Source organism: Pseudomonas huaxiensis (assembly GCF_003231275.1).
In the GTDB taxonomy this organism is placed as follows: Bacteria; Pseudomonadota; Gammaproteobacteria; order Pseudomonadales; family Pseudomonadaceae; genus Aquipseudomonas; species Aquipseudomonas huaxiensis.
The window spans coordinates 57,672-114,775 of record NZ_QKVL01000018.1 but is presented as its reverse complement, the minus strand read 5'-3'; the positions used below and the strand labels follow the sequence as shown (position 1 = coordinate 114,775).

Annotated in this window: 50 protein-coding genes, 1 tRNA gene and 3 pseudogenes (2 of these 54 cut by a window edge); 28 read left to right on the top strand and 26 right to left on the bottom strand. The window is 61.9% G+C overall.

Features of this window, described 5'->3' with window-relative positions:
* Positions 1–97, top strand: the end of a protein-coding gene (locus DM374_RS19180) for a response regulator (RefSeq protein WP_110971305.1). Its footprint begins 557 nt before the window's first position; only the last 97 of its 654 coding nucleotides appear in the window; its start codon lies off the left edge, out of view; the stop codon is at positions 95–97.
* Here the strand turns inward: DM374_RS19180 and yegS are convergent.
* Positions 81–980 (bottom strand): lipid kinase YegS, encoded by a 900-nt coding sequence (gene yegS, locus DM374_RS19175; RefSeq protein ID WP_110971304.1) that lies wholly within the window; start codon positions 978–980, stop codon positions 81–83. The genes DM374_RS19180 and yegS overlap by 17 nt on opposite strands.
* Before the next feature lie 304 nt (positions 981–1,284).
* Between yegS and DM374_RS19170 the strand changes: the two genes are divergently transcribed.
* Positions 1,285–2,523: a glycosyltransferase family 4 protein gene (locus tag DM374_RS19170; protein WP_110971303.1), complete on the top strand. Its 1,239-nt coding sequence runs from the start codon at positions 1,285–1,287 to the stop codon at positions 2,521–2,523.
* Positions 2,524–2,576: 53 nt separating this feature from the next.
* Here the strand turns inward: DM374_RS19170 and DM374_RS19165 are convergent, their stop codons facing one another.
* Entirely contained in the window at positions 2,577–3,794 is a 1,218-nt protein-coding gene (locus DM374_RS19165; protein WP_225422541.1) for a molybdopterin molybdotransferase MoeA, read from the bottom strand.
* Positions 3,787–4,326: a molybdenum cofactor biosynthesis protein B gene (gene moaB, locus DM374_RS19160; RefSeq protein WP_095157968.1), complete on the bottom strand. Its 540-nt coding sequence runs from the start codon at positions 4,324–4,326 to the stop codon at positions 3,787–3,789. Before moaB ends, DM374_RS19165 begins: the two co-directional genes overlap by 8 nt.
* 194 nt (positions 4,327–4,520) lie before the next feature.
* Between moaB and DM374_RS19155 the strand changes: the two genes are divergently transcribed.
* The 3 genes from DM374_RS19155 (at position 4,521) to DM374_RS19145 (ending at position 5,536) form a co-directional block, all read left to right on the top strand.
* The gene (locus DM374_RS19155) at positions 4,521–4,742 is read left to right on the top strand and encodes a YgdI/YgdR family lipoprotein (protein WP_110971301.1); all 222 of its coding nucleotides are present in this window, start codon (positions 4,521–4,523) and stop codon (positions 4,740–4,742) included.
* 212 nt (positions 4,743–4,954) lie between these two features.
* Positions 4,955–5,031, top strand: a tRNA-Pro gene (locus tag DM374_RS19150).
* 136 nt (positions 5,032–5,167) lie between these two features.
* The gene (locus DM374_RS19145; protein ID WP_110971300.1) at positions 5,168–5,536 is read left to right on the top strand and encodes a glycine zipper domain-containing protein; all 369 of its coding nucleotides are present in this window, start codon (positions 5,168–5,170) and stop codon (positions 5,534–5,536) included.
* Positions 5,537–5,658: 122 nt separating this feature from the next.
* Here the strand turns inward: DM374_RS19145 and DM374_RS19140 are convergent, their stop codons facing one another.
* The 4 genes and pseudogenes from DM374_RS19140 to DM374_RS19130 all read right to left on the bottom strand — a co-directional run bounded on the left by DM374_RS19140 (position 5,659) and on the right by DM374_RS19130 (position 11,239).
* Entirely contained in the window at positions 5,659–7,254 is a 1,596-nt protein-coding gene (locus DM374_RS19140) for a malate:quinone oxidoreductase (protein WP_110971299.1), read from the bottom strand.
* 383 nt (positions 7,255–7,637) lie between these two features.
* Positions 7,638–8,342, bottom strand: a complete 705-nt coding sequence (locus DM374_RS34385) for a methyl-accepting chemotaxis protein (RefSeq protein ID WP_404821345.1) — start codon at positions 8,340–8,342, stop codon at positions 7,638–7,640.
* Positions 8,343–8,570: 228 nt separating this feature from the next.
* Positions 8,571–8,681 (bottom strand): annotated as a pseudogene (locus DM374_RS34380) (hypothetical protein); the annotation flags it as partial.
* Positions 8,682–9,478: 797 nt separating this feature from the next.
* A complete protein-coding gene (locus tag DM374_RS19130) occupies positions 9,479–11,239 on the bottom strand; it encodes an ABC transporter transmembrane domain-containing protein (RefSeq protein ID WP_110971297.1) in 1,761 nt (586 codons plus the stop codon).
* A gap of 246 nt (positions 11,240–11,485) precedes the next feature.
* Between DM374_RS19130 and DM374_RS33505 the strand changes: the two genes are divergently transcribed.
* Positions 11,486–11,659, top strand: a complete 174-nt coding sequence (locus tag DM374_RS33505) for a PA1571 family protein (RefSeq protein ID WP_177431578.1) — start codon at positions 11,486–11,488, stop codon at positions 11,657–11,659.
* A gap of 628 nt (positions 11,660–12,287) precedes the next feature.
* Here DM374_RS33505 and pdxB read toward each other — a convergent pair.
* The gene (pdxB, locus tag DM374_RS19125) at positions 12,288–13,433 is read right to left on the bottom strand and encodes a 4-phosphoerythronate dehydrogenase PdxB (RefSeq protein WP_110971296.1); all 1,146 of its coding nucleotides are present in this window, start codon (positions 13,431–13,433) and stop codon (positions 12,288–12,290) included.
* Between the two features lie 158 nt (positions 13,434–13,591).
* Here pdxB and DM374_RS19120 point away from each other — a divergent pair, with 158 nt between their 5' ends.
* Positions 13,592–14,983, top strand: a complete 1,392-nt coding sequence (locus DM374_RS19120) for an MATE family efflux transporter (protein ID WP_225422539.1) — start codon at positions 13,592–13,594, stop codon at positions 14,981–14,983.
* A gap of 4 nt (positions 14,984–14,987) precedes the next feature.
* Here DM374_RS19120 and tusA read toward each other — a convergent pair whose 3' ends face one another.
* Positions 14,988–15,230 (bottom strand): sulfurtransferase TusA, encoded by a 243-nt coding sequence (gene tusA / locus DM374_RS19115; RefSeq protein ID WP_095157984.1) that lies wholly within the window; start codon positions 15,228–15,230, stop codon positions 14,988–14,990.
* 27 nt (positions 15,231–15,257) lie between these two features.
* Entirely contained in the window at positions 15,258–16,322 is a 1,065-nt protein-coding gene (rlmM, locus tag DM374_RS19110) for a 23S rRNA (cytidine(2498)-2'-O)-methyltransferase RlmM (protein WP_110971294.1), read from the bottom strand.
* A 248-nt stretch (positions 16,323–16,570) separates the two neighbouring features.
* Here rlmM and acnA point away from each other — a divergent pair, with 248 nt between their 5' ends.
* Both acnA and DM374_RS19100 read left to right on the top strand, forming a co-directional pair.
* Positions 16,571–19,270, top strand: a complete 2,700-nt coding sequence (acnA, locus tag DM374_RS19105) for an aconitate hydratase AcnA (RefSeq protein ID WP_110971293.1) — start codon at positions 16,571–16,573, stop codon at positions 19,268–19,270.
* A 321-nt stretch (positions 19,271–19,591) separates the two neighbouring features.
* The gene (locus DM374_RS19100; protein ID WP_095157990.1) at positions 19,592–21,157 is read left to right on the top strand and encodes a methyl-accepting chemotaxis protein; all 1,566 of its coding nucleotides are present in this window, start codon (positions 19,592–19,594) and stop codon (positions 21,155–21,157) included.
* 71 nt (positions 21,158–21,228) lie between these two features.
* On the opposite strand, the gene DM374_RS19095 is transcribed toward DM374_RS19100, so the two are convergent.
* The 4 genes from DM374_RS19095 to DM374_RS19080 form a co-directional block, all read right to left on the bottom strand.
* The gene (locus tag DM374_RS19095; RefSeq protein ID WP_110971292.1) at positions 21,229–22,113 is read right to left on the bottom strand and encodes a pseudouridine synthase; all 885 of its coding nucleotides are present in this window, start codon (positions 22,111–22,113) and stop codon (positions 21,229–21,231) included.
* A 50-nt stretch (positions 22,114–22,163) separates the two neighbouring features.
* The gene (locus DM374_RS19090; protein WP_110971291.1) at positions 22,164–22,475 is read right to left on the bottom strand and encodes a transcriptional regulator; all 312 of its coding nucleotides are present in this window, start codon (positions 22,473–22,475) and stop codon (positions 22,164–22,166) included.
* A gap of 94 nt (positions 22,476–22,569) precedes the next feature.
* Entirely contained in the window at positions 22,570–23,001 is a 432-nt protein-coding gene (locus DM374_RS19085) for a D-Ala-D-Ala carboxypeptidase family metallohydrolase (protein ID WP_110971290.1), read from the bottom strand.
* A 117-nt stretch (positions 23,002–23,118) separates the two neighbouring features.
* Positions 23,119–23,355: a glutaredoxin family protein gene (locus DM374_RS19080; RefSeq protein ID WP_110971289.1), complete on the bottom strand. Its 237-nt coding sequence runs from the start codon at positions 23,353–23,355 to the stop codon at positions 23,119–23,121.
* A gap of 166 nt (positions 23,356–23,521) precedes the next feature.
* Here DM374_RS19080 and DM374_RS19075 point away from each other — a divergent pair, with 166 nt between their 5' ends.
* On the top strand, positions 23,522–25,480 hold the full coding sequence (locus tag DM374_RS19075; RefSeq protein WP_110971288.1) for a monovalent cation:proton antiporter-2 (CPA2) family protein: 1,959 nt from the start codon (positions 23,522–23,524) through the stop codon (positions 25,478–25,480).
* A gap of 6 nt (positions 25,481–25,486) precedes the next feature.
* Here DM374_RS19075 and DM374_RS19070 read toward each other — a convergent pair whose 3' ends face one another.
* Entirely contained in the window at positions 25,487–26,695 is a 1,209-nt protein-coding gene (locus DM374_RS19070) for an ammonium transporter (RefSeq protein ID WP_110971287.1), read from the bottom strand.
* A gap of 20 nt (positions 26,696–26,715) precedes the next feature.
* Here DM374_RS19070 and DM374_RS33215 point away from each other — a divergent pair, with 20 nt between their 5' ends.
* The 9 genes and pseudogenes from DM374_RS33215 to DM374_RS34375 all read left to right on the top strand — a co-directional run.
* Positions 26,716–26,946 (top strand): hypothetical protein, encoded by a 231-nt coding sequence (locus DM374_RS33215; protein ID WP_157969726.1) that lies wholly within the window; start codon positions 26,716–26,718, stop codon positions 26,944–26,946.
* 58 nt (positions 26,947–27,004) lie between these two features.
* A complete protein-coding gene (locus tag DM374_RS19065) occupies positions 27,005–27,319 on the top strand; it encodes a DUF883 family protein (RefSeq protein ID WP_095158005.1) in 315 nt (104 codons plus the stop codon).
* Between the two features lie 10 nt (positions 27,320–27,329).
* Positions 27,330–27,698, top strand: coding sequence for a phage holin family protein (locus tag DM374_RS19060; RefSeq protein ID WP_110971286.1), 369 nt, complete (start codon positions 27,330–27,332; stop codon positions 27,696–27,698).
* The gene (locus tag DM374_RS19055) at positions 27,695–28,039 is read left to right on the top strand and encodes a hypothetical protein (RefSeq protein ID WP_110971285.1); all 345 of its coding nucleotides are present in this window, start codon (positions 27,695–27,697) and stop codon (positions 28,037–28,039) included. The genes DM374_RS19060 and DM374_RS19055 overlap by 4 nt, the downstream gene beginning before the upstream one ends.
* A 101-nt stretch (positions 28,040–28,140) precedes the next feature.
* Positions 28,141–29,304 (top strand): EAL domain-containing protein, encoded by a 1,164-nt coding sequence (locus DM374_RS19050; protein ID WP_110971284.1) that lies wholly within the window; start codon positions 28,141–28,143, stop codon positions 29,302–29,304.
* A 62-nt stretch (positions 29,305–29,366) separates the two neighbouring features.
* The gene (locus tag DM374_RS19045; protein ID WP_110971283.1) at positions 29,367–30,698 is read left to right on the top strand and encodes a deoxyguanosinetriphosphate triphosphohydrolase; all 1,332 of its coding nucleotides are present in this window, start codon (positions 29,367–29,369) and stop codon (positions 30,696–30,698) included.
* A 233-nt stretch (positions 30,699–30,931) separates the two neighbouring features.
* On the top strand, positions 30,932–31,558 hold the full coding sequence (locus DM374_RS19040) for a response regulator transcription factor (RefSeq protein WP_110971317.1): 627 nt from the start codon (positions 30,932–30,934) through the stop codon (positions 31,556–31,558).
* A 7-nt stretch (positions 31,559–31,565) separates the two neighbouring features.
* Positions 31,566–33,629, top strand: a pseudogene (locus tag DM374_RS19035) (transporter substrate-binding domain-containing protein); the annotation flags it as partial.
* A gap of 24 nt (positions 33,630–33,653) precedes the next feature.
* Positions 33,654–33,752: pseudogene (locus DM374_RS34375) on the top strand (histidine kinase dimerization/phospho-acceptor domain-containing protein); the annotation flags it as partial.
* A 166-nt stretch (positions 33,753–33,918) separates the two neighbouring features.
* Here the strand turns inward: DM374_RS34375 and DM374_RS19030 are convergent.
* The gene (locus tag DM374_RS19030; protein WP_110971282.1) at positions 33,919–34,530 is read right to left on the bottom strand and encodes a helix-turn-helix domain-containing protein; all 612 of its coding nucleotides are present in this window, start codon (positions 34,528–34,530) and stop codon (positions 33,919–33,921) included.
* A gap of 745 nt (positions 34,531–35,275) precedes the next feature.
* Between DM374_RS19030 and DM374_RS33210 the strand changes: the two genes are divergently transcribed.
* Positions 35,276–36,349 (top strand): hypothetical protein, encoded by a 1,074-nt coding sequence (locus tag DM374_RS33210; protein WP_177431577.1) that lies wholly within the window; start codon positions 35,276–35,278, stop codon positions 36,347–36,349.
* The gene (locus tag DM374_RS19025) at positions 36,309–37,859 is read left to right on the top strand and encodes an ATP-binding protein (RefSeq protein WP_404821341.1); all 1,551 of its coding nucleotides are present in this window, start codon (positions 36,309–36,311) and stop codon (positions 37,857–37,859) included. The genes DM374_RS33210 and DM374_RS19025 overlap by 41 nt, the downstream gene beginning before the upstream one ends.
* Positions 37,860–37,898: 39 nt before the next feature.
* Here the strand turns inward: DM374_RS19025 and DM374_RS19020 are convergent, their stop codons facing one another.
* Positions 37,899–38,243: a YggL 50S ribosome-binding family protein gene (locus tag DM374_RS19020; protein ID WP_110971280.1), complete on the bottom strand. Its 345-nt coding sequence runs from the start codon at positions 38,241–38,243 to the stop codon at positions 37,899–37,901.
* Positions 38,244–38,457: 214 nt separating this feature from the next.
* Here DM374_RS19020 and dacB point away from each other — a divergent pair, with 214 nt between their 5' ends.
* On the top strand, positions 38,458–39,906 hold the full coding sequence (gene dacB, locus DM374_RS19015; RefSeq protein ID WP_110971279.1) for a D-alanyl-D-alanine carboxypeptidase/D-alanyl-D-alanine endopeptidase: 1,449 nt from the start codon (positions 38,458–38,460) through the stop codon (positions 39,904–39,906).
* Between the two features lie 10 nt (positions 39,907–39,916).
* On the opposite strand, the gene DM374_RS19010 is transcribed toward dacB, so the two are convergent.
* The gene (locus DM374_RS19010; protein WP_110971316.1) at positions 39,917–42,307 is read right to left on the bottom strand and encodes a sensor domain-containing diguanylate cyclase; all 2,391 of its coding nucleotides are present in this window, start codon (positions 42,305–42,307) and stop codon (positions 39,917–39,919) included.
* Positions 42,308–42,405: 98 nt separating this feature from the next.
* A complete protein-coding gene (gene rlmKL, locus DM374_RS19005) occupies positions 42,406–44,598 on the bottom strand; it encodes a bifunctional 23S rRNA (guanine(2069)-N(7))-methyltransferase RlmK/23S rRNA (guanine(2445)-N(2))-methyltransferase RlmL (protein WP_110971278.1) in 2,193 nt (730 codons plus the stop codon).
* A gap of 536 nt (positions 44,599–45,134) precedes the next feature.
* On the opposite strand from rlmKL, the gene rmf reads away from it, so the two are divergent.
* Positions 45,135–45,350 carry a ribosome modulation factor gene (rmf, locus tag DM374_RS19000; RefSeq protein WP_010223328.1) on the top strand — a complete coding sequence of 72 codons (216 nt, stop codon included), beginning with the start codon at positions 45,135–45,137 and terminating at the stop codon, positions 45,348–45,350.
* A gap of 93 nt (positions 45,351–45,443) precedes the next feature.
* Here rmf and DM374_RS18995 read toward each other — a convergent pair whose 3' ends face one another.
* Entirely contained in the window at positions 45,444–46,469 is a 1,026-nt protein-coding gene (locus DM374_RS18995; RefSeq protein ID WP_110971277.1) for a quinone-dependent dihydroorotate dehydrogenase, read from the bottom strand.
* Positions 46,470–46,625: 156 nt separating this feature from the next.
* On the opposite strand from DM374_RS18995, the gene DM374_RS18990 reads away from it, so the two are divergent.
* From DM374_RS18990 to cobA, 5 genes are all read left to right on the top strand, one after another.
* On the top strand, positions 46,626–47,837 hold the full coding sequence (locus DM374_RS18990) for a CmpA/NrtA family ABC transporter substrate-binding protein (RefSeq protein ID WP_110971276.1): 1,212 nt from the start codon (positions 46,626–46,628) through the stop codon (positions 47,835–47,837).
* 13 nt (positions 47,838–47,850) lie between these two features.
* Positions 47,851–48,426, top strand: coding sequence for an ANTAR domain-containing response regulator (locus DM374_RS18985; RefSeq protein ID WP_110971275.1), 576 nt, complete (start codon positions 47,851–47,853; stop codon positions 48,424–48,426).
* Between the two features lie 679 nt (positions 48,427–49,105).
* Positions 49,106–50,317, top strand: coding sequence for a nitrate/nitrite transporter (locus DM374_RS18980; RefSeq protein ID WP_110971274.1), 1,212 nt, complete (start codon positions 49,106–49,108; stop codon positions 50,315–50,317).
* 9 nt (positions 50,318–50,326) lie between these two features.
* Positions 50,327–51,997 carry a bifunctional protein-serine/threonine kinase/phosphatase gene (locus DM374_RS18975; protein ID WP_110971273.1) on the top strand — a complete coding sequence of 557 codons (1,671 nt, stop codon included), beginning with the start codon at positions 50,327–50,329 and terminating at the stop codon, positions 51,995–51,997.
* A 28-nt stretch (positions 51,998–52,025) separates the two neighbouring features.
* Positions 52,026–52,769, top strand: a complete 744-nt coding sequence (cobA, locus tag DM374_RS18970) for a uroporphyrinogen-III C-methyltransferase (protein WP_110971272.1) — start codon at positions 52,026–52,028, stop codon at positions 52,767–52,769.
* A 65-nt stretch (positions 52,770–52,834) separates the two neighbouring features.
* On the opposite strand, the gene DM374_RS18965 is transcribed toward cobA, so the two are convergent.
* The 6 genes from DM374_RS18965 to rraA form a co-directional block, all read right to left on the bottom strand.
* Positions 52,835–53,872 carry an OmpA family protein gene (locus tag DM374_RS18965; protein ID WP_110971271.1) on the bottom strand — a complete coding sequence of 346 codons (1,038 nt, stop codon included), beginning with the start codon at positions 53,870–53,872 and terminating at the stop codon, positions 52,835–52,837.
* A 108-nt stretch (positions 53,873–53,980) separates the two neighbouring features.
* Positions 53,981–54,547 (bottom strand): RNA polymerase sigma factor SigX, encoded by a 567-nt coding sequence (gene sigX / locus DM374_RS18960; protein WP_095155702.1) that lies wholly within the window; start codon positions 54,545–54,547, stop codon positions 53,981–53,983.
* 112 nt (positions 54,548–54,659) lie between these two features.
* On the bottom strand, positions 54,660–55,484 hold the full coding sequence (locus DM374_RS18955) for a mechanosensitive ion channel family protein (protein ID WP_110971270.1): 825 nt from the start codon (positions 55,482–55,484) through the stop codon (positions 54,660–54,662).
* Between the two features lie 2 nt (positions 55,485–55,486).
* Positions 55,487–55,735: a CrfX protein gene (locus DM374_RS18950; RefSeq protein ID WP_110971269.1), complete on the bottom strand. Its 249-nt coding sequence runs from the start codon at positions 55,733–55,735 to the stop codon at positions 55,487–55,489.
* Between the two features lie 101 nt (positions 55,736–55,836).
* Positions 55,837–56,832 carry a zinc transporter ZntB gene (locus tag DM374_RS18945; RefSeq protein WP_110971268.1) on the bottom strand — a complete coding sequence of 332 codons (996 nt, stop codon included), beginning with the start codon at positions 56,830–56,832 and terminating at the stop codon, positions 55,837–55,839.
* Positions 56,833–56,860: 28 nt separating this feature from the next.
* On the bottom strand, positions 56,861–57,104 hold the end of the coding sequence (gene rraA, locus DM374_RS18940; RefSeq protein WP_110971267.1) for a ribonuclease E activity regulator RraA. The gene runs 245 nt beyond the window's last position; the window shows 244 of its 489 coding nt (coding positions 246–489); its start codon lies beyond the right edge, outside the window; the stop codon is at positions 56,861–56,863.

The window sequence follows — 57,104 nt, the reverse complement described above, 5'->3', positions numbered from 1 at the left end:
CCACCGTTCGCAGATCATGAAACGCCTGCAGATCTACGACGTGGCCGGGCTTGTGCTGTTCGCCGTGCGCGAGCAGATCATCAGCCTCGACGACTGAGCAGCGGCGAATCCGCCGGCATGTGCACCCGCAACGCGCTGGGCAGCACCCGGAAACGCAGGCTTTCGCCCTGCAGCGGCTCGCCATCGAGGTTGATGTCCAGCCCTTGCGAGCCCTTGACCTCGACCCATGGCAGCCGGGCACGGATAAACATACTTTCCAGCCCCAGGCCACCGCTGAGCAGGTCACGCAGGGTTCCGACCACTTCCTGCGGCGCCGGCAGGATGCTGATATCCAGCAGCCCGTCATCCACCAGCGCCTCCGGGCACAGCACATGACCACCGCCCGCCTGGCGGCCGTTACCGATACCCAACGCCAGCAACTCGCCCTGCCAGTGGAAATCCGGCCCCTGCAGGCTCACGGAGGCGGCACTCAATTCGCTGAAGCGCGATAGCCCGGTGAACAGATAGGCCGCGGCGCCGAGCACCTTCTTCAAATCTTCCGAGGTGTTGGCGGTCACCTGGCTGCCAAAGCCACCGGTGCCCATATTGAGAAACACCTCACCGCCGACTTCACCCAGATCGATCGATGTCGCCTCGCCCTCCAACAACGCCAGCGCCGCCTGCGGCTCCAGCGGAATGCCGGCAGCGCGGGCGAAGTCGTTGGCAGTGCCCAGCGGCAACAGCACCAGGCTGGCATCGCTGTCGACATCAGCCATGGCGTGTGCCACATCGCGCAGCGTGCCATCGCCACCACCAGCGATCAGGTGCGGATAACCGGCCGCCAGCGCTTCATCTACCAGCCGCTGGGCATCTCCGCCTTCCCAGGTCAGGCGCACATCCAGTTGCCAACCACGCTCGCGCATGCCCTGCACTGCGGCACGGACGTCTTCGTTCATCGCCTGCTTGCCATGTAAAATCAGCAGCGCTTTGCGTTCGCTCATCGACAACCCCCTTCTCGGCCGGACATTCAACTCCCTATCTCGACCACAGCCGACAGGCAGTTGCTGCACATCGCACACATAAAGTTCTGCAATCTTACGAATGACATTTGAAAGATCCCGCAAGCACGACCATGCTTCGACAAATAATTGGCAAAACTCAACCGACCAACCAGACAAGTCACTTAATTGACGAAAGATGATCCGTGATGCCCGCGGCGTCGTCACGTCGGAGCCAGCACCACGCTGGCGCCGCGGGCGTTTTCGTTCCACCCGCCCAAGCCCCTCCGGCAAGCGAGGAAGTGTCATGCGCGTACTCTGGACACTGCCCTACCTCCCCTGGCCCACCACCAGTGGCAGCAAAACCCGCCAGTTCAACCTGTTGCGCGGCCTGGCGCAGCGAGGTCATCGCATTACCCTGCTGACCCAATCCAGGGTTCCCCTGACCGAGCCGGCGCGACAGGCGCTGATGCCGCTGGTGGAACGCCTTATCGTGCTGCCACGCCGCCCGTTGCACAGCCCGCTCAATCTGCTGGCGGCACTCAATGTCAGCTACCCGATGCGCACCAGCATCAATGGCCTGGCACCACACCTGCGCCACCGCTTCGAAGCGCTGCTGCAGGAACACTGGGACGTGATCCAGATCGAGCACAGCTACAGCTTCCAGCCATTCGAGCGGGCACTGCAGGCCAGCGGCCTGCCGTTCATCGTCAGCGAGCATCAGGTCGAATGGCGCAAGGGCGCCGCCTGCCACGACCGCCTGCCGCTGTGGCTGCGCCCGTTCAACAGCTTCGACGGCTGGCGCTACCGACACTGGGAAACCCGGGTACTGAAACAAGCCACTGAAGTGGTAGCGGTGAGCCCCTACGATGCCAGGCAGATCAGCGAGATGACCGGCCGGACGACACAGGTGGTGGTGAACGGCGTCGATTGCGACCACTACCAGGACATCCGCGTCTGCCCGCGTAGTCAGCGCCTGTTGTTCGTCGGCAACTTCGAGCATTGCGCCAACCAGGAAGCCATCGAATGGGCGCTGGACGAGATCCTGCCGCAGGTCTGGCAGAGCAACCCGGCGGTACGCCTGGCCATCGCCGGCCATGCGCTGCCGGAACACTGGAAACTGCGCTGGGACGACCCGCGCATCGAGTGGGTCGGCTACGTGCCGGACCTGCGTGAACTGCAACAACACTCGGCGATCTTCTTCGCTCCGCTGCGCCAGAGCGGCGGCTGCAAGATCAAGCTGCTCGAAGCCATGGCCGCAGGATTACCGGTGGTGACCACCCGCGAGGGTGTTTCGGGGCTGCAGGTGCGCAGTGGCGAACATTACCTGGGCGGCGATGCAGGAGACGACCTGGCCCTGACCATCACGCAACTGCTCAACCAGCCGCAGCGGATGCAGCAGTTGTCCGAGGCGGGACGAGCGTTCGTTCGCGAGCGGCATGACTGGAGCGTGGCGGCGGCGCAACTGGAAGGGGTTCATGCTCGGCTGGCCAGTCGGCCAGTGGCGGTTGGGGATGTGATGGGCGGGATCATGCCATTGACCTGAATTGTTGCGGCTGCATCGCGACGGTTCGGCGCGATGCAGCCACCACCTCAACCTCAGCCAAGCAACTCACTCAGCGGAATGAACTGCACGATATCCCCCTGCATCGGCGTCGTGCCTTCCAGCACTTCCACCAGCCCCTCGGCCCAGGCTGCGCTGCGCAGCACGCCGGAGCTCTGGTTGCGGTAGATCAGCGCCTTGCCGTGCTCCAGGCGGGCGCGCAGGTACTCCCGGCGATTGCCGGACTTCGGCCAGTCGAAGCCGGCCGGCACGGCGAACTGCAATGGTTTGACCTCCTGCACGCCCTGGCGGCGCAGCAGATAAGGCCGGGTCAGCAGGCCAAAGGTGACTAGCGTCGAAGCCGGGTTGCCGGGCAGGCCGATCACCGGCACGCCGTTGTACTGGCCAACCGTCAGTGGCTTGCCGGGCTTAATCGCCAGCTTCCACAACGCTAGTTCACCGGCCTCGCGCAGGGCGACACCCAGGTAGTCGGCCTCCCCCACGGAAACACCGCCAGTGGACAGGATCAGGTCAACGTCACCGAGCCCTGCCAGGCATTGCCGGGTCTTCACCAGATCGTCCGGGAGGATGCCAGCATCCACTACTTCGCAGCCCAGACGCTGCAACCAACTGCACAGCAGGCGACGGTTGCTGTTGTAGATCTGCCCCGGACCCAAAGGTTGACCCGGCTCGACCAGTTCGTCCCCGGTGGACAGCACCGCAACCCGCACCCGCCGCACCACTGCGACACGGGCATAGCCGAGGGTGGCCGCGAGGCCCAATTCGATCGGACCGAGGCGGGTTCCAGCCACCAGCACCAACTCACCGGCGCGGGTTTCCTGGCCTTGCGGACGAATGTTCTGGCCCGCGCTCAAGGCTTCGGTGAAGCGCACGCGCTGGTCATCCAGGACTTCGGCGTTTTCCTGCATCTCGACGCAGTCGGCGCCCGCAGGCACCGGCGCTCCGGTGAAGATCCGCGCACACGTGCCGGGCTGCAGCGGCTCCGGCGATTGCCCGGCGAAGATCCGCTGACTGACCGGCAGAGGCTCGCCCGGCCAGTCGCTCACGCGCAGGGCGTAGCCATCCATGGCGCTGTTCGGCCAGGGCGGCAGGTCGAGGGTGGCGTGCAGGTCATTGGCCAACACCCGCCCCTCGGCATCCGCCAGAGCGACGTCTTCGACCTCAGTGATCGGCGCCGCCTCGGCCAGCGCCAGCAGGCGTTCGAGCGCCGCCTCGACCGGCAGCAGCGGCTTGGCCGCCGGCGCCTCAGCCACGGCTTTCACAGGGCGCGGCCTGCTTCAGGTGCGGAACGAAGTTGCATGGGCGATGACGGTTGTCCAGTTGCTCGGCGAGGATGCCGTCCCAACCGGTGCGCACCGCATTGGTCGAACCCGGCAGGCAGCACACCAGAGTGCCATTGGCCAGCCCGGCCAAGGCGCGGGACTGCACGGTGGAGGTGCCGATATCGGCCAACGAAATCTGCCGGAACAACTCGCCAAAACCATCGACCTGCTTGTCCAGCAAGCAGGTGACCGCCTCAGGGGTGCTGTCGCGACCGGTGAAACCGGTGCCGCCGGTGATCAGCACGACCTGTACCACCTCTTCGGCGATCCAGGTGGCGACCTGGGCGCGGATCTTGTACAGGTCGTCCTTGAGCAGTACCCGCTCAGCGAGGTTGTGACCGGCCTCGGTGAGGCGATCGACGAAGACCTGGCCGGAGGTGTCGGTTTCCAGCGTGCGGGTGTCACTGACGGTCAACACGGCGATGTTGAGCGGCACGAAGGGGGCGTCTGCCTTGGCTTTCATGGCATTGGGTCCGTTGAAGAATGGGAATGGGCGGTGTTATATCACAGGGAAAGAGGCCCCGCGTGGCTTGGCCGACCAGGTATTGCGCCCGGTCAATGACGCGATTAGCCGCTACGCTAAAGATCGCAAGGAACTTGCTGTAACCACATGCGTCTGAAGAACAATACCCGGCCTTCACCTATTGGAGATTCACCATGATTCAACGGACCCTTCCTGCTTTCCTGCTTGCCCTCGGTCTTGGCGCCCTCGCCGGTTGCGCTTCGCCGACCGTGATTACCCTCAACGATGGCCGTGAAATCCAGGCCGTGGACACCCCGAGCTACGACGAAGATTCCGGCTTCTACGAATTCGAACAACTCGACGGCAAGCGCACCCGCGTCAACAAGGACCAGATCCGTACCGTCAAAGAACTCTGAAAGCAGCCACAAGTTTCAAGCTTCAAGCTGCAAGAGGAGATTGCGGCGCATTTCGCCCCTTCTTGTGGCTTGAAGCTTCCAGCTCGAAGCTGCTCTCCGAGCTTCAAGCTGCAAGAGGAGGTTGCGGCGCATCCCGCTCTTTCTTGCGGCTTGAAGCTTCCAGCTCGAAGCTGCTTTGTTCATGGAAATATTTTGAGTAGAATTTTCCTCATCGGAGTGTAGCGCAGCCAGGTAGCGCGTCTCGTTCGGGACGAGAAGGCCGCAGGTTCGAATCCTGTCTCTCCGACCAGATCGCTTATCGTCCAAGCCCGCTTCTCGCGGGCTTTTTCGTGTACGCCCCCCGTTTTCCTGGAGTGGTCCGGCAAGCCCGGAGTGCTCCATTTCGCGTGCCTGATCGCACGCTTTTTTCCTTGAGGTTGTTTTTCATGCGCAAGACTTTTGTCGCCGTCACTCTGGGCCTGCTGTTCGCACAAGGCGCCGTCGCGGGCGATGGCACTGCTGCACTGGGCGGTGGCCTGGGCGGTGCACTGGGTAACGTGGTCGGCCAGCAGCTCGGTGGCAGCACCGGCGCGGCCATTGGTGCCGGTGTCGGCGGCGCGGCGGGTGGTGCCGTAGCGGCGAAGAAAGGCAACAAGGCCAAGGCAGCGGTCGGTGGCGGCCTGGGTTCGGCAGGTGGTTCGTTGCTGGGCAACAAGCTCGGTGGCAGCACCGGTGCGACGATTGGCGCCGGCCTGGGCGGGGCGGCAGGTGGTGCGCTGGGCAATCACCTTGGGGACAAGAAGAAAAAGCATTGATTGTGGGGTGAGCCAGTCAGGTTTGGGTTGACGGGTTCATCGATGATCGCGAGCAAGCTCGCTCCTACAAGGAATATGCAAAACCCTGTAGGAGCGAGCTTGCTCGCGATGCACTACTTACCTTACTGAACCGCCACCGGCTCAGCCGCCACTTCTTCCGGCAGCACCGGCATGAAGGTCAGGCCCAGACGCGAGCTGGTCCACTCGCGGGTCTTGTTGGTCAGCTCAAGGTTGTTGTTGAGCTTCTGGCCATAGGTCGGAACGATCTTCTTCAGACCTTCCTGCCATTCAGGGGTCTTGATGCGGTCCTTGAAGGTCTTTTCCAGCACGCTGAGCATGATCGGCGCAGCGGTGGAAGCACCTGGCGACGCACCCAGCAGCGCGGCGATGCTGCCGTCTTCAGACGCAACGATCTCGGTACCGAACTGCAGAATGCCGCCGTGCACCGGATCTTTCTTGATCACCTGTACGCGCTGGCCGGCCTGCAGCAATTTCCAGTCTTCGTTCTTCGCCTGCGGGAAATACTCGCGCAGCGCCGCCATGCGGTCGTCGAAGCTCAGCATCAACTGGCCCATCAGATAGGTGCTCAGGTCGATGTTGTCGATACCGGCATGGGTCATCGGCATGATGTTGTGGCTGGTCAGGGCCGCGAACATGTCCAGCAGCGAACCGTTTTTCAGGAACTTGGTGGAGAAGGTCGCGAACGGGCCGAACAGCAGGACTTCCTTGCCATCGATGACACGGGTGTCCAGGTGCGGAACCGACATCGGCGGCGCGCCGACCGAAGCCTTGCCGTACAGCTTGGCCTTGTGGCGAGCAACGATGTCCTGGTTGTCGGTCATCAGGAACTGGCCGCCCACCGGGAAGCCTGCATAGCCTTCGGCCTCAGGAATACCGGACTTCTGCAGCAGCTTCAGCGCGCCACCACCGGCACCGATGAAGACGAACTTGGCCTTGACGCTGGACTCTACGCCCTTGTTGCCGAGATCGGCGACGACCACGGTCCAGGTGTTGTCGGCATTGCGCTTGATGTCGCGGACTTCGTGGCGCACGTGCAGCTTGACGTTCTCGCTCTTGGTCAGCGAGCCCACCAACTGGCGGGTGATTTCGCCGAAGTTCACGTCAGTACCGATCGGCATGCGGGTCGCGGCGATCTTCTGGTCGGCGGCGCGGCCTTCCATCACGATCGGCACCCACTTGGCGATCTGGGCGTGGTCCTCGGAGAACTCCATGCCGCGGAACAGCGAGCTGTGCTGCAGGGCTTCATGGCGCTTCTTGAGGAACTCGACGTTCTTGTCACCCCAGACGAAGCTCATGTGCGGCACGCTGTTGATGAACGACGTCGGGTTGCGCAGCACGTCCTGCTCGACCTGATAGGCCCAGAACTGCTTGGAGATTTCGAACTGTTCGTTGATCGCCACGGCCTTGCTGATGTCGATTTTGCCGTCGGCGCCTTCGCTGGTGTAGTTCAGCTCGCAGAAGGCGGAGTGGCCGGTACCGGCGTTGTTCCAGGCGTTGGAGCTCTCTTCGGCGACCTGGTCCATGCGCTCATAGATGTTGATCGACCACTGGGGTTCGAGTTCGTGGAGGTAGGTCCCGAGGCTGGCGCTCATGATGCCGCCGCCGATCAGCAGCACATCGACAGTCTTTTCCGGTTCACTGGGCTTGGAACAACCAATGACGCTCAGGCACAGGAGCGCCAAAAGGATTTTTTTCATATTTCAATCCAATTGAAGTGAAGTGATTGGCCTGACCGCCGCACCCGGGTGCACGCCCTGGTTTTATGGTTTTGCTCACACGATGCCTAACATGCACAAGGCCCGGTCGGTTGCGCCGGACCCAGCACTGGCGAATGGCTGGGGTATCGGAGAAGCGGGGAGCGGTCTTTGCCGTGGCTGCCGCGGCAGCCTCTGGTCTCAACACGGGACATGGCCCGCGCTGTCCGGCCTAAAGCATGAAACGGGCCAACTTCAGCTCGACCAACGGCTAATAGGCGAGGCGTGTGGTCGCACCCCATATTCACCGGTTTTCATGGCGGGATCCCGCCAGGCTTGCCGCCTGTTTAGCCAGCAAGTGGCGGATTTCCCCCAGGCTTAAACGTTCAAGCGGACAAGCGTGCGGTCACCGCACCCAGTTGCCCGGAGAGCTCGTGCAGGCGATGGCCGGCGCGTTCGGTACGTTGCACGGCACCTTGGTTGTCGGTAGCAATGCGGGTGATTTCCACCAGATTGCGGGAGATATCCTCGGCAACGCTGGTCTGCTCCTCGGCGGCGGTGGCGATCTGCCGGTTCATGTCGCGGATCTCCTCCACCGCCAGGGTGATGCGTTTCAACATGTCTCCCGCGCGCTGAACCTGCTCGGCCCCCTCCTCGCTTTGCGCCTGGCCCGCCTCGATCGCCTTGACCGCCTCCACCGCGCCGGACTGCACCGCGCTGATGATCTGATTGATCTCGGCAATGGACGACGCCGTACGCTGCGCCAGGTTACGCACTTCATCGGCAACCACGGCGAAACCACGCCCGGCCTCACCGGCCCGCGCCGCTTCGATAGCCGCGTTGAGCGCCAGCAGGTTGGTCTGCTCGGCGATGCCGCGGATCACTTCCAGCACCTTGCCGATGCGTCCGCTGTCCTGCTCCAGATGACGGATTACCCCGGCAGTCCCGGCGATTTCCCGGTTGACCCGGGAAATGGTGTCGATGGTCGCCTGCATTACCTGCTCGCCGGCCTGGGCGCTGTGATCAGCATCGTCCGCCGCCCTTGCCGCTTCTGCGGCATGACGGGCGACTTCCTGGGCAGTCGCCGACATCTCGTGCATCGCCGTGGCCACCTGATCGGTGCGCTGGAACTGGTCGTCGGTCCCGCGGGCCATGCCGCCCGCCAGCGTGCGCAGATCGCCACTGGCGCTTTCCAGCTCGCTGGCGTTGTCCTGCAGACGGCCGACGGTGTCGGCAAGGAAGTCACGCAGGGTGTTGGCCGCCACCGCCAGCCGACCCAGTTCGTCCTGACGATCGCTGGCAACGCGGGCATCGAAACGGCCCTGGCTGAGATGAGCGACGTATTCGATCAGGCGCCGGATTGGCTCGATCAAGCTGCGGTTGACCAGCCACAGGCTGAACACACCGATCGCCAGCGCCGACAGCAACATGATCGACAGGCCCAGCCAGACGGTGCGCTGCGCCTGCTCGCTGAGTTCCCCGGCCTGCGCCGTGGAGGCGGCACGCAACTGGCTGACCAGCGCACTCATCTGCTCGCTGGCAGCACGGTCCACGCCCTTGACCGCCAGGTCCCCCGCAGCCGGATCAGCCCCCGCCGCGAGAAACGCCTCGCGTCCACGGGCATAGGCCTCGCCCAACTGCCGGTGACTGTCTTTCAACTGCATAAGGCTGTTGTGCAACGGCGCATCGTCAGCGTTCTCCCGCACCAGTTGGCCGAGGATGTCCTGCACCTGGCGCTCCTGCGCCTGGAACTGCTGCCAGTACTTGTCCAGGTCCGCCGGCTGCTTGCCGCGCAGCAACACGTTCTTCCACTCCTGGACCTGGATCTTGAATTGCAGGTTGGCTTCATCGATCTGCTGCGACGCCCGCAACGGACCACTGACCAGTTGGCTGTAGCCATCGACACTGGCGGACAGCAAACGGAAACAGACCAGGGCGATCAGCAGCATCGCCAACAGGCTGCCCGCAAGCAGGGCGAGGATTTGCATTCTCAGGGAGGTACGCAGAGGCATCGGCGGGATCTCGGAACAAAGGATGGAAACGGCGGCAATCGCCGACCAAAGACATCCATGTCCTCGAATCACGGGCAAAAAAAAGCTGCCATCAGGTGACGGCAGCGAAACTGCATCGAGCACTTACGCAACAGTTGAAATCGATACTCTCAGGGGATTGCTACAGAAATGTGACAGTCGATACAAATCCTGTCACATAACTGTAAAAAACCGGATCAAGAGCCAAACTGCAATTCCGCCAACCGCGCATACAGCGGGCTCTCGGCGATCAACTGCAAGTGTGTCCCCACCGCCACCACCTTGCCCTGGTCGATCACCGCAATGCGATCGGCATGCTGCACCGTGGCCAGGCGGTGGGCGATCACCAGCGTCGTGCGCCCGGCCATCAAGGTCGGCAAAGCCTGCTGGATCAGGTACTCGCTCTGCGCATCGAGGGCGCTGGTGGCCTCGTCCAGCAACAGGATCGGCGCATCCACCAGCAAGGCCCGGGCAATTGCCAGGCGCTGGCGCTGACCGCCGGACAGGCCGAGGCCGGCGTCACCAAGGTGAGTCTGGTAGCCGTTGGGCAATTGCAGGATGAACTCGTGGGCATGCGCACTACGAGCGGCGGCTTCGACCTCGGCGAAACTGGCGTCGGCGCGGCCGTAGCGGATGTTGTCCTCGACACTGCCGAAGAACAGCGCCGGGTTCTGCGCCACCAGGGCGAAATGCCGGCGCAGTTCCTGCGGGTCGAGCCGGGTCAGGGGTTGGCCGTCGAGCAGGATCTGCCCCTGTTGCGGATCGTAGAAACGCAGCAACAGGTCGAACAGCGTCGACTTGCCCGCTCCGGACGGCCCCACCAGCGCCAGGGTCTGGCCAGGCTCGACGGTCAGGTCGAGGCCATCGATCGCAGGTCGCGAGGCGCGCGACGGGTAGGCAAAGTGCACCGCCTGCAATTCCAGCCGGCCGCTCACCCGTGGCGGCAGAAGCACGCCACCGTCCTGCGGAGCGACAATCTCGCTGCGCGCGGCGAGCAATTCGGCAATGCGCTCGGCGGCGCCCGCGGCACGCTGCAGCTCGCCGATCACTTCACTGACAGTGCCGAACGCGCTGCCGACGATCAGGCTGTAGAAGACGAAAGCGGCCAACTCGCCACCGGAGATACGCCCGGCGATCACATCCATGCCACCGACCCAGAGCATCACACCCACCGCCCCCAGCACCAGCACGATCACCAGGGTGATCAGCCAGGCGCGCTGGACGATGCGTTTGCGCGCCGTGGCGAAAGCCGCTTCCACGGTTTCGCCAAAACGCTGGCGATCCCGTGGCTGGTGATTGTAGGCCTGCACCGTCTTGATCTGACCGAGGGTTTCGGCGACGTAGCTGCCAACATCGGCGATGCGGTCCTGGCTCTCACGGGACAACGAGCGCACCCGACGGCCAAAGATCAGGATCGGCGCCACAACCAGCGGCAGCGCCAACACCACGATGCTGGTCAGCTTGGGGTTGGTGACGAACAGCAGCACGATGCCACCCAGGACCATCAGCGTGTTGCGCAGGAACAACGACAGCGACGAGCCGATCACCGATTGCAGCAGCGTGGTGTCGGCGGTCAGCCGCGACTGGATTTCGGAACTGCGGTTGTGTTCGAAAAAGCCGGGATGCAGGCTGATCAGGTGATCGAACACCTGCTGGCGAATATCGGCCACTACCCGCTCGCCAATCCAAGACACCAGGTAGAAACGGGCGAACGTCCCCACCGCCAGGGCAAGCACCAAGGCCATGAACAACGCGATGGACTGACCGAGCAGGTCGGCCGAGCGGGTCACGAAACCTTGGTCCACCAACAGGCGGATACCCTGGCCCATGGACAAGGTGATGCCCGCCGTCACCACCAGCGCCAGCAAGGCGAGCAACGACTGTTTGCGGTATGGACGAACGAAACGCCAGGCTAGCTGCAAGGCCTGGCGCTGACGCGAGGAAAGCGGATTTAACATGAGGACTGCCGTCTGTCGGATCTGCCGTGCAGCCTACACCCGGGAGGCGTATTGCCGCCATTGAGCACGGGGGTTTACAACGCAGGGGCGCAGGCTATAGACCGGATCGGTCTAAAGGGCCTCTGGCTCTGCACTGAACTTTCTGGTGGACTGATTGCTCGCATGATGTGAACGGCGATGGAGTTGTAACAGACCGGTCATCACGCGGATTTAATCTAGGCTAGCCACCTGAAGAGGAGACAGGAAATGAGCTTGCAACATAGCAGCGCGAATACCCAGCAACGTTCGGCACAACCTGTACCGGTGCACGGTTCGATCATCGACGCCCAAGGGCGCGAGATCCCGATCACCGAGCAGATGATCCAGCAAGCGTGCAGCGAACTGGAAAAAAGCCGGGTCGCACCGGCGAAGAAGAGCTGAAGCTCCACCTCATTCGAAACCCGGCGCCTGCGCCGGGTTTTTTATTGGTTCTTTGTGGGGGGCCTGGGGGCTGGGCATCTACACAACTTTTTGAATGGTAGCGGCCTTGAGATCGAGCGCCGCCCGCGCGGCGCATCGCGAGCAAGCTCGCTCCTACATTGGTTGCAACGTACCTATGCCTGCCCGGCCATAGTTGACCGCCTTGTTTGTACGACTCGATTTCGAGGCTGACGCCTCAGCCGCTCCGCACTCTTCAGCCATGCACCAAAGCTGGCAACGCCAATCCCACAGGCCATGGCGCGTTGCAAAAAATGTAGGAGCGAGCTTGCTCGCGATGCGCCGCGCGGGCGGCGCTCGATCTTAAGACCGCTGAAAACCAGTCGGCTAGCGCCTGGTCGCCATTACCCGGTTTCCTGACTGGCTCTTCACGGCCTTCATACAACCACAAGATGTATAGATATCCGTTCTCTGGGGGATAATCTTTGGGCTTTTGAGTATCTATGTTGCGTATTTGTCCATTCGATGTGGCGAGGCTGCCGCATCGAATAGAGCTCGCAAAACCAAAGCCCAACCCCAAAGATCACCGCCCCCCCGTACTCAGTGAAAAATCTTCTGCGGGGCGCGCCGGTCAGTTTTCCAACACACACCCCAACGCCAACGCAATCTGCCGCAACGCCGCCGACTCCCCGTCGATCCTCACCCGCAGCCCCTCGATTTCCCGCCGCACCGGATAGCCCTTGCGCAACAAGTCGAAGTTCGCCCGCTGCTGCGCCGGATCAGCGCTCAGGCTCCGGCGGAAATCAGCATCGTCGCGTCGCGGGTCATAGACCGCCCGGCACAGCGTCGCCAGCGCCCAGACCGGGTCGCTGTCGCTCTGCAACTCCAGCCGCGCCAGCCACGGGCGCGGCAGCAAATCGGCAAGCCAGACCTGCGCCGTTTCGCCACGCCAGGCGCAGAACGCCTGGTAGATCTGCGCCGTGCCGCGCTGCTTGCCGTCGAGGCTGTAACCGGCGATATGCGGAGTGGCGATGACGCAAAGGTCAGCCAGCTCGGAATCCACCTGTGGCTCTTCTTCCCAGACGTCCAGCACCGCCAGCACATCTTCGCGATCCAGCAACAGCTCACGCAGCGCGATGTTGTCGATCACCGGACCACGGCTGGCGTTGATCAGCCAGGCGCCCTGACGCAGGCTCGCCAGACGTTCGGCGTCGAGCAGGTGCCAGGTGGCCTGCTCGCCCGAGCGGGTCAGCGGGGTATGCAGGCTGATGACATCGCACTCGGCGAGAATCTGCTCCAGACCGACATAATTACCGCGCTCCGCCGCCTGCCTCGGCGGGTCGCAGACCAGTACCTTCCAACCCAGCCCGCGCAGCACCTCGACCAGTCGCCCGCCGACCTCGCCGGCACCAACCACACCGTACGTGCGCGACGCCAGGTCTGCACCATCCAGCTCGGCGAGGGTCAACAGGCTGCCCAGCACATAATCCACCACCCCACGGGCGTTGCAGCCCGGCGCGCTGGACCAGTGAATGCCGGCCTCGGCGAAATACGGCAGATCCAGGTGATCGGTGCCGATGGTGCAGGTGCCGACGAAGCGCACCCGGCTGCCTTCCAGCAAAGCACGGTCGACCTTGGTCACCGAGCGCACCAGCAACACATCGGCATCACGCACGCAGTCGCGGTCGATGGACCGGCCGGGATAGCGGCGGATCTCGCCAAACCCGGCAAAGAAGGCATCGAGCAGCGGGATGTTTTCGTCGGCAACTATCAGCATGGTGCTCTCCTGTGGGGGAGCGCAGTGTAGGGCCGGGAGTGGGTAAGGGGCTACAAGGTGTTGCGATCGACCTGCACATCCAACCCCCCATTTCCTGACCAATGCGTCAGGGCGTAGACTGCCCGGTTTTCCGCACACTGCCACCGGACGACCGCCTAGTGACCCTTTCCGCTACAACCACCCTCTCCCGCCCCGCCCGAATACGCGCCGAAACGCGCGGGCTGCTACACCTCGCCACGCCGATCATCGTCGCGCAACTGGCGACCACCGCCATGGGCTTCGTCGATGCGGTGATGGCAGGCCGGGTCAGCCCGGAGGACCTGGCCGCGGTAGCACTGGGCAACTCGATCTGGATTCCGGTGTACCTGCTGATGACCGGCATCCTCCTCGCCACCACGCCAAAAGTGGCGCAACGCTTCGGCGCCGGCCAGCATGGCGAAATCGGCCCGCTGGTACGCCAGGCTCTGTGGCTGGCGCTGGTGGTGGGCCTGCTGTCCAGCGCCATGCTGCTCAGCGCCGAACCGATCCTGCGGCTGATGAAGGTCGACCCGCAACTGATCGGTCCGAGCATGGGCTACCTGCAAGGCATCGCCTTCGGTTTCCCCGGCATCGCCCTGTATTACGTGCTGCGCTGCTACAGCGATGGCCTGGGCCGCACTCGGCCAAGCATGGTCATCGGTCTGTGCGGGCTGTTGCTGAACATCCCGCTGAACTGGGTGCTGATCTACGGTCACTTCGGCATGCCGGCGCTGGGCGGTGTCGGTTGCGGCTGGGCCACCGGTATCGTCGGCTGGTTCATGGCCTTGAGCATGGCCGCCTGGAGCCGCTGGGCCCCGGCCTACGCCAGTAGCCGCGTACTGGTCAGGCTCGACCGCCCGCAATGGGCAGTGATCAAGCGCCTGCTCGGCATCGGCCTGCCAATCGGCATCGCGGTGTTTGCCGAATCGAGCATCTTCGCGGCGATCGCCCTGCTGATCGGCAGCCTCGGCCCAACCGTGGTGGCCGGGCACCAGATCGCCCTGAACATCAGTTCGCTGCTGTTCATGATTCCGTATTCGCTGGGGATGGCGGTGACCGTGCGGGTCGGACAGGCGGTGGGTGCCGGCGACCCGTACCAGGCGCGCTTCGCCGCCATGGTCGGGCTGGGCACAGCACTGGTGTTCGCCGCGTTCTCGGCCAGCCTGATCCTGTTGCTGCGCGAGCAGATCGCGGGGATCTACACCCCGGACACCACGGTTATCCAGATTGCCGCGATGCTCATCGTGTTCGCCGCGCTGTACCAGTTCTCCGACGCCATCCAGGTGATCTGCGCCGGCGCGCTACGCGGCTACCAGGACACCCGAGTGACGATGATCCTGACCCTGTTCGCGTACTGGGGCATCGGTCTGCCGGTCGGCTACCTGCTCGGCCTGACCGATGTCTTCGGCCCGGCCAGCGGCCCAAGCGGCTTGTGGCAAGGGCTGATCGCCGGCCTGACCTGCGCGGCGCTGATGCTGTCGATCCGCCTCGCGCGCAGCACGCGCCGGCATATTCGCCGGGCGGGACGCTGAAGGCTCAGTCGAGTTTCTTGCGGATCCAGTAGAGGTAGGTGCCGCCCTCTTCCTGCTGCTGCACCAGTTCATGCCCCAGGAACACGCAGAACTTGGGAATGTCGCGGCGAGTCGAGGGGTCGGTGGCGATGACCTTGAGCAAGCCGCCTGCGGCGAGGTCGCGCACGTGCTGGTGCAGCATCATCACCGGCTCCGGGCAATTCAGGCCGGTGGCGTCGAGCACGGCATCAGGGGTGAGATCGGTCATTCGGGACTCCGTAATCAGTAAGCGAATTCAGCGCGCCTTGAGGTCGAGCCGGCGCAGGTGGCAAGTCACTTCCTCGCGGTCGTGATAGAGCTGCTTGCAGCCGATCGAGACCTTCACCTTGCGCGCCTTGAAGCCTTCCTCGAGGCGGTCCAGCAGGCGGCGCACCTCGGCGTAGCGCTGCTTCATCGGCAGTTTCAGGTTGACCACCGCCTCGCGGCAGTGCCCGCCACCCAGCCATTCTTCGACCATCGACGCGGTGCGCGCCGGCTTCTCGACGATGTCGCAGACCATCCAGTCCACGGTCTGCTTGGGCTTCCAGGTGAATCCGTCGACCATCAGGTGCTGGACCAGCCCGGTGTCCATCAGGCTTTCGGCCATCGGGCCGTTGTCGATGGCGGTCACCAGCATGCCGCGGCGGACCAGTTGGTAGGTCCAGCCGCCCGGCGCGGCACCGAGGTCAACGCCGGTCATGTCATCGGACAGACGCTGGTCCCACTGGTCGCGCGGGATGAAGTGGTGCCAGGCCTCTTCCAGCTTGAGGGTCGAGCGACTTGGCGCCTCGCGGGGGAATTTAAGGCGCGGGATGCCCATCGGCCACATCGCCGAGTTGCCCGCGTCGGCCACGCCGAGAAACACCCGACGACCGCTGACGAAGGTCAGCAACAGCCGCGCGCCGGGGCCGTCCTCGACCAGACGTCCGGCCTTGAGCAAGGCCTTGCGCAGCGGGCCCTCGAACTTACGGCAGAAGGTCGAAAGCTCCTTGCCGTCGTTGCTGTCCATCACCTCCAGCCAGAGACTGCCTGCCACCGGGTAGTCCGCCAGATGCTCCAGCAGCACGCTGATGCGGTCGGTTTCCGGCAGCTCGACAAAGCTGCCGCGCGCCCATTGGCGAGGGAAGATCAACTGGTTGAAACGCAACTCACGCATCATCCGCTCGGCGCCTTCGGCGTCGTTGCAGATGAACTCGGCGCAGGCGCTCTGCGGCTTGGCCTTGGCATAGCCGGCAACGCCAAGACGCGCGGCGTGTTCACTGATCTCGGAACAGACCTCGCCCTCGAAACCGGGCCGGCAATGCATGAACAGGGTATTCATCACTCACTCCAGAACGGCTGGCAGCCGATGCGCCCCAGCCCTGACCGGGGACATGCTGCCCCGGTGAAAATCGGCGAATGATAAAGGAGTTTCGGAACTGGCGACATGCCCCGCCGGTCCAGTAAAGGGTCAGGTCGATGAAACAGGACTAACCTGACTGTTCAGCCAGGTCCGTGCCGTGCGGATCGTCACAGAGCCGATGAAGCGGCGACAGCAAGGCCGCTCACCGACTCAGAAGGAGTTGGTCAATGCCCTCGCTCGACAGCCTGAAAACCCTCAAGACCCTGGCGGTGAATGGCCGCCCTTATCACTACTACAGCCTGACCGAGGCCGCCCGCCAGTTGGGCGACCTGCAGCGCCTGCCGATGTCGCTGAAGGTGCTGCTGGAAAACCTGCTGCGCTGGGAAGACGGCAAGACCGTCACCGGCGCCGACCTCACCGCCCTCGCCGACTGGCAGCGCGAGCGCCGCTCGGACCGCGAGATCCAGTACCGCCCGGCGCGGGTGTTGATGCAGGACTTCACCGGCGTGCCGGCGGTGGTTGACCTGGCTGCCATGCGCGCAGCCATGGCGCTGGCGGGCGGCGATCCACAGCGGATCAACCCGCTGTCGCCGGTGGACCTGGTGATTGACCACTCGGTGATGGTCGATCGCTACGCCACCCCGAGCGCCTTCGCGCAAAACGTCGATATTGAAATGCAGCGCAACGGCGAACGCTACGCCTTCCTGCGCTGGGGCCAGAACGCGTTCGACAACTTCCGCGTGGTGCCGCCCGGTACCGGCATCTGCCACCAGGTCAACCTGGAATACCTCGGCCGCACCGTCTGGACCCGTGAGGAAGACGGTCGCACCTATGCCTTTCCCGACACCTTGGTCGGCACCGACTCCCACACCACCATGATCAACGGCCTCGGCGTGCTCGGCTGGGGCGTGGGCGGTATCGAAGCCGAGGCGGCGATGCTCGGCCAGCCGGTGTCGATGCTGATTCCCGAGGTGATCGGTTTCAAACTCACCGGCAAGCTGCGCGAAGGCATCACCGCCACCGACCTGGTGCTGACGGTCACGCAAATGCTGCGCAAGAAAGGTGTGGTGGGGAAATTCGTCGAGTTCTACGGCGACGGCCTCGCCGACCTGCCGCTGGCCGACCGCGCCACCCTGGCCAATATGGCCCCGGAGTACGGCGCTACCTGCGGCTTCTTCCCGGTGGACGATGTCACCCTGGATTACCTGCGCCTGTCGGGCCGACCGGCGGAAACCGTGGAACTGGTCGAAGCCTATTGCAAGGCCCAGGGCCTGTGGCGCTTGCCCGGCCAGGAACCGCTGTTCAGCGACACCCTGGCGCTCGACATGCATGAGGTGCAGGCCAGTCTGGCCGGACCGAAGCGGCCACAGGACCGGGTTGCCCTGCCCGGCGTCAGCCAGGCCTTCGATGATTTCCTCGGTTTGAACGTGCGGCGCGCCAACAGCGGCACCGACAGCGACCAGCCCGGCGAGACGCGCTTCAGCCTCGACGGCCAGGAACACGCCTTGAAAGACGGCGCCGTGGTGATCGCCGCGATCACCTCCTGCACCAACACCTCCAACCCCAGCGTGATGATGGCTGCCGGCCTGCTGGCGAAAAAGGCCGTGGAAAAGGGCCTGCAACGCAAGCCCTGGGTGAAGAGTTCGTTGGCCCCCGGTTCCAAGGTCGTGACCGATTACTACGACGCCGCCGGCCTGACCCGCTATCTCGACGAACTGGGCTTCGATCTGGTGGGCTACGGCTGCACCACCTGCATCGGCAACTCCGGGCCGCTGGCCGACCCGATCGAGGCCGCCATTGCCAAGGCTGATCTGGTGGTGGCGTCGGTGCTGTCAGGCAACCGCAACTTCGAAGGCCGGGTCCATCCGCTGGTCAAGACCAACTGGCTGGCCTCGCCGCCGCTGGTGGTGGCTTACGCCCTGGCCGGCAGCGTGCGCGTCGACCTGACCCGCGACCCGCTGGGCAATGACGCCAGCGGCCAGCCGGTGTACCTGCGGGATATCTGGCCGAGCCAGCAGGAAATCGCCGCGGCGGTTGCCCAGGTGGACACGGCGATGTTCCACAAGGAATACGCCGAGGTCTTCGCCGGCGACGAGCAATGGCAGGCCATTGAAGTGCCGCAAGCCGCGACCTATGTCTGGCAGGACGATTCCACCTACATCCAGCATCCGCCGTTCTTCGAAGGGATTTCCGGCCCGCCGCCGACCATCGAGGACGTTCACGGCGCACGGATTCTGGCGCTGCTGGGGGACTCGGTGACCACCGACCACATCTCCCCCGCCGGCAATATCAAGGCCGACAGCCCGGCCGGGCGTTACCTGCGGGACAAGGGCGTGGAGCCACGCGACTTCAACTCCTACGGCTCGCGGCGCGGCAACCATGAAGTGATGATGCGCGGCACCTTCGCCAACATCCGTATCCGCAACGAAATGCTCGGCGGCGAGGAAGGCGGCAACACCCTGCACATCCCGAGCGGCGAAAAACTGGCGATCTACGACGCCGCCATGCGTTACCGCGATGAAGGCACGCCGCTGGTGGTGATCGCCGGGCAGGAATACGGCACCGGCTCCAGCCGCGACTGGGCCGCAAAAGGCACCAACCTCCTGGGGGTCAAAGCGGTGCTGGCGGAAAGCTTCGAGCGTATCCACCGCTCCAACCTGGTGGGCATGGGCGTGTTGCCACTGCAGTTCAGCGCCGGACAGGACCGCAAGATGCTCAAGCTCAGCGGCCGCGAGCAGATCGATATCCTCGGCCTTACCGGTGCGCATATCGAGCCGCGGATGAGCCTGCACCTGCGTATCAGCCGCGAGGACGGGAGCCAGGAAACCATCGCCGTGCTCTGTCGCATCGATACCTTGAATGAAGTGGAGTACTTCAAGGCGGGCGGCATTCTGCATTATGTGTTGCGGCAATTGATTGGCCATTGAGAAGAGTGGGTAATGGCGACCAGGCGCTAGTCGACAGGTTTTCTAGCGCTTGGCCGCCATTCCCCGGCGTGCTGACCGGCGCCTATTGCACTTCGTATTTTTCACCTCTCCACGCCTCGCACCACTATGAACCGTCGGTCACACCCTGACTTATGTTGCGAAAATATGAAAGAATGCGCGCAAATTACATGAACGTGACGACTTCGCGTAACTCACCCGCCTCAAGTGAATATTGAGCGGGATCAATAAAACCCAAATATTCATTCAATAATTTCGCGCGTTAGCCGATACCACGCGAAAGCCTTGCGGATTGAACAGCTTATGCGTAACAACCAGCCGATTACCCAGCGCGAACGGACTTTCCCTGCCCAACAACGGTTGATTTCGACTACCGATGCCAAGGGTGTCATTACGTACTGCAACGAAGCTTTCATCGAGATCAGTGGTTTCTCCCGGGACGAACTGATGCGCGCGCCACACAACCTGGTTCGCCACCCGGACGTGCCGCCTGCGGTGTTTGCCCACATGTGGACCACCCTCAAGCAAGGCCTGCCCTGGATGGGCATCGTCAAGAACCGCTGCAAAAGCGGCGATCACTACTGGGTAAACGCCTACGTCACGCCGATCTACGACAACAACCAGATCGTGGGTTACGAGTCGGTACGGGTAAAACCGACCGCCGAGCAGGTCCGCCGCGCCGAGGCGCTGTACAAGCGCATCAATGATGGCAAGTCGGCCATCCCGCGCCGCGACAAGTGGCTGCCGGTACTACAGGACTGGCTGCCGTTCATCATGGTCAGCCAGATCGGCTTCCTGATCGGCATCTGGCTGGGTCACTCCTGGGGCTTCGCTCTCGCCGCCGCACTTTCGGTGCCGCTGGGCCTGCTGGGCCTGAGCTGGCAGCAACGGGGCCTCAAGCGCCTGCTGCGCCTGGCCGAACAGACCACGTCCGACCCGCTGATCGCCCAGATGTTCACCGACAGCCGTGGCGTCCAGGCCCGCCTGGAAATGGCCATGCTCAGCCAGGACGCGCGCCTGAAGACCTGCCTGACCCGCCTGCAGGACACCGCCGAACACCTCAACGAGCAAGCCCGGCAGTCCGATGCCCTGGCCCACAACAGCTCGTCGGGCCTGGAGCGCCAGCGCGTCGAGACCGAACAGGTCGCCGCCGCCGTCAACGAAATGGCCGCGACCACCCAGGAAGTGGCCAACCACGTACAGCGCACCGCTGACGCGACCCAGGCCGCCAACCGCCTGACCGACCGTGGCCGCAGCATTGCCGGAGAAACCCGCGACGCCATCCAGCGCCTGTCCACTGCCGTGGGCGAAACCGGCCAGACCGTCACCCAACTGGCCCGCGACAGCGATGAAATCGGCGGCGTGGTGGATGTCATCAAAGGCATCGCCGACCAGACCAACTTGCTGGCACTCAACGCCGCCATCGAAGCTGCCCGCGCCGGCGAAATGGGCCGTGGCTTCGCCGTGGTAGCCGACGAAGTCCGCCAACTGGCACAGCGCACCAGCGAATCCACCGGGCAGATCCACAGCCTGATCGCCAAGTTGCAGCAGACCGCATCCAACGCCGTGCAAACCATGGAAGCCGGACACCGTCAGGCCGAAGAAGGCGTGGCCCGGGTCATGGAAGCGGACCAGGCGCTGGTGGGCATCAGCGAGGCGGTGGCCAATATCACCGACATGACCACCCAGATTGCCGCCGCCACCGAGCAGCAGACGTCGGTGGCCGAGGAGATCAGCCGCAACATCAGCACCATCGCGGCGCTGGCCGACCAGACTTCCGAGCAGGCCCAGCATTCGGCCCTGCTCAGCGAAGAACTGACCCTCACCGCCACCACCCAGTACTCGCTGGTGGAACGCTTCAACCGCTAAGCGCGCAACGGTGAAACGAAAAGGCCCGGGAAAGCGATTTCCCGGGCCTTTTTCATTTCGGCGTCAGGGCCTTACCAATCCAGCGACAAGCGACTCTCGAAATAGCGCACCTCGCCCGTCAGCGGGTCCTCGAAACGCAGGCTCCGCGCCAGCAGCTTCAACGGCCTGGCGTAGTCGTCCTCGCCCTGCAGCACGTCCGGATAGAACGGGTCGTTGCAAATCGGCGCACCGAGCGCCGCCATATGCACTCGCAACTGGTGGGTCTTGCCGGTGACAGGCGACAAGCCATAGCGCCAAAGCTCGCCATTCTTCTCCAGCACCTCGGCCACGGTCTCGCTGTTGCTCGTGCCGGGCACTTCCTGCATGCGGAAGAACGGCTCGCCGCTGGCCATGCGGCTTTTGTGCACCAGAGGGAAATTCAGGTTCGGCAAGGCCGGCGCGATGGCCTGGTACTGCTTGTCGATACGTCGGGTGGGAAACAGTTGCTGGTAGGCCGAACGGCTGTCCGGGTTGGCGGAAAACAACACCAGCCCGGCGGTGTGCCGGTCGATACGGTGCAGCGGCACCAGATGAGGGTTGTCGAGGCGACGGATCAGGCGGCGGAGCAAGGTCTGTTCGACATACTCGCCAGTCGGCGTCACCGGCAGGAAATGCGGTTTGTCAGCCACCACCAGGTGCTCGTCGGCATGGAGAATGTGCTCCAGCACCGGAATCGGCTTCTCGTTGGGGACTTCACGAAAATAGTGAATGCGCAAACCGGGACGATAAGGATGATCGACGCCAACCGGCTGGCCCTGGGCATCCAGCACCCGCCCCCGGGCGATGCGATCGAGCCACTGCTCCCGGCTGATTGCCTTGAAGTGATCGCACAGGCAATCCAGCACGCTGACCCAGTTGCCCGGCGGCAGGCAAACCGTGCTGGCCTGATGCTGGGCCGGGTTGAAGGAAGCACTCATGGAAACACTCACGACCTGATGGCCGGCCATTATCCCGAATGACCGCCACCTCAGCCAGCCTCGACCGCCGCCTGGTCGCAAGCGGTCTTCAACCAGCGCAACACATCGACCGCCTCCCAGCGGCTGGCGTCGTACAGGGCGTAGGCCAGGCCCTGATAGCCGACCACATCCAGCGGCCGGTGGAAGCCGGCGCGCTGGAACAACGCCTCGACCTCGGCAAAGCAGGTATTGAAGTGCACCTTGCCGAACGGCGTACGGTCGTCGGTGACCAGCCCGTCGATGCGCAGGTCCACCACGGCTTCACTCACACGGTCGACGGACATGTGATTGACGCTGTATTTCAGTTGTTCGACGTTAACCATCGCTGTTCTCCGGGCGCGAAACAAGCCGGCCCCAATACTGTATTTATATACAGGATAGGAGGCCGGCGGCATGGGCGTCAATCAACACACGGGTTCATTGCAGGCCCGACAGATAACCGGTGCCCTTGCGGATGGTCAGCACCTCGCGGCGCTGGCGGCCTTCGGCGAGGCCCAGATGAACCCAGCCGTCGAACTCAAGGATCAGTTGATCGAACGACAGCCCGCTGTCAATGATTCGCTGCGCCAGGTCTCGAGGGCTCAGGGAGACAGCAATGATATCGGCGGCCAGACCTTTGACATGGGCACTGGTACTGGAGCCGCCAATCCGGCGGTTCAGCACCTCGCTGCGGTAGCCACTACTGACCATGATCGGCATCCCGACCAGACTGCGCACCACCTCAAGGCTGCGGCACAAGTCCACAAGATTGGCGATGACCAGGCTGTCGGGTTCGTTGTCGATGCCCTCGCGATTGGCAACCTGCGAGGCAGTCATTTCGGCGAGGGTGAAATGTGGGGTGAGGTACATCGGTGCCACTCCTTTGGCTGGGGAATTGACGCTGACCACAAGCCAGCGCCAGCGGATTTTCCAACCCGCAGCCACGAGATGCACCCACACATGTGCATCCAGATGTTAATCACCGACTCAACGAAGGAAGGCCACAATCTGGTCAGCATCGAATGGCCAATTCAGCTCCGCACCGCTGTCGCAGCGGCGCAGGACCGGAATCAGCAGCCCGTAGCGCTCCACCTGACCAGGGTCGTCGGCGATGTCGACCAGCTCTACCAGCAAGCCATGCTCGACAAACGGCATGAGTATGGCTTCAGCGACTTCGCACAGATGACAACCCAGGGTGCCGAACAATTGGCATTCAGGAAGCATGAAAAATACCGATACAAAAGGGACGAAAGGGTCATTCTAGGGCCACGAAAAAATGCCGTCGAGGCACACCGGACGATGATACCCCCATTGACCAGGGTCAATTCGCGGCACGTGCGATCGCTGTAATCTAGACGTTTTTTTGCCGTTTTTACATGGAGTATGTGGTGTGTTCGCAAACCTGCTGATCATCCTGGCGTCGTCACTGGTCGTCATTGCCGTGTTCAGGCGCCTGCAATTGCCGCCGGTGCTGGGCTACCTGTGTGTCGGACTGTTCGTCGGTCCGACGGCGCTGGACTGGGTCAACGAAAGTGAGGAACTGCCCGACCTGGCGGAAATGGGCGTGGTATTCCTGCTGTTTTCCCTGGGGCTGGAATTTTCCCTGTCGAAAATGCTTGCCCTGCGCCGGGTGGTGTTCGGCCTGGGCAGCCTGCAGGTCGCCTGCACCGGGCTGCTCCTCGCAGGCGTGCTGTCACTGCTGGGCATGCCCAGCACCGCGGCGCTGTTGCTCGGTGGCGGGCTGGCGCTGTCGTCGACGGCGATCGTCAGCAAGGAGCTGACCAGCCTTGGCGAAATCTTCAGCAGCCACGGCCAGAACGCTATCGGCGTCTTGCTGTTCCAGGATGTGGTGGCGGTATTGCTGCTGACCCTGGTCCCGGTGTTCGCCGGCGAAAGCGGCCAGGCCTGGTACTGGGCACTGCCGCTGACCCTGGGCAAGACCGTGGTGCTGTTCGTCGGTCTACTGCTGGCCAGCCGCTGGCTGTTGCCGCGGCTGTTCCATGAGGTAGCCAGCTCGCACTCGGCGGAGTTGTTCGTATTGCTGGCGCTGGTGATCGTCCTGCTCACCGCGTGGTTGACCCATCTGCTCGGCCTGTCGCCCGCGCTGGGTGCGTTTCTCGCCGGCATGTTGCTGGGCGAAAGCAACTACCGGCACCAGATCGAAGCGGACATACGGCCTTTCCGCGACATCCTGCTGGGCCTGTTCTTCGTCAGTATCGGCATGCTCATCGACCTGCAACTGTTCGCCAGCCATGGCCTGGAAATCCTCGGCCTGACTGTGGGCCTGCTGCTATTGAAAGGCTGTGTGGTGGCGGCCCTGGTGCGGGCTCGTGGCAGCGATGCGGAAACTGCCTGGCGCAGCGGCCTGGCCCTGGCGCAGGGCGGCGAGTTCTGCTTTGCGCTGATGGCGCAGATGCAACTGAGCAACATGCTCCCGGAAGAACTCGGCCACCTGCTGCTCGCCGCGACCTTCTGCTCGATGCTGCTCACCCCGCTGCTGCTGCGCGCCGCGCCTGCCATCGCCCTGCGGTTGCACCGCAAGCCCAACGAAGAAGTTCACCTGGAAGAAATCGAAGCGCAGAGCGCCACAATGGACGGCCATGTGCTGATCTGCGGCTACGGCCGTGTCGGTCAGTCCATCGGCCGTTTCCTGCGCCGCGAGCAACAGGCGTTCATCGCCCTCGACGATGACCCGGTGCGGGTCCAGGAAGCTACCGCCGGCGAGAACTGCGTGCACTACGGTGATTCACGCCGTGGCGAATTGCTGGAGGCGATTGGTCTGGACCGGGCTCGCCTGCTGGTGATCGCGGTAGATAACACCGACGTGGCAATGACCGTGCTCAAGGCCGCACGACACCTCAACAGCCATATCCCGATCCTGGTGCGCACCCGCGACGACAGCCTGCGTGATGAACTGCGTGCGGCCGGCGCCAGTGCGGTGGTCCCGGAATTGCTGGAGTCGAGCCTGATGCTGGCGTCGCACGCGCTGATCATGCTGGGCGTGCCCGAAGCGCGGGTTCGCGAGCGCATCGACGAAGTGCGGCAGAACCGCTACCGTTTGCTGCACGGTTTCTACCACGGGGCGCAAACCCATCTGGTCGACGCCGAAGGCAAGCCCAAGGTGCTGATGCACGCGGTCAATCTCGGCGCCAACGCCTATGCCTGCGGGCGCCGCCTGGCGGATCTCGGACTGGAGCAACTGGGCGTCGAACTGCGCACAGTGCAGCGCGATGGCAACGAGCTGGCGGTGGATAGCGCGACCTGCCTGCACGCTGGTGATGCCGTGCTGCTGTGCGGCCCGCTGGCCGCCATCGAGGCCAGCGAGGCGCGCTTGCTCGCTGGCCGCTGAGGCCGATCAGTCCTGGCTGGTGGCGCCGATCTTGTGAATCGACAGGTCGGCGCCGTAATACTCCTGCTCCTGGCTCAGGCGCAGGCCATGGACCCGCTTGATGCTGCCGTACACGACAAAACCGCCGGCCAGCGCCACGACCACGCCAGCCAGGGTGCCGATCAACTGGCTGGCCAGGCTGACGCCACCGAGACCACCGAGCAGTTCCTGGCCGAAGATGCCGCAGGCAATTCCGCCCCACACGCCACAAATGCCGTGCAACGGCCAGACACCCAGCACATCGTCGATCTTCCAGCGGTTCTGGGTCGCGGTGAAGCACCAGACGAACAGGCCACCGGCAATCGCGCCGGTAGCGAGCGCACCCACCGGATGCATCAGGTCGGAACCCGCGCAGATCGCCACCAGCCCGGCCAGCGGGCCGTTGTGCAGGAAGCCCGGGTCATTGCGGCCGACCAGCAGCGCCGCGACAGTGCCGCCGACCATTGCCATCAGCGAATTGACCGCCACCAGACCGCTGACTGCGGACAGGGTCTGGGCGCTCATCACGTTGAAACCGAACCAGCCGACGATCAGGATCCACGACCCCAACGCCAGGAACGGTATGTTCGAGGGCGCAAACGCCACCAGCCGGCCCTCGCGGTAACGTCCGTTACGCGGGCCGAGCAACAGCACCGCCGCCAGCGCCAGCCAGCCGCCCATGGCGTGCACCACCACGGAGCCGGCGAAGTCATGGAAGCCCGCGCCAAAGCGCTCCTGCAGCCATGCCTGCACCCCGAAGTTGCCATTCCAGACGATGCCTTCGAAGAACGGGTAGACAAACGCAACGATCAGAAAGGTTGCGCACAATTGCGGGGCGAAGCGTGCACGCTCAGCGATTCCGCCGGAAATGATCGCCGGGATCGCCGCAGCGAAGGTCAGCAGGAAGAAAAACTTCACCAGGCCGTAGCCGTGCTCGGCGCCGAGGGTCGCGGCCGGGTGCAGGAAGTGCGTGCCGTAGGAAAGCCAGTAGCCGATGAAGAAATAGGCCAGGGTCGATACGGCAAAGTCGCTGAGGATCTTCGACAGCGCATTGACCTGATTTTTGTGCCGCACCGTGCCGACCTCGAGGAAGGCAAAACCGGCGTGCATGGCCAGCACCATCACCGCCCCGAGGAGGATGAACAGGGTATTGGAGCCCTGGACCAGAGAGTCCACGGCGCTTTGCAAATTTTCCATGAAGTCGGCAGACCTGCAGAATGGAAAAAGCACCAAAGCGGTTCGAAAGTCTTCCGGCGCGCACCAACCTGGATCAATTGGTCGCCCATCCGTGGCCGGAAAGACCGCTGCGTGGTGATTTTTCCTGGGTTTGTCTTGAATTGGGTTATGGTTTAGCGGCCGGCCAGAGCGGCCTGCGCCCGCAAACGGCGCAGGCGCCCGGCAAGGCGCACCACTGCGAAGCAAATGCTGTACCAGCCACATCGCAGTGAACCTTCAGCCTCACCGCGCACTCGAAATTCCAATTGCCAACCCCTCAGGGAGAATCGTATGGCCCGCAAAACTGCAGAGACCGCCCAGGACATCCTCAAGGCCGACTTCCAGGCGCTGGTGCGTGACACCGAAAAGCTTCTGGAACACAGCGCCACCCTCGCTGGCGACCAGGCCGACGAGCTTCGCGCGCAGATCCACGACAGCCTGCTGCGCGCTCGCGAAACACTGCAACAGACCGAGGACAACCTGCGCGTGCGCGGTCAGGCAGCACTGACCAGCACCGAGGACTATGTCCAGAGCAATCCATGGCAATCCATCGGCATCGCCGCCGGGGTCGGTTTCCTGGTGGGCCTGCTGGCCAGCCGGCGCTGAGGAACGGGGCATGGAAAACCAAACCACCGGCTCGTCTTCGCGGCGCCTCGGCGCCGCCATCCTCGGCCTGCTGCACGGCCACGTAGAGCTTTTCGGCATCGAGCTTCAGGAACAGAAGGCACGCACGTTGAGCCTGCTGCTGTTTGCCGGGCTGGCACTGGTGTTCGCCCTGCTGTTGCTCACCGCACTATCGGCCCTGCTGCTGGTGTTGCTGTGGGACAGCTACCGTCTCGCCGGGATCATCGGCCTCTGCGTGTTCTATAGCCTGGCCGCGGTGTTCTGCGCCATTCGCCTGAAAGCCGCGGTGCACGATGAATCCTCGCCGTTCAGCGGCACCCTCGAAGAACTCGCCAAGGATCGGGAGCGCCTGTTGCCATGAGCCTGACAGAACTTCCACAAACCACCAATCGACGCGAACTGCGCAAGGCGCTGGTGCGCCTGCGCATGGAAATGCACCGCCAGGAAATCCGCCACGAGGCGAGCCAGGCGCTCAAGCCGTTGACCCGCCTGCGCAGCATGGGTGACAACCTGCAAAGCGGGCTGCAGGGCGGACTGGGCATCAAGCACGCGCCGCTGTGGGGCATTGGCGCGGTGGTGGTGCTGGGCTTTCTCACCGGTAAAGGTGCCCGCAGCGGCAACCTGGGCCGGCTGACCAAGCTTACTAGTAGCCTTTTGCCGCTAATCCGCCTGTTCATGCAATCGCCGCCCAATCAACGCTGAGCGAACTGGCGGCATTCTTGCAGAACGATGACCTTCAAGGCGGGCCCCGGCCCGCCGCCGCGCTTTCGAGCGTCCTGCGTCTGACTCAACAAGGAGCCGCCGTGTCCGACGAGCAACCGCTCGCCTGTTTCCAGCCGTTCATCGACACCGCCACAGGCCGTATCGCTGGCGTCGAAGCCCTGGGTCGCCTGCGCCGAAGCGATGGTCAATTGCGCTCGGTGGGGCCCCTTTTCAGTGACCCGCACATTCCCTCCAGCGAGTTGCTGCAACTCGACCGGACCCTGCGGGAACAGGCCCTCAAACAGTTTCGCCAGGCACCGGAAGACTGGTTCCTGAGCCTGAACATCTCGCCGCGCTGGGTCAGTGAACTGCAACCCGGCCAGCCGCTGCCGAGCCTGATGCAATTGCAGCAACAGGGTATCGACCCGCAACGTGTGGTCTTCGAAATCACCGAGCTGGGTGGCGACCCTGAACGCCTGTCCATGGTGGTGCGGCACTACCGGGAAGCCGGCGCGCGCGTTGCCATCGATGACTTTGGCGCTGGCTATTCGCAACTGGACCGGGTGTTGTCGCTGCAACCGGACATCCTCAAGCTCGACATGCGCCTGTTCCAGGCTGCGGCCCGCGGCGGCCCGAGCAGCGAGGTGGTCAAGGCACTGGCCCAGATGGCCGAGAAGACCGGCTGCTGGATCATCGCCGAGGGCGTCGAAACCGAAGCCGAACTGAACTTCGCCCTGGAATGCGGCGTACGCTACCTGCAAGGTTTTCTCTTCGCCGCTGCCGAACCCGGATTCTTCCCGGCCCAGACCTTCGCCGGGCGCTTCGCCCAACTGCGCGAGCAGTATGTGCAGGGCAAGCTGGCCGAACGCGCGCGGCTGATGCAACGGCGCCAGCAGTTGGTGGAACTCATGCCACGGCTGCAGGACTGGGCGATGACCAACGCGCCGATCGAGGCGTTGCCAGACCTTCAAGCCTACCCCTGGCTGCTGCGCTTCTTCCTGTGCGACCGCCACGGCACCCAGCTGACGCCGAACCTGGAGTGGCGCCAGCAAGGCTGGCACGTCGATTCCAGCTACCTGGGCCACAACTGGTCCTGGCGCCCGTACTTCTATCACCTGCTGGCCGAAGGCTGGCACGAGCGCCGACTGATCCTCTCCAGCACCTACCGCGACGCCACCACCAACCAGTACTGCCTGACCGCCGGCCAGTTCTTCGATGGTGGACGCCGCCTGCTGCTGATCGATGTCGACGCCGCCGGACTTTGAGCTTGCGGCCCGGCGGCCGACACGGGAAGCTAGGCCCCTGCCCCTGATACGGAGAACCGGCCTTGGATTGGCACACACTGCTCACCCGCGAACGCCTCGGCAAAACCCTGCACAGCCCTGAAGAACTGGGTCGCAGCCCCTTTCACAAGGACCATGACCGCATCATCTTCTCCGGTGCCTTCCGCCGCCTGGGCCGCAAGACCCAGGTTCACCCGGTCACCAGCAACGATCACATCCACACCCGCCTGACCCACTCGCTGGAAGTGAGTTGCGTGGGTCGCTCGCTGGGCATGCGCGTTGGCGAAACCCTGCGCGACGCCCTGCCCGGCTGGTGCGAACCGAGCGACCTGGGCATGGTCGTGCAATCGGCCTGCCTGGCCCACGACATCGGCAACCCGCCGTTCGGGCACTCTGGCGAAGACGCCATCCGCCACTGGTTCCAGCAGGCGGCCGGACGCGGCTGGCTGGACGCGATGAGTGAAGCCGAACGGGGTGACTTCCTCAATTTCGAAGGCAATGCCCAAGGCTTCCGCGTGCTCACCCAGCTCGAGTACCACCAGTTCGACGGCGGCACCCGGCTGACCTACGCCACCCTTGGCACGTATCTGAAATACCCCTGGACCGCCCGCCACGCCGACTCGCTGGGCTACAAGAAACACAAGTTCGGCTGCTACCAGAGCGAACTGCCGCTGCTCGAACAGATCGCCCACAAGCTCGAACTGCCGTTGCTCGACAACCAGCGCTGGGCGCGCCACCCGCTGGTGTACCTGATGGAGGCGGCCGATGACATCTGCTATGCGCTGATTGACCTGGAAGACGGCCTGGAGATGGAGCTGCTGGACTACGCCGAAGTGGAGTCGCTGCTCCTCGGCCTGGTCGGCGACGATCTGCCGGAAACCTACCGCCAGCTCGGTCCGCAGGACTCGCGGCGGCGCAAGCTGGCGATCCTCCGCGGCAAGGCTATCGAACACCTGACCAACGCTGCGGCACGGGCGTTCGTCGAGCAGCAGCGGGCTTTGCTGGCCGGCACGCTGGAAGGTGATCTGGTCGAACACATGGAAGGGCCGGCGAAACGCTGCGTGCTGCAAGCCAAGGACATCGCGCGCAAGAAGATCTTCCAGGACAAACGCAAGACGCTGCATGAAATCGGCGCCTACACCACCCTTGAAATCCTCCTCAACTCCTTCTGCGGCGCCGCCCTGGAACAGCATGGCGGACGGACGCCGTCGTTCAAGCATCGACGGATCCTCGACCTGCTCGGCAACAACGCTCCCGATCCAAACGCCTCGTTGCACGCGGCGTTCCTGCGCATGATCGACTTCATCGCCGGGATGACCGACAGCTACGCCAGCGAAATGGCCAGGGAAATGACAGGGCGTTCCAGTCCGGTCTGAACCTCACTTCCCGTCCGGCCCCGTCATCGAGCCGGACGGGCAGTGAGGTAATAGGCGATGTTGGGGTCAACCGATAATTAACCCAGCAACTTCAAAAACAAACTTTGTAGTAAATAGCAAAATACAAAGTAGGAAAATTCCTATATTAAAGCTCAACCCCACTCTATCTAAGTGCGCGCTTCATATCTGGGCTATGGTGCCGGTTCTACATGAGTCCCTTTTGGAAGATGAGCATGCACTCTGTTTTTATTGTCGATGACCATCCTGTCATACGCTTGGCCTTGCGCTTGCTGCTGGAGAACGAGGGTTATCGGATCGCCGGGGAGTCCGATAACGGTGTAGACGCCATGCAGATGGTCCGCGAAAGCCCGCCGGACCTGATCATTCTCGATATCGGCATCCCGCGGCTCGACGGTCTGGAAGTCCTTTCGCGCTTCAACAGCATGTCGCTGCCCCTGAAGATACTCGTGCTGACAGCACAGTCCCCGGCGCTCTTCGCCATTCGTTGCATGCTTTCCGGCGCTTGCGGTTATGTCTGCAAACAGGAAGACCTGAGCGAACTGTTAAGTGCAGTGAAAGCGGTTCTTTCCGGTTATAACTACTTCCCCAGCCAGGCGGTCTATCCCTTGCGCCAACAGGTTGAAATCGAGGAAGAAATAGAACGGTTCAAATCGGTCAATGATCGTGAACTCATGGTTCTTCAACTGTTCGCGCAAGGCAAAAGCAACAAGGAAATTGCCGAAGGCATGTTTCTCAGCAACAAGACTGTCAGTACTTACAAGAAACGCCTGATGCAGAAACTCAAGGCGCGTTCATTGGTAGAACTGATCGAAATGGCCAAACGCAACGAACTGGTGTGACCCGACCATGCTCAAGTCCATGCTGCTCGGCCTGTTGCTGGTCATGGCCTGCCTGAACCACACGATGGCAGACGACATCGGCGAGACCCATTACAAACTGCTCAGTCGAAGCGCCCAGATGCCGTTGGGGATTTCCTTGACACCGGCCCAGCAAGCCTGGATCCAGACCCGCCGCGAACTGGTCCTGGGCACCTCGGCCCCGGACTACCCACCGTTCGACATGACTGCCAGCGGTCGTGACTACGAAGGCCTCACCGCCGACTACGCAGGGTTGCTGGGTCTGACGCTCGGACTGCCGATCAGGATCAAGCGCTACGCCAATCGCGACCTGGCCTTGCAAGCCCTGGTAGAAGGCGAGATCGATCTGCTAGGCAGCGCCAACAGCTACGACGTGGCAACTGCGGGGGTGGCACTGTCCCAACCCTACGCCGAAGACCAACCCGTGCTGGTGACCCGGGAAAACGAGACCCGGCCGCTGGACACAGGCCTCAATGGTCTGCGCCTGAGCATGATCGCGCACTATCTGCCGCTCTCCGATCTCCGCGCGACCTACCCCAACGCCAACATCCGTACTTACAGTTCCTACCATCACGCCCTCAATGCAGTGGCCTTCGACCAGGCCGACGTCTTCCTCGGCGACACCGTGTCGACCCATTACCTGCTCAATCAAAGCCACCTGCAGAACCTCAAGATGGCCAACTTCGCCAAGCACGAAGCCATGGGCTTCGGCTTTGCCGTGCACCAAAGCAATCCCGTGCTGCTGTCCCTGGTCAACAAGACCCTGGAAGCCGTCACCAGCACCACCCGCGCCAGCATTTTCCGACGCTGGAGCGCCGGCAGCAGCATCCTGCTGACCGACCGCAAGCTGCAACTGTCGCCCAGAGAAGAACGCTGGCTGGCGAAGAATCCGGTGGTGCGGGTAACCGTCGATGAACATGCCGCGCCACTGACCTTCTTCGACAAATCCGGCAACCTCCGGGGCATCGCTGCCGACCTGCTGGAACTGATTCGCCTGCGTACCGGGCTGCAGTTCGAGGTTCGGCGCAGCAGCGGCATCAGCGACATGATCGATCAGATGAACCACGGGCATGCCGACATGATTGCGGCGATTTCATCCAGCCCCGAGCGCGCCGCCACTCTGACCATCAGCCGGCCCTACCTGGAAAATTCCTACGTGCTGGTCACACGCGACGGCAAGGACGCACCCCAAACCCTCGAACAACTGCGAGGCCGGCGCCTGGCGGTCACCCGCGGCAATATGCTCAACGAAAACATTCGCAAGCTGTACCCCGACATCCAGTTGGTGGCCACCGAAGACATCGCCGCGGCCGCTTCATTGCTGGCGCATCGTCAGGTCGAAGGCATGGTCATGGCCCTGATCAACGCCAATTTCAACCTGACCACCCAGCGCGACCTGGTGATCCGCTCCACAGTCAGCGATGCCTCCGCCACCTTCTCCCTGGCGACCTCGCGCAATGCCCACGAACTCGCCTCGATCCTCGACAAGGCACTGACCAGCATCGTCCCCGAGGAAATGGGCATCATCAACAGCCGCTGGCGCGCCTACAGCGGCAACACCTACTCCTACTGGCAGAGCTACCAGCAGACCATCCTCAAAGTGATCCTCGGCACATTGGTTCTCTTGCTGCTGTCACTGGCCTGGAATGCCTGGATGCGCCGCCAGATCAAACAGCGCGAGGCCGCTGAACGCGCACTCAACGACCAACTCGAATTCATGCGCGCGATGGTCAACGGTACGCCCCATCCAATCTATGTCCGCGACCGCGACGGCCTGCTGCAGACCTGCAACGAAAGCTACCTGCAGGCCCTCGGCGCCGGACCCGAGGATGTCCTCGGCAAACCCATCGACGACGCACCCCTGGGCGGCTCGGACGATGCGCGGAAAATCCAGGCCGACTACCTGCGGGTCATGAACGAAGGCCGCTCGCTGATCCTCGACCGGCCCCTGATGATGAAGAACGTTGAACTGACGATCTATCACTGGATCCTGCCGTACCGCGACTCCCTCGGCGAAGTCAAAGGCATCATTGGCGGCTGGCTGGACATCAGCGAGCGCCGCCAACTGGTCCAGGACCTGCGCCTGGCCAAGGAGCAGGCCGATGCCGCCAGCCGCGCCAAGAGCACCTTCCTTGCGACCATGAGCCATGAGATCCGCACGCCGATGAATGCAATCAGCAGGGGAATTAGTAGAAAATTGTTAAAGCAAAGGCTGGTGCGGTTTGTGCGTCCGTGCGTAGCACTTTTTAGACGCGCAACGCGCAACGCAGAATCAAATTGCAGAGAATCATCATTCGATGATTCTGGTCAGCTTCGCAGAAAATAGCTTTTGATGTTGCTGTTTAAATAAAGTCAATATTGTCAATATCAATTTTTTCTAAATCGTGAATAAATTCATCTGTCGTTTGGTTTTTTTCTTTTGCTGCTTTTTCGATTTTCTCATTATCATCGACTCTTTTTATGTCAATCTTTGCGTTTTTAATGTCTTTTGTTTCATTGTCTATCTCAATAGATATGCATAATTTTTGATATTTTGCACGATATTTATAAACTTCTGACCAGGCTCCTTTTCCAAAAATTTCTGGACTGATCATATATATGCCTCTGAATTGAGTCTCTACAATTATCTTTGATTTTTTAAGTTTTGAAATGTTGTTATCTACGGTTTGACTTTTTATTCCAATTCTTGCTGCGATTTTTTGTTTTATGCCTTTGTTTAAAACAATTTCATTATCGTAATTGACGAGCTTTAATAGTTCGAATAAAAAAGAATTCTCCCCGTTCGATAGGTTGTAAATTTTACTTATTCCATCAATGTAAATTTTCACGAAATTCGGCTCATTAGGCATTCTTGAAACTGTTTCACTTGTTTCTTGAAGAACCTCGCCCTTGTCATTAACAATGGTTTTGTTGTTCTCATAAACTACTTTCTTTTGATTGTTTATCTTACTCATTACTGATTATGATTGTTATACTATTAATTATACATATTAATAATCAAAAACAAGTAGCAAATTGAGAAATATTTTAATATTTTTATTTCCTACTTATATTTGATTAAATATGTTACTTGTGTCAAGTAGTTCGGCTACTCGTGTCAAGTAGTTCAGCTACGCGTGTCAAGTAGTTAAATTGCTTCAAGGCCACGGCCTGCCTAATGCTCTATATCTATTATTTTTAAGGGTTCAAAAACTTGTTTTCAATCGTCATTGCGTCACTTACATCGCTTCGCTTGTAAACTCCGCTAATCCCCCCCTAACCCCCGCGTTGGGGGGACAGAGTTACATGTTGGTTATTTGTAATCCCCCCTAACCCCCGGCGGGGGAAAATATAGTCTGCGACGCTGCCCAGCATCATCAAAGATGATGCTCTGTTATCTGATTCAGTCATCAAGATTGTTCGTCTAAAAAGTCGCCATAGGCGACGGACGAACAAGATATCAAAGTCGTTGAGAATGATTGAGCGAGCGGGAGCGAGATCAATCGTTATCGACGACTGGCCTATCCGGCGAGGATACCCCCGGTAGGGGCCGTCCGGCGAGGACACCTCGTAGAGCCATCGGAGATGCCACCCGGCGAGGGGACCACACACTCGAAGAGTGTTTTAGTGGGCTAAAACACTTCTTTCGAACTGAAGGCACTGCTATTAAAGCACTGCACAAGTATCGCTTTATTAAAGCACATATAATTTTATCGCTAAATGCGCTTTATTAAAGCAGTAAATGCTATCATTAAATTAAGAACAAAATTAGCAACAATGAAAAACTATGTATCAGCAAATTTTAAATACTACAAAGACTCCCAAGCAAAAGGAGAAATAGGACACGTTCAGCGTTCGTTTTTGAAAAACAAAAATGTTATTGAAGGATTTTCAAAAAACAATTTTAGTTCTAATAATGACATACTGAAAGATTATCAAAGCCAAATAAAATTAGCAGAGGCGCAAAAGGGAAAGAAATTTCAAAAAAATGCCAATACATTTCTTGACTGTGTATTATCATTATCAGAAGCACAATTTAATGACTTAAAAGAAACAAGTCTTGATTATCAATCTGATATGCGTGAATGTCTAAATGACTATGCGAAGCGTGTAGAAGAAAAGACTGGATTTAAAAGTTTGGGCTGGGTTTTTCATGCAGACGAGGGACATTACAATGAAGAGCAAAAGCGATATATAATGAACTATCACGCCCAAATGATTTTCATGAATTATAATTTTGAAACTAAAAAACAACCACTCCGAGATTTGCAAAAAAGAGGAAGTGATTCAATATGGTCAAATCTTCAAGATGAGGCTGAATTGAGTTTCAAAAAAATAGGATTTAAGAGAGGGGAAAGTAAAGAGAACACAAAAAAAGAGCATTTTGAAAAGGATCAATTTGTTTTTGAAAAAAACAGAGAAGCAATTGATAGGATAAATTCCATTTTAGAAAAGGCGGATTTATTGGAGTCACGCATAGAGAACTTGAACAAAGCGAAAAACATCGTAGATGAATTCACCAAGCAAATGCAAAAATCGAGTGTATTTTTATCTATTCAGCAAAAAGTTGAAGCATCCAGCCCTAAGTTTTATGAATATTGTAAAAATACATTTAAAAGCGTCTATGAACTGCTTTTTACATCGTCAGATATACAAAACTTGAAAAAAGACATTGAACTATATTCAAAGCAAGAAAATGACAAGGATAATGATATATCAGCTATTGAAAAACTGTTTTTTAGCAATGCAGTAATTGAACAGCCACCAAATAAAAAAACTAATTTTAAGCCATAGGTTTTTTCTACAAAAAGCGCCGATCATTGCCCTGATCGGCATGCTCGAACTGGCGCTCAAGCGCCCCGACGGACAGCCCATGGATCGCCCGGCCATCGAGGTCGCCTACCATTCCGCGCGGGACCTGCTATTGCTGATCGGCGATATCCTCGACATCGCCCGCATTGAGTCCGGGCACCTGAACCTCAGCCCCGAACGCGTCGACCCGGCGGAGCTGGTGCAGTCCACCACCCAGGTCTTCGAAGGGATGGCGCGGCAGAAAGGCCTGGAACTGACCCTCGCCATCTCCCGCACCGCGCACCGCGACGTACTGCTCGACCCCATGCGCTTCAGGCAGATCCTCTCGAACCTTGTCAGCAACGCCATCAAGTTCACCACCTGGGGCCAGGTCAAGATCGATCTCGCCATCTCCAATCTGCCCACCACTGGCGACAGCAACCGCGACGACCTGCAACTGGAACTGTCGGTCTGCGACACCGGCGTCGGCATCGCCCTGGAAGACCAGCAGCGGTTGTTCCAGCCGTTCGCCCAGATCGAACCCGACAGCTCGCAAGCCCGCAGCGGCAGCGGCCTTGGCCTGGTCATCAGCCGCAGCCTGTGCGAGATGATGGGCGGCAAGCTGAGCCTGTTCAGCAAGCCCGGCGAAGGCACCGAAATCCGCGTCAGCCTGCCACTGCGCAGCCTGCCGGAGTGCTGCGAGCCCAAGCCCCAGGAGTTGGTGCCGCCGATGCCCGCTGCCGGCCTCAACGTGCTGGTGATCGACGACCACCCGGCCAACCTCCTGCTGGTTGCACAGCAACTGGAATTCCTCGGCGTGCAATACACCTGCGTCGACAACGGCGCTCAGGGCCTGGCAATGTTCGAGTCGGCTCACTACGACGTACTTATCGTCGACTGCAACATGCCACATATGGACGGCTACCAGTTCACCCGCGCGGTACGTGCGCAGGAACAGCAACAAGGCAGGACGCCCTCGACGATTCTCGGCTACACCGCCAACGCCCAGCCGGAAGTCCGCGAGCGCTGCGAACAGGCCGGCATGAGCGACTGCCTGCTCAAACCTATCGGCTTGCACACCCTTGGCCAGCGCCTCGCCAGCGTGTCAACGCAGCCACCAGCCACCAGCCCTCCCGCGTTGCTTGATCTCAAGGGCCTCGAACCGATCATCGGCGACTGTCCCGCAGAACTGCGCCGTCTCTTGGAAACGCTGCTGCGCAGCAGCCCGGAAGACCAGCAACGGCTGCAGGAAATCGACACCCATGGCGACCCCCTGCCGTTGCAGAATATCGCCCACCAGATTCTCGGGGTGGCACGCATCGTCCAGGCCGAAGCACTGATGCTGGCCTGTGAAAAGCTTGAGGAAGTCTGTGAGCGGTTCGCACCGGAGCCGGTACTGAGGCGCCGCAAGCGGCAAGTGCTGTATCAGATGAAACGGGTCGACGAGACCCTGCGGCAAACTCTGGCGAGCCTGCCAGAATCGACGGACGTCGATCAGAAAGGGAAAGACTGAAACGAATGCGGCAGCCACCAGGGCTGCCGCATTTGCTTGTCAGGCGACCGGGTTGACCGGGTTTTCCGGGTACCAGGCGTCCAGCAGCGGGCTGATTTCGATCTTGGTCAGCTCGCCACGACCTTTCAGCCAGGCCTCAACGGTAGCGCGCTGCTCTTCGGTAGCCGAGCCACGCTTGGCCGAGCAGACCAGACCGAAGTCATCACCGCCGACATAGTCCAGGCCGTTGGCATCCATAGCTTCTGCCAGGAAGGCGTCGAGGAAGGCGTCGATGGCTTCATCGCTCAGGTCTTCCTTGAATTCCAGGTTCAGTTCGAAACCCAGTTCCTGGAATTCGCCTACACAGAGTTTTTTGCGCAGACGGCGGGAACGGTTGGTAGCCATGAAACAATCCTCTTGAGTATTAACGCGCGGCACTTTAACAGCTTCGCCCGTGCGCTGCCCGATAAAACCCGATAAACCGCCACACGGACGCGCATTCGCGGCGCACGCGGGCACGGGCTTGGGGCATAATGCGCGCTATCATTTTTTCATGCCGGGGCCATCATCCTGTTCAGCCCCGTTTTTTTCACCCCTCGCCCGCAGGGTTTCAGTGCTTATGACCCCATCCCTTCGCTCGCTGTTGTTCGCCGGCCTGCTCCTGCCACTCGCGCTGCCGGCCCATGCCGCTCCCGTCAGTAACACGCTGCCGCCCAAGGTCCAGCAAGCCCTCAAGAGCAACAAACTCCAGGATTCAGCCCTTTCGCTGGTGATGCTGCCGCTCAACGGCCCGGGCACCCCGACCATCTTCAACGCCGATGTCTCGGTCAACCCGGCCTCCACCATGAAGCTGGTGACCACCTACGCCGCCCTGGAAATGCTCGGCCCCACCTACCAGTGGAAAACCGAGTTCTACAGTGACGGCCCGCTGAGCAACGGCGTACTCAACGGCAACCTGTACCTCAAGGGCGGTGGCGACCCCAAGCTGAACATGGAAAAGCTCTGGCTGCTGATGCGTGACCTGCGCGCCAACGGCGTGCAGACCATCACCGGCGACCTGGTGCTGGACCGCAGCCATTTCATCCAGCCGCAACTGCCGCAGTTCAATGACGACGGTGGCGACGAGAACAAGCCGTTCCTGGTCAAGCCCGACTCGCTGCTGGTCAACCTCAAGGCCTTGCGCTTCGTCGCCCGCAATGACGGTGGCCGGGTACTGGTCTCGGTCGAGCCGCCGATTGCCAGCATCCGCATCGACAACCAGGTCAAGGCCCTGCCGAGCAAGCAGTGCAGCGGCGAAGTCCGCTACAACCCGGTGGTCCAGGCCGACGGCGTGACGGTGACGGTCACCGGCCAACTGGGCGAAGGCTGTAACTCGCAAACCTACCTCTCGCTGCTCGATCATCCGACCTACGCCGCCGGCGCCGTACGGGCGATCTGGAGCGAACTGGGCGGCACCATCCAGGGCCGCGACCGCGTCGAAGACGTGCCGAAGAGCGCACGCCTGCTGGCCCGGGCCTTCTCCCCTGATCTGGTGGAGATCATTCGCGACATCAACAAATACAGCAACAACACCATGGCCCAGCAGTTGTTCCTGAGCCTGGGCGCGCGTTTCCGTACCGATGCTGACGGCGACGACGCTCGCGCTGCGCAGCGGGTCGTGCGCCAGTGGCTGGCGAAGAAAGGCATCACCGCTTCGCACCTGGTAATGGAGAACGGCTCCGGTCTGTCCCGTGCCGAACGGGTCAGCGCGCGGGAAATGGCCACGCTGCTGCAAGCCGCCTGGAAAAGCCCATACGCCGCCGAGTTCATCAGCTCGTTGCCGCTGACCGGCATGGACGGCACCATGCGCAAGCGCCTCAAGCGCACCGCAATGGCCGGCGAAGCGCACATCAAGACCGGCACCCTGAATACCGTGCGTGCCATCTCCGGCTTCAGCCGCGACAGCAACGGCACCACCTGGGCAGTCGCGGCGATCCTCAACGATCCACGTCCGTGGGGCGCTTCGGCGGTGCTCGACCAGATCCTGCTGGACCTGTACAAGCAGCCGAAAGTGGCCGGCACCGAGTAATACGCCGGGGTCAGAACTGTTCGGCTTCGACCCGGTCGCGGCCGCCCTGCTTGGCCAGGTAGACCCCGGAATCGGCACGCAGCAACAAGGCATCGGCGCCCTCTCCGGGGCGCCAGCCCGCCACACCAAAGCTGGCGGTGACCCGACCGACGCCTTCCACTGGTACGCTGCGCAGCCCCTGCCACAACTCCAGCGCCAGTGAGTGGGCCTGGGCGGCATTGCTGCCCGGGCACAGCACCATGAACTCCTCCCCTCCCAGCCGACAGAACACATCGGTACGCCGCAAACGGTGGCTGATGCGCTGACACAGGTTTTGCAGCACGTGATCGCCGATGGCATGGCCGTACTGGTCGTTGATGTGCTTGAAGTGGTCGATGTCCAGCATGATCACCGCCAGGTCCTGGCCGCCGCGCTGGGCCCGCTCCAGCTCGGTCTTCAGGCGCTCCTGGAAGTAACGGCGGTTGTGGATGCCGGTCAGCGAGTCGGTGACCGACAGCGCTCGCAGCTCCTCCTCGACCCGTTTGAGGTCGGAGATATCCGTGAGGTAGCCATGCCACAGGGTGCCGCCATCGGGCAGCGACTCCGGCGTCGCCTCACCGCGAACCCAACGCAGACCGGCCTTGGGCAGTTGCACCCGGTACTCTTCGCGCCAGGGCGTCAGTTGCTCGGCGGATTCGCGGATGGAATAACGGACCCTGCCGAGGTCATCCGGATGGATACGCTCAAACACTGCGGTGGCGTCCTGGCGCAGCAGCATCAGGTCGACCTCATAGATATCGCGCAAGCCTTCGCTGGCGTAACTGAAGCACGAGCTGCCATCGGGGTCGAGGCGGAACTGATAGATCCCGCCCGGGACCTGGGCGGTGAGTTTTTCCAGCAGCCTGTCCCGGGCCTCAAGGGCTTCGTGGACACGCTTGCGCTCGGTGATGTCGATGCAGATCGCCAGGTGGCCAACCCACAACCCGTATTCGTCCAGCACAGCGGTCACCAGCATGTTCGCCGACAGGTGCGTTCCGTCCTTGCGCCGCAGTGTCCACTCGCCGGGTTCTTCGTCGATGTCCGGCACACTGTCCACCAGCATTGCCTGGCTGCTGCTGATCTCGCGACCAAAGCGCAGGCTCATCAGCCGCGCGCGCTCCTGCACTTCCTGCGGCAACAGCAGGTGTTCCAGGGTCAGCTTGCCCACCGCCTCTTCGCTGCTGTAGCCGAGCATGCGTTCGGCACCGGCATTGAAGGTGCTGATCTGTCCATGCAGGTCCGTGGCGATGATCGCCACCTGGGTCGCGGCCTCCAGCACGCTGCGCAACTGATTGTGGGTATCGCGCAGGCTCTCTTCGCTGATGCGCAGTTCCGCAGTGCGCTGCTCCACCAGGGTAAGGGCGCGCTGGCGCTGGCTGAACAGGCTGAACAACAGGGCGCTGAGCAACAGGCTCAACAACCCGCCGAGAAACGCCACCGCCGTGGCCGACGAGCGATCGCCGTCGAGGAACACCTTGCTGGGGAACATGTTGAGTTGGTAGGAACGATCGCCCAGGTGCAGCACCTGACGCATCTCCAGCGGCGAGTCGCCCACGGTATTGCCCGACTGGAACAGCGCCTCGGGCTCACCCGCAGCGGAGAGGTCGAGGATCCGCACCACCAGGTTGTCTTCTTCGGCGCTGGGCAAGCCGTCGGCCATCAACTGGCGCATGCTCAGCACCGCCATTACATAACCCTTGGGTCCGGGGTCGGGCTGCTGCGGTGCAAACACCGGTGCCACCATGAGCATACCGCGGGCATAGGCCGGATCGACGCCAATCAGGTCGAACGGCGCCGACACCGCTATCGAGCCGGGCGTTGAGGCGCGGTTCAAGGCGTCACGACGCACCGACTGCGACAGCAGGTCGAAACCCAAGGGCGGCGGCAGTTTGCTGAGGGTCTGGCTGAACAGCACCGGGTAATACACCGGACGCACCTGAGAGGGTTGCAGTACGCCGCCCTCACCGAGTTCGCGGATGCTGAAATCGCGACCGAGCAGTTCCCGGGTCTGCCGCTCGAAATCGGCACGCTGCGCCTGGCTGACCCGCGGTGCCCAGGAATAGGCCTGGGAGCGGTGCAGCAGAGGCCTCACGTAACCGTCGAATTCGTCGCGGGTGATTTCCTGGGCGTAGACGAAGAAACGCCGCAGGCTGTCGAGGCGCTGCGTCTGGTCTAGCAGACGCTCTTCGATGCGGCTGTAGCGTTCATTGGCGAGGAGTTCGAAGCGTTGCGCCTGTTGCTGCTGGTAAAGCTGCCAGGCAGCCAGCGCCAGCAAGGCAGTCAGCAGACCGCCGACCACCAGCGCCACCACGGCGACCAGCCAGGCGGAGACTTCTTCGCTGATGAAGCCGAGCATCTTTGGGCGCTGGGTTGGGATCGACATGGTCATGACTCACAACGTCGGCCCGCGACGGCACTCAGGGCTCTCTTCAATAATAGCCAGTAGCCACGATCTTGAGAGTCCCGAATGCGTCATTTACTTCACCGTGCCTGGATGCGCCAGGCGCGGTGGATCTTGGTGTTGCGGGCAAAGTCAGGATCGATGGTCTGGGCGCTGATTTCCTCGATCGCGTAACGCTCCTGCAGATGCTCATCGAGCTGGAACTTGCGGAAGTTGTTCGAGAAGTACAGCACACCGCCCGGCGCCAGGCGGGCTACCGCCAGGTCGAGCAGCTCGACGTGGTCACGCTGCACGTCGAACACCCCTTCCATGCGCTTGGAGTTGGAGAAGGTCGGCGGGTCGATGAAAATCAGGTCGTATTGCTCACGGCTGGCTTGCAGCCAGGCCATGACATCGCCCTGTTCCAGACGGTTCTTGTCCGAGTAACCATTGAGCGACAGGTTGCGCCGCGCCCAGTCCAGGTAAGTTTTCGACAGGTCGACGCTGGTGGTGCTGCGCGCGCCGCCCTTGGCCGCGTGCACGCTGGCAGTGGCGGTGTAGCAGAACAGGTTGAGGAAGCGCTTGCCCGCAGCCTCGCGCTGGATACGCATGCGCATCGGCCGGTGGTCGAGGAACAGGCCGGTGTCCAGATAGTCGGTGAGGTTCACCAGCAGTTTGACGCCGCCTTCGCTGACCTCGGTGAACTGACCCTGGGTGTTCTGCCGTTCGTACTGACGGGTGCCGGTCTGGCGCTCGCGGCGCTTGAGGATCACCTTGCTCTGATCGACGCCAAGGGTCTGCGGGATCGCCGCCAGCGCGTCGAACAGACGGGCCTGGGCTTTTTCCGGATCGACCGAACGCGGCGCGGCGTATTCCTGCACGTGGACCCAGCCCTGGTACAGATCGACCGCCAGGGAGTACTCGGGCATGTCGGCGTCATAGACGCGGTAGCAGGTGATGTGTTCGCGACGCGCCCACTTGCCCAGTTGCTTGAGGTTCTTCTGCAGGCGGTTGGCGAACATCTGCCCGCCTTCGCTCAGCCGCGCCGGCTCGCTCGCAGGCGCCGCCGCCGGACGCTCGTCATCCTGGCTGCGGTCGGCCGAACGGCGCTCGCCGGTAACGAACTGGTCGGGCTCGACCTTGATCAGCAGCAGCTTGCACGGCAAGGCGCCGTTCCAGAAGGCGTATTGCTTGTGGCTGCGGATGCCCATGCGCTTGCCCAGGTCCGGCGCGCCGGTGAACACCGCGGCTTCCCAACCCAGGCAGGCCTGGCGCAGACGCTCGCCGAGGTTCTGGTAGAGGTAGAGCAGACTGGCTTCGTCACCCAGACGTTCGCCGTAAGGGGGGTTGCTGATCACCAGGCCTTTCTGGTTCTGGTCCGGGCGCGGCTCGAAGGTGCCGACTTCGCCCTGGTAGATCTTCACCCAGTCGCTCAGGCCGGCGCGCTCGACGTTGTTGCGGCCCGGCTGGATCAGGCGCGGGTCGGCTTCGTAGCCGCGAATCCACAGCGGTGGACGGGCCAGGCCGGCTTCGGCACGAGCCTTGGCTTCGTCATGTACCTTGCGCCACAACGCCGGGACATGACCGAGCCAGGAGGTGAAGCCCCAGCGCTCGCGCTTGAGGTTGGGAGCGATATCCGCAGCAATCATCGCCGCTTCCACCAGGAATGTACCAACACCGCACATCGGGTCGGCCAGCGCGCCGCCTTCGGCAGCGATCCGTGGCCAGCCGGCACGGATCAGTACCGCAGCGGCGAGGTTTTCCTTCAGCGGCGCGGCACCCTGCTGCAGGCGGTAGCCGCGCTGGTGCAGGCTGTGGCCGGACAGATCGAGGGAGAGGATTGCTTCACCGCGCTCAAGGCGCAGATGGACGCGCAGGTCGGGATTGAGCTTGTCGATCGACGGCCGCTCGCCCTGGGCGTTGCGCAGCTTGTCGACGATGGCGTCCTTGACCTTCAAGGCGCCGAAGTGGGTGTTGTCGATGCCAGAACCATGACCGCTGAACTCCACGGCCAGGGTGCCGGCGGCGTCCAGGTGCTCTTGCCAGTCCACTTCGTTGACGCCGTCGTACAGGTCGTCGGCGTTCTTCATGTTGAAGCGCTTGAGCACCAGCAGGACGCGGTTGGCCAGACGCGACCAGACGCACAGGCGGTAGGCGGTTTCCATGTCGGCCGAGCCGCGCAGCGCCGAGGTGTGCTCGCGCACATCCTCAAGGCCCAGGCCGCGTGCTTCATCGGCGAGCAGGCCTTCAAGGCCTTTGGGACAGGTAAGGTAAAGTTCGAAACGGTCCGACATGAGTCATCCAGCCTTGGGCATAGTGAAGGAGCGAGCGCATCGCCCTTCGAAGTTTGAACGGGCGCCTTCGGCAAGCGCCCGAGTGGCACGCGTTGACGTACCGGGCCACCCGGCGAGCCCTTCTTGCGGAAGGCAAAAAGGCTTTGATCGCCGGGCAGAATGAAAAATTCGATGGCAAAAGGTTACAAAAGCGACCCTTCGTCGTTTTTACCAACCGGTGACGAGAATGGTTCCCGACGGTGGCAATTTGATCTACAGGTCAGGCAAACCCTGATAATAGCTGGCTTTGCCCCAACTCCCGCCTTGAATCAATTTTTTACTTATCCTCTCACCCATGGAAAAGTTACGTGCTTATGACAAATTGTTCGTTCACACGTCCATCCCCATTGGTTAGAACTCAACTCAGGTTGTCACCGCAACGGGACAACACTTCAGCTCGCCACGCCGGCAGCGAGCGCAAAACCGGCAGAAAGAATCTGCCCGACCTCACACGAGGTCGACGGGACATTACAGTCAACAAATGAGGGCAGTACCCTATGAGAAGACTTAAGCGTGATCCGTTGGAAAGAGCATTTTCACGTGGCTACCAATACGGGGTCACCGGCAAATCCCGCGAGCTTTGCCCCTTTACCCTACCGTCCGTACGCCAGGCATGGATCAATGGCTGGCGTGAGGGACGAGGTGACAACTGGGATGGTATGACCGGCACCGCAGGTATCCATAGACTCAACGAACTTCACGCCGTTGGCTGAACGAGGAGCTGAACCGAGTTACCATGCGCGCCCCATCCGGGCGGCGGGCTAAGGCCCAGGGGCCCCTTGACGGGGCCCTTTTTTATGCCCGTTTCAGCGCCCCGGCATCGCCGCGATGGCGTCCACCGCCTCGCGAATCAGCGCCGGGCCCTTGTAGATGAATCCTGAATAGATCTGCACCAGGCTCGCACCCGCCGCGATCTTCTCCGCGGCATGACGGCCTTCGGTAATCCCGCCCGCCGCAATGATCGGCATCTTGCCCGCCAATTCCCCGGCCAGCACCTGGACCGTGTGGGTGCTCTTGTCCCGCACCGGCGCGCCCGACAGGCCGCCCGCCTCGTCCGCATGCTGCAGACCTTCGACGCCTTCACGGCTGAGGGTGGTGTTGGTCGCGATCACCGCGTCCATGCCCGACTCCAGCAGGGCCGACGCCACCAGTACGGTTTCTTCGTCGGTCATGTCCGGGGCGATCTTGATCGCCAACGGCACGCGCTTGCCATGGGTCAGGGCCAATTCTTCACGGCGCACGGCCAAAGCATCCAGCAACTGCTTGAGCGAGTCGCCGAACTGCAGGCTGCGCAGGCCCGGGGTGTTGGGCGAGCTGACGTTGACGGTGACGTAGCTGGAATGGTTGTAGACCTTGTCCAGGCAGATCAGGTAGTCGTCTACCGCGCGCTCGACCGGGGTATCGAAGTTCTTGCCGATATTGATGCCGAGCACGCCGCGGTAACTGGACGCACGCACGCGGTTGAGCAGGTTGTCCACCCCGAGGTTGTTGAAACCCATGCGGTTGATGATGGCCTCGGCCTCCGGCAAGCGGAACAGCCGTGGTTTCGGGTTGCCCGGTTGCGGACGCGGGGTCACGGTGCCGATCTCGACGAAACCGAAGCCCAGTTGACCGAAGCCGTCGATGGCCGCGCCGTTCTTGTCCAGCCCCGCCGCCAGACCCACCGGGTTGGCGAACTCCAGGCCCAGGACCTTCACCGGCAAGCGCGCCGGCGCCTTGGTCAACAGCCCGTTGAGGCCCAGACGACCACCGGCACCGATCAGGTCCAGCGACAGGTCGTGGGAGGTTTCCGGGGACAGTTTGAACAACAGCTGGCGGGCCAGGTTATACATGGGCGGGCTTGGCTCAAGGTGTGGAGAGGCGGCGATTATAGCCAGCCCCGGGTTGCGGCGACAGGGCCTTGGCATATGCGTTGCTTGACTCTGCACACAGGGCCGCCGCGTAACCCGCGCCGGCCGCCGCTTTACCTGCCGGGCGACCCCAACGCGATGAACGACATTCCCTCCTCCCCCCTGGCCTGGCTGCATGGCAGCGATGCCCCGGAAAAGACCAGCCTGAACATTGGCTTCATGGCCCTGAGCGACTGCGCTTCGCTGGTGGTCGCCGCGACCCAGGGCTTCGCCCAACCCCATGGCCTGACCCTGAATCTGAAACGCCAGAGTTCCTGGGCCGGCCTGCGCGACGGCCTGCTCAGTGGCGAACTGGATGCCGCGCACTGCCTGTACGGCCTGACCTACGCCGTGCACCTGGGCATCGGCGGCGTCGGTGCCACCCCGATGGCGGTGCTGATGGGACTGAACCACAACGGCCAGAGCATCAACCTGTCGCCTGCCCTGCAAGCGCAAGGCGTGGGCAATCCCGAGGCACTCGAGCGCCACGTGCACCAAAGTCAGGCAAAACTCACCTTCGCGCAGACCTTTCCCACCGGCACGCACGCCATGTGGCTGTATTACTGGCTCGCCAGCCAGGGCATTCATCCATTACATGACGTCAACAGCGTGGTGGTCCCGCCGGCGCAGATGCTCACCCACTTGCGCGCCGGGCGCATCGACGGCTTCTGCGTTGGCGAGCCGTGGTCGGCCAATGCGGTGAACCAGGGAATGGGCTTCACCCTTGCGACCAGCCAGTCGATCTGGCCCGATCACCCGGAAAAAGTCCTCGGCACCACCCGCGCGTTCGTCGAGCAGTACCCCAACACCGCGCGGGCGCTGGTGTCCTCGATCCTCGCGGCGAGCCGCTTTATCGAAGAAAGCCCGGAAAACCGCCACGCCACCGCGCAATTGCTGAGCGCCGAAAACTACCTCGACACCCCGCCGAGCGATATCGAACCGCGCATGCAGGGTGATTACGCGGACGGTCTGGGCAACAATTGGCACGACGCCCACGGCCTGAGCCTGCATAACAATGGCCTGGCCAACTTCCCGTACCTTTCCGACGCCATGTGGTTCATGACCCAGTTCCGCCGCTGGGGCCTGCTACGCGAAGACCCGGACTACCTCGGCGTCGCCAACCAGGTGCAGCAACTCAGCCTGTACCGCGATGCCGCCGCCAGCATTGGTGTCGAGTGTCCGTCGGCGGCGATGCGCAGCAGCCAGTTGATCGATGGAACGGTCTGGGACGGCTCCGACCCACGGGGCTATGCCCACGGATTCCGCCTGCACGCCCTGGCCGAACAGCCAGCGGCGCAGGCCGGTCGCTGAGAGGGCCGCCCAGATGCTGCGAATCCTGTTGATTGATGACACTGAAAAGAAAGTCGGCCGGCTCAAGGCTGCCCTTGTCGAAGCCGGCTTCGAGGTCATCGAAGAGTCCGGCCTGACCATTGACCTGCCGGCACGCGTCGAAACGGTGCGGCCGGATGTGATTCTGATCGATACCGAGTCACCGGGGCGTGATGTCATGGACCAGGTGGTGCTGGTCAGCCGCGACCTGCCGCGACCGATCGTGATGTTCACCGACGAGCACGACCCGAGCGTGATGCGTCAGGCGATTCAGGCCGGGGTCAGCGCCTACATCGTCGAAGGCATCCACGCCCGTCGCCTGCAGCCGATCCTCGACGTGGCCATGGCCCGCTTCGAAAGCGACCAGGCGCTCAGGGCCCAGCTTCACGCCCGCGACCAGCAACTGGCCGAGCGCAAACGCATCGAACTGGCCAAGGGACTGCTGATGAAAATGAAGGACTGCAATGAGGAAGAGGCCTACACCCTGATGCGGCGGCAGGCCATGAGCAAGCAGCAGAAGCTGATTCAGGTGGCGGAGCAGATCATTGCGATGAATGACTTGCTGGGGTGAGCTGGTGGGTTGAGGGCCTCATCGCTGCATGGCTATCTACACATCTCGTGGCTCTATTAAAGCCATGAGGCGCCAGCCAGTAGACCGAGTAATGGCGACTAGGCGCTAGCCGATAGGTTTTCAGCGCCCTCAAGATCGAGCGCCGCCCGCGCGGCGCATCGCGAGCGAGCTCGCTCCTACATGGGTTGAAACGTGCCTATGTTTGTCAGGCCATAGTTGACCGCCAAGGGCAGGCAACACCTCTCTGTCAGGCCATGGCACGTTGCAACCATGTAGGAGCGAGCTCGCTCGCGATGCGCCGCGCAGGCGGCGCTCGATCTTGAGAGCGCTGAAAACCTATCGGCTAGCACTTGGTGGCCATGACCCCAGATCCTCTGACCGGCAGCTCGTGACCGTCACACAATTCCGAGATGTGTAGATACCCATGCTCATCGCTGGCAAGCCAGCTCCCACAGGTACTGCATGCACCGAACCTTGTGGGAGCTGGCTTGCCAGCGATGAGGCCCTCAACCCCACACATAAACCCCGACCGGAAAACCTGGCCCACCTCTTGCTTTGATCTACACCGGTAGCCAACGGCGGTTGCCCCCAAACATTCGACAAAGACGTCGCTCTCCCCCTCGCCCCCAACGCGAGCCGGGAAGCGGCGTTTTTTTGTTTCAGCCCCGTGAGGTGTCCCATGAATACAAGCTTCTGGAAATCCGGGCATGTCCCGACTCTGTTTGCCGCGTTCCTGTATTTCGACCTGAGCTTCATGGTCTGGTACCTGCTCGGCCCGCTGGCAGTGCAGATTGCCGCCGACCTGCAATTGACCACCCAACAGCGCGGGCTGATGGTCGCCACGCCAATTCTTGCAGGTGCAGTACTGCGCTTTGTCATGGGCGTGCTGGTGGATCGCCTGTCGCCGAAGACCGCCGGGCTGATCGGCCAGGTGATCGTCATCGTCGCGCTGTTCTGCGCCTGGAAGCTGGGCATCCACAGCTACGGCGACGCCCTGCTACTCGGGCTGTTCCTCGGGGTTGCCGGGGCATCTTTCGCGGTGTCGTTGCCGCTGGCTTCACAGTGGTATCCGCCACAGCACCAGGGCAAGGCCATGGGCATTGCCGGCGCAGGCAACTCCGGCACCGTGTTCGCCGCGCTGCTGGCGCCGGTACTGGCCGCCAGCTTCGGCTGGAACAACGTGTTCGGCTTCGCCGTACTGCCACTGCTGCTGACCCTGGTGCTGTTCGCCCTGCTGGCGCGCAATGCTCCGCAACGGCCCAAGCCCAAGGCCGCAGCCGACTACCTCAAGGCCCTCGGCGACCGCGACAGCTGGTGGTTCATGTTCTTCTACAGCGTGACCTTCGGCGGCTTCATCGGCCTGGCCAGCGCCCTGCCCGGCTATTTCAACGACCAGTACGGGCTTGACCCGGTCAAGGCCGGCTACTACACCGCTGCCTGCGTCTTCGCCGGCAGCCTGATGCGCCCGCTGGGCGGCGCCCTGGCTGACCGCTTCGGCGGCATCCGCACCCTGCTGGCGATGTACAGCGTGGCAGCCATCTGCATCGCGGCGGTGGGTTTCAACCTGCCCAGTTCGGTGGCGGCGCTGGCGTTGTTCGTCTCCGCCATGCTCGGCCTCGGTGCCGGCAATGGCGCGGTGTTCCAACTGGTGCCGCAGCGCTTCCGCCAGGAGATCGGCGTGATGACCGGGCTGATCGGCATGGCCGGCGGCATCGGCGGCTTCCTGTTGGCGGCAGGCCTGGGGACCATCAAGCAGTACAGCGGCGACTATCAGTTGGGCCTGTGGCTGTTCGCCAGCCTCGGCGTGCTGGCCTGGTTCGGCCTGCATGGCGTCAAACGCCGCTGGCGCACCACCTGGGGCTCGGCCGCCGTCACTGCGGCGCGGGTCTGAGTCGACGCCATGGCCCTGCAACTGAGCATCGCCCAGGCCAGCGCCAGCGGTCCGCGGGAGGAAAACCAGGACGCCACGCGACTGGTCACCCCTGCGGCAGAGCTGGCCGCCAGCAAGGGCTACCTGTTCGCCCTCGCCGACGGTGTCAGCCAGTGTGCCGACGGCGGTCTGGCGGCCCGGGCCAGCTTGCAATCGCTGGCGCTGGACTACTACGCCACGCCGCCCACCTGGGGCGTGGCACAAGCACTGGACCGCCTGCTGCTGGCGCAGAACCGTTGGCTGCGCGCCAACGGCGGCGGCCAGCCACTGCTGACCACCCTGAGCGCGCTGGTGCTGCGCGGCCAGCGTTTCACCCTCGCCCATGTCGGCGACTGCCGGGTCTATCGCTGGCACGCTGATCACTTGCAGCGCATCAGCCAGGACCATGTCTGGGACCAGCCAGGCATGCAGCACGTGCTCAAGCGTGCGCTGGGACTGGATGAGCACCTGCTGGTGGATTACCTGGAAGGCGAACTGCGCTGCCACGAGAGTTTCGTGATGCTGAGCGACGGGGTCTGGAGCACGCTCAACGAACAGCAGATCAGCGCGGTGCTGCGTGAAACAACTGACCTGGAGGAAGCCTGCAACACGCTGGTGCGCATGGCCCACCTGGCGGGCAGCCAGGACAACGCCAGCGCCGTGCTGGTGCAGGTCGAACAACTCGGCGCGAACAGCCTTGGCGACACCCTGGCGCAGTTGCAGCAATGGCCGCTGCCGCCCGCCTTGCGCCCCGGCCAGACATTCGAGGGCTGGCAGGTGGAAAGTGTGCTGGGCCAGAGCCGACAGTCGCTGCTGTACCGGGTTCGCGATCGCCAGCAGCAACCCTGGCTGCTCAAGACCCTGCCCGCCAACCGCGACCAGGATGTCGCGGCACAGCAGGGCTTGTTGATGGAGGAGTGGTTTCTGCGCCGGGTCGCCGGGCGCAGCTTTCCCGAGGTACATCCCGGCAGCCAGCGTCAGCACCTGTATTACCTGATGCGCGAATACCCCGGCCTGACTCTGGCGCAGCACGTCGAACAACAGGGACTGCTGGCGGTGCCGCAGTGGCTGGACATCGCCCGGCAAACCCTGCGTGCAGTGGGCATGCTGCACCGGCGCAATATTCTTCACCGCGACATCAAGCCGGAGAACCTGCACCTGGGCAATGACGGCCAGGTACGCCTGCTGGATTTCGGTCTGGCGTACTGCCCTGGACTTTCCGAAGACGGCGCCCACGACCTGCCCGGAACCCCTTCTTTCATCGCCCCGGAAGCATTTCAGGGACACGGTCCCACCGTGCAGCAGGATCTCTACGCGGTGGGCGTGACCCTGTTTTACCTGCTCACCGGCCACTACCCCTACGGCGAGATCGAAGCGTTCCAGCACCCGCGCTTCGGCACGCCGGCCAGTGCCGCACGGCTGCGGCCGGACCTGCCGGACTGGCTGGAGCGCAGCCTGGCACAAGCGCTGAACAGCGACCCCCGGCAACGCTTCGAAACCGCCGAGCAATGGCTATTGCTGCTCGAACAAGGCGAACACCAGCCCCAGGCCCTGCGCCCACGCCCGCTACTGGAGCGCGAACCGCTGAAAGTCTGGCGCGGCCTGGCGCTGCTGTCGTTGCTGCTCAACCTGATACTGCTGATCAGCCTGCTAAAGGTCTGACAGCTCCTGACCTGACGAGGAAACGCTCATGAACGCAAAAATCTGGCTGGTGGGTGCCGGCCCTGGCGACCCGGAGTTGCTGACCCTCAAGGCCGTGCGTGCGCTGCGCGAGGCCGAGGTGGTCATGCTCGACGACCTGGTCAACCCGGCAATCCTCGAGCACTGCCCGCAGGCCCGGGTGATCCGGGTCGGCAAGCGCGGCGGCTGCCGATCCACGCCGCAAGCGTTCATCCAGCGGCTGATGCTGCGTCACGCCCGCCAGGGCCGCTGCGTAGTCAGGCTCAAGGGTGGCGATCCCTGCGTCTTCGGTCGGGGCGGCGAAGAAGCCGCATGGCTGCAGGCCCGCGGCGTCGAGGTAGAACTGGTCAATGGCATTACCGCCGGTCTGGCTGGCGCAACCCACTGCGGTATTCCGCTGACCCTGCGCGGAGTCAGTCGCGGCGTTACGCTGGTCACCGCCCACACTCAGGACGACAGCAGCCTGAACTGGCAGGCACTGGCACAAAGCGGCATGACCCTGGTGGTGTACATGGGCGTCGCCCGGCTGATCGATATCCAGCACGGGTTGTTGGCGGGTGGTATGAGCAAGGAAACGCCGGTGGCGATGATCGAAAACGCTTCGTTGCCGCAGCAACGGGAATGCCGCAGCCAGCTTCAGTGCATGGCTGTAGATGCCGCGGCCTTCGAACTCAAGAGCCCGGCGATCCTGGTCATCGGCGAGGTCGTGAGTGGCGCGGTAGCCAGCCTGGAACTGGAGCGCGAGGCGGGCTGAGGGGTAAATCGCAGGCAAAGAAAAGCCCGGCCTGAGCCGGGCTTTTCAGTAGTGCGTCAGACCAATTACTTGGCTTGAGCTTCTACTTGAGCTTCAACGCGACGGTTGACAGCGCGACCAGCGTCGGTGGCGTTGTCAGCAACCGGACGGGACTCACCGTAGCCAACCGATTGAACGCGGCTCGACTCAACACCGTACTGCTGGGTCAGAACCTGCTTCACAGCACCAGCACGGCGCTCGGACAGTTTCTGGTTGTAAGCGTCAGGACCGACGGAGTCAGTGTGACCTTCAACAGTGGTGGTGGTCGACGGGTACTGCTTCATGAAGTCAGCCAGGTTCTTGATGTCGCCGTAGCTGTTTGGCTTGACGACCGACTTGTCGAAGTCGAACTTGACGTCCAGCTCAACGCGAACGACTTCGGCAACAGCCGGGCAGCCATCAGCGTCAACGGTAACGTTGGCTGGGGTGTCAGGGCACTTGTCGACGTTGTCGCAAACGCCGTCGTTGTCGCTGTCGGAGCAGACGTCAGCAACTGGAGCAGGTGCTGGAGCAGCGGCTGGCTTGGAGCCGCCACCGAAGTTCAGGCCGATACCAACGCTTGGCGCCCACTCGGTGTCGCCTTGGTCGATGTTGTACTGAGCTTCAACGCCAGCACGGGCGTAGAAGTTGTCGGTGAAGTACAGCTTGGCACCGCCGCCGACGTTGGCGAAGGTGGAGCCGTTACGACCACCACGGCCAGTCTGGCCGATGCTCTGGTCGGAGAAACCAGCGGATACGTATGGACGGATCAGGTCGCCTGGTTTGTTGAAGTGGTACAGAGCGTCCAGGGCGGTGTTCGAGCCCTTGATGTTCTTGCCATCTTCGCCACGGGCGTTGTGAACTTCGTCGTAGCCCAGACGCAGTTCAACGTCGTCGGTCAGGAAGTAACCAACCGAACCACCGAACAGGTTGCCGTCGTTTTTGAAGTCGCGCTGGCTGTCGAAGTATTCTTTCTTGTAGAAGCCTTCGACCTCGACCGCGCCTTGGCCTTGTGCCAGAGCGCCGAGCGAAGTTGCGGCAACAAGAGAACCAATGGCCAAGCCCAAGGTGTTTTTCAATTTCATCCGTTAAATCCCCATCTGGTGATAGTTAAGCAGTCCCACAACTCAGGGGGACAACTCGTCGGCAAGTCTAGCAGAACTCGCCAAACCGTTAGAGAAATTTCCTAAGGACTAAGTTTCAACCTGTCCGGAAAATTTCTCTCGTAGCTTGTCCAGCGCACGCTTGTAGCGCATTTTTGTCGCGCTCAAGCCCATATGCATGATGTCGGCAATTTCCTGAAATTCCAGCTCTGCGACAAAACGTAGCACCAGAATTTCACGATCGATGGGATTCACATGAATCAACCATCTGTCCAGTCCGCCCTTCTCTTCTGGCTTCGGAGACTTCTCTTCAGAGGCCTCTTCAACCGGATCCAGACTCAAGGCATCCATCAACCGACGCTTACGCCGCTCCTTGCGATACTGGGTAATGCACTCGTTATAGGTGATGCTATAGAGCCAGGTCTTGAACTTCGATTTACCTTCGAAGTTCTTCAAACCGTACAGCACCTTCAGCATCACCTCCTGACAGACATCGTCGGCGTCACGATCGTTCCCCAGATAACGTGCGCAGACGTTAAAAAGGGTTCGCTGATAGCGCCGCATGAGCTCTTCATAGGCGCGGGTAACATGAAATAGCTCCTCATGCGAACGCGCCACAAGCTCCTCATCGGTGAGCTCGCGGGGGTCGTAACGCATGGGCAGCGAATGGACTTTATTCAAAACAAATCAGGCCGACAGTCAGGTATTCGTCGCCGCCAGCCCGGAGGGGGCCATTTTGCGGCGGCATACATTAGCAGGATTTGCCCGGTCAGCGGCTATTGACCCGCTGTTCCAGCAGCGTGCGGTTGGACAGCGAAACCAGCTCGCCGTCATCCGTCAACACGACTGTCTTGACCGTCCCGATCTCTTCGATCTGCCCTTCGACATCTCCAATCTGCACCTGCTGGCCCACCTGATAGAGCTCGCGCACGTAGATGCCGGCAAGAATCTGACCGGCAATTTCACGGCTGCCCAGGCCCATTGCCAGCGCAACGGCCAGACCAACGGTAATCAAACCGATGACGATCACGTGGTTGAGCAGGTCGGTTTTCACTTCGAGCTGGCTGATGGCCACGGAAATACTGATGACGATCACCAGGCCCTGGGCAATGCGCCCAACCCCTGTGGCGTATTCCAGACCGATGCCTTCGGCGGCACCGCGCACCAGGCCGTTGACCACCTGCGCCAGCAGTACGCCGACCAGCAGCACCAATGCCCCGCCAAAGACCTTGGGCAGGTACAGGGCAAGCATGTCCAGGGTCGCGGAAACGCGCTCAAGCCCCAGGGACTCGGCAGCCGAGACCAGGAACACCAGCAGGATGAACCAGTAGACGATCTTGCCGATCAGGGTCGAAATCGGCACCTGGATACCGACCCGGCTCAACATTTTGGTCAGGCCAGTGCCGCCCATCAGGCGATCGAGGCCAATTTTGGCAAGCAGTTTGGACAACAGGGTGTCGAGCAGTTTGGCGACAACGAAGCCAAGCAGGACGACAACCAGCGCGCCAAACAGATTCGGGATGAAGTTCGCGACTTTGGTCCACAACGCGGTCATCGCGGCGACCAGGCTCTGGGTCCAGAGATCAAGTTCCATATTCAATCGGCCTTATCAGCTTTACGGACGGTAGCGGTGCGGCGGACCGGCGCAACGTGCGCCGAGCCATTATTGATGGCGATCATCAGCGCCTGGCTCCAGCGGCCAAGCAGGCTGAACAGATCGCCGGCGCCAACCTGGCGGTTGGCGGTTTTCAGGACACGCCCGAGGCAGGCATCGTCATCGCGGTCCTGACCGGACGGCGACGCGTTGAGCATGTCTCGCAGGGATTGTTCAAACGGATCGTGCATGGGCACCTCGCGCAATGTCAGTCAAAGACGAGACGCTCGTCCCATGGGTCACATGAACAATTCGTACGGGCATCAGGGAGGACATCAACACGTCAGCGTCCTCAAACCCAGCGCAGGCGGCGGAACAGCCACCATTGGCCGGACGCCAGCCCCAGCACCAGCAAGCTGGCGAACAGGAAGCCATAAGGACTCTGGGAACCGGGAATGCCGCCAACGTTGATGCCCAACAGCCCGGTGACGAAGCTCATAGGCAGGAAGATGCAGGTGATGATGCCGAACCGGTACATGGTGCGGTTCATCCGCTCGCTCAAGCGCCGGTCCTCGCTCTCCAGTACCAGCGCCACCCGCTCGCGGGTCAGCTCCAGCTCTTCCAGGTAGCGGGTCAGGCTGTTGTTGAGCTCGTTCCAGTAGTCGGCGTCGTCTTCGACGAACCACGGCCACTTGTTGCGCGCCAGTTGCGCGTAGATTTCCCGCTGCGGCGCGAGGAACCGCCGCAAGCCTGCGGCGCGGCGGCGCATCTGCTGCAGGTCGCCATGTTCCGGGGCATAGCGGTCGTCGGCCTCGAGTTTTTCTTCCTCGATATCGACCTGTTCGGAAAGATCGGACACCACCGCCTGCACCTTGTCGGTGAGCAACTGGGCAAGGGTCAGCAGCAACTCGGAGGCGGTCTTCGGCCCGAGCCCTTCATCCAGTTGTTGCAGCAGTTCGTCGGTAGCCCGCAATGGCCGCAAACGCAGGGAAATCACCCGCTGGGCCTGGGCAAAGATACGCACCGAGACCATGTCTTCAGGCTCGGCGCCGGGATTGAGGTTGATGCCGCGCAGGAACAACAGCATTTGCGCGTCGGGCAGCGGCAACAGCCGCGGGCGGGTGTTTTCTTCCAGCAACAGGTCGCAGGCGAACTGATTCAGACCGCTGTCCTGGCGCAGCCAGGTCTGGGTTTGCGGATGACCGCGGTCCCAATGCAGCCAGAGACTTTGCTCCGGCTGCAGGACCAGATCGTCCAGTTCAGTCCGAGCGATGGAACGCGCACCGCCCCTGCCATCAAGAACCAGGGCATGAACCAGCCCCCACTGCGCGTTTTCTTCCTCGAACATCCTTACTCCATCGACCTGTTTTCAGTAGTTACTCGGGCATCTTCAGCGGGCTTGGCGAAACGATCACGCCGTTATTGTCGGCATAGATGTACTCGCCCGGGCGGAACGTGACGCCGGCGAAGGTCACCGCGACGTTCAGGTCGCCGATGCCGCGTTTGTCAGTCTTCAACGGGTGGCTGGCCAGCGCCTGCACGCCCACATCGGTCTGGGCCAGGACATCCACGTCACGCACGCAACCGTAGATCACCAGGCCTTCCCAGCCATTCTTGGCG

Bases quoted from the DNA above. Each gene is read 5' to 3' on its own strand.
- yegS (WP_110971304.1), bottom strand. From the start codon at position 980: ATGAGCGAACGCAAAGCGCTGCTGATTTTACATGGCAAGCAGGCGATG.
- DM374_RS19170 (WP_110971303.1), top strand. From the start codon at position 1,285: ATGCGCGTACTCTGGACACTGCCCTACCTCCCCTGGCCCACCACCAGT.
- moaB (WP_095157968.1), bottom strand. From the start codon at position 4,326: ATGAAAGCCAAGGCAGACGCCCCCTTCGTGCCGCTCAACATCGCCGTG.
- DM374_RS19155 (WP_110971301.1), top strand. From the start codon at position 4,521: ATGATTCAACGGACCCTTCCTGCTTTCCTGCTTGCCCTCGGTCTTGGC.
- DM374_RS19145 (WP_110971300.1), top strand. From the start codon at position 5,168: ATGCGCAAGACTTTTGTCGCCGTCACTCTGGGCCTGCTGTTCGCACAA.
- DM374_RS19140 (WP_110971299.1), bottom strand. From the start codon at position 7,254: ATGAAAAAAATCCTTTTGGCGCTCCTGTGCCTGAGCGTCATTGGTTGT.
- DM374_RS34385 (WP_404821345.1), bottom strand. From the start codon at position 8,342: ATGTCGGCGACTGCCCAGGAAGTCGCCCGTCATGCCGCAGAAGCGGCA.
- DM374_RS19130 (WP_110971297.1), bottom strand. From the start codon at position 11,239: ATGTTAAATCCGCTTTCCTCGCGTCAGCGCCAGGCCTTGCAGCTAGCC.
- DM374_RS33505 (WP_177431578.1), top strand. From the start codon at position 11,486: ATGAGCTTGCAACATAGCAGCGCGAATACCCAGCAACGTTCGGCACAA.
- pdxB (WP_110971296.1), bottom strand. From the start codon at position 13,433: ATGCTGATAGTTGCCGACGAAAACATCCCGCTGCTCGATGCCTTCTTT.
- tusA (WP_095157984.1), bottom strand. From the start codon at position 15,230: ATGACCGATCTCACCCCTGATGCCGTGCTCGACGCCACCGGCCTGAAT.
- rlmM (WP_110971294.1), bottom strand. From the start codon at position 16,322: ATGAATACCCTGTTCATGCATTGCCGGCCCGGTTTCGAGGGCGAGGTC.
- acnA (WP_110971293.1), top strand. From the start codon at position 16,571: ATGCCCTCGCTCGACAGCCTGAAAACCCTCAAGACCCTGGCGGTGAAT.
- DM374_RS19100 (WP_095157990.1), top strand. From the start codon at position 19,592: ATGCGTAACAACCAGCCGATTACCCAGCGCGAACGGACTTTCCCTGCC.
- DM374_RS19095 (WP_110971292.1), bottom strand. From the start codon at position 22,113: ATGAGTGCTTCCTTCAACCCGGCCCAGCATCAGGCCAGCACGGTTTGC.
- DM374_RS19090 (WP_110971291.1), bottom strand. From the start codon at position 22,475: ATGGTTAACGTCGAACAACTGAAATACAGCGTCAATCACATGTCCGTC.
- DM374_RS19085 (WP_110971290.1), bottom strand. From the start codon at position 23,001: ATGTACCTCACCCCACATTTCACCCTCGCCGAAATGACTGCCTCGCAG.
- DM374_RS19080 (WP_110971289.1), bottom strand. From the start codon at position 23,355: ATGCTTCCTGAATGCCAATTGTTCGGCACCCTGGGTTGTCATCTGTGC.
- DM374_RS19070 (WP_110971287.1), bottom strand. From the start codon at position 26,695: ATGGAAAATTTGCAAAGCGCCGTGGACTCTCTGGTCCAGGGCTCCAAT.
- DM374_RS33215 (WP_157969726.1), top strand. From the start codon at position 26,716: ATGGAAAAAGCACCAAAGCGGTTCGAAAGTCTTCCGGCGCGCACCAAC.
- DM374_RS19065 (WP_095158005.1), top strand. From the start codon at position 27,005: ATGGCCCGCAAAACTGCAGAGACCGCCCAGGACATCCTCAAGGCCGAC.
- DM374_RS19060 (WP_110971286.1), top strand. From the start codon at position 27,330: ATGGAAAACCAAACCACCGGCTCGTCTTCGCGGCGCCTCGGCGCCGCC.
- DM374_RS19055 (WP_110971285.1), top strand. From the start codon at position 27,695: ATGAGCCTGACAGAACTTCCACAAACCACCAATCGACGCGAACTGCGC.
- DM374_RS19040 (WP_110971317.1), top strand. From the start codon at position 30,932: ATGCACTCTGTTTTTATTGTCGATGACCATCCTGTCATACGCTTGGCC.
- DM374_RS19030 (WP_110971282.1), bottom strand. From the start codon at position 34,530: ATGAGTAAGATAAACAATCAAAAGAAAGTAGTTTATGAGAACAACAAA.
- DM374_RS33210 (WP_177431577.1), top strand. From the start codon at position 35,276: ATGCGCTTTATTAAAGCAGTAAATGCTATCATTAAATTAAGAACAAAA.
- DM374_RS19020 (WP_110971280.1), bottom strand. From the start codon at position 38,243: ATGGCTACCAACCGTTCCCGCCGTCTGCGCAAAAAACTCTGTGTAGGC.
- dacB (WP_110971279.1), top strand. From the start codon at position 38,458: ATGACCCCATCCCTTCGCTCGCTGTTGTTCGCCGGCCTGCTCCTGCCA.
- DM374_RS19010 (WP_110971316.1), bottom strand. From the start codon at position 42,307: ATGTCGATCCCAACCCAGCGCCCAAAGATGCTCGGCTTCATCAGCGAA.
- rlmKL (WP_110971278.1), bottom strand. From the start codon at position 44,598: ATGTCGGACCGTTTCGAACTTTACCTTACCTGTCCCAAAGGCCTTGAA.
- rmf (WP_010223328.1), top strand. From the start codon at position 45,135: ATGAGAAGACTTAAGCGTGATCCGTTGGAAAGAGCATTTTCACGTGGC.
- DM374_RS18995 (WP_110971277.1), bottom strand. From the start codon at position 46,469: ATGTATAACCTGGCCCGCCAGCTGTTGTTCAAACTGTCCCCGGAAACC.
- DM374_RS18990 (WP_110971276.1), top strand. From the start codon at position 46,626: ATGAACGACATTCCCTCCTCCCCCCTGGCCTGGCTGCATGGCAGCGAT.
- DM374_RS18985 (WP_110971275.1), top strand. From the start codon at position 47,851: ATGCTGCGAATCCTGTTGATTGATGACACTGAAAAGAAAGTCGGCCGG.
- DM374_RS18980 (WP_110971274.1), top strand. From the start codon at position 49,106: ATGAATACAAGCTTCTGGAAATCCGGGCATGTCCCGACTCTGTTTGCC.
- DM374_RS18975 (WP_110971273.1), top strand. From the start codon at position 50,327: ATGGCCCTGCAACTGAGCATCGCCCAGGCCAGCGCCAGCGGTCCGCGG.
- cobA (WP_110971272.1), top strand. From the start codon at position 52,026: ATGAACGCAAAAATCTGGCTGGTGGGTGCCGGCCCTGGCGACCCGGAG.
- DM374_RS18965 (WP_110971271.1), bottom strand. From the start codon at position 53,872: ATGAAATTGAAAAACACCTTGGGCTTGGCCATTGGTTCTCTTGTTGCC.
- sigX (WP_095155702.1), bottom strand. From the start codon at position 54,547: ATGCGTTACGACCCCCGCGAGCTCACCGATGAGGAGCTTGTGGCGCGT.
- DM374_RS18955 (WP_110971270.1), bottom strand. From the start codon at position 55,484: ATGGAACTTGATCTCTGGACCCAGAGCCTGGTCGCCGCGATGACCGCG.
- DM374_RS18950 (WP_110971269.1), bottom strand. From the start codon at position 55,735: ATGCACGATCCGTTTGAACAATCCCTGCGAGACATGCTCAACGCGTCG.
- DM374_RS18945 (WP_110971268.1), bottom strand. From the start codon at position 56,832: ATGTTCGAGGAAGAAAACGCGCAGTGGGGGCTGGTTCATGCCCTGGTT.